Raw genomic sequence first — 57,671 nt, 5'->3', positions numbered from 1 at the left:
CCTGCCCGTCGTCGGCTCGCACAGACAGCCGGCCTTCCGCGACGTCGACAGCATCACACTCGGTCACGAGTGGCTGCTGGAGCTGAGCCGCGCGGTGGGCGCCTGCCGGGCCATGGTCGCGCGCTACTCCCCGGCCTACTTCAGCCGCCCCTACTGCGGCAAGGAGTGGACGCACTTCGCCTCCCGGGTACGGCGCTACCGCGATGCCACCGATGTGCATCCGCGCGCGCTGATCCCGGTCCTCTGGGAGCCCGTGCCCGCGAGCCTGATGCCCACCGAGGTCAAGGCCGTCCAGTTCGTCGAGCCGGGACTGGGGGAGGAGTACGTCAGGAACGGGCTGCTGCAACTGATGCAGTCGGACCCGGGCGGTCCCGCGTACCGCCATGTCGTCGCGGAACTGGCCGAGCGGGTGCGCAGGGCCGCCTACTTCAACCTGCCCGTCGACGCCCCACCCGCCTTCGACCTCTCGACGGTCGAGGGCTGCTTCCCCTTGGAGGAGGCGCCGGGCGAACTCGCGGGCCATGTCCGCATCTTCGTCGCCGCGGCCACCAGGTCCCAGCTCCCGCAGGGCCGTTCACGTACGACGTACTACGGCGAGTCCCCGTGGCTGTGGGCGCCGTACAGCCCGCCGCAGGTGCCGACCGTGGTGGAGCGGGCGAAGCGGGTGATCGCCGGACGCGCGTCCAGGCGGACCTGGCATTCCTGGGCGCTGGCCCGGAGCCGGAGCCGCGCGGCGTGCGGTAGTGTTTACCTGCGCGTTCACACGGAACACCGTTCTGTGAAAGCGCACCGGGACGTGGCGCAGCTTGGTAGCGCACTTGACTGGGGGTCAAGGGGTCGCAGGTTCAAATCCTGTCGTCCCGACTTGCGGAGCAGCAGGTCGGAGGTCATTTCCGTTTGATCGGAAGTGGCCTCTTTTTCGTTCTTGGGGAAGTGGCCGAAGTTGATCGCCCCCCCTTTCGTACCCGCAGGTTCGTCGAGTCGGCCCCAGGGTGCGACGTTGGGCGATTAGGTGCGATATGTGCTTGATCTTGCTTTATGTGGCATTTAGTGTTCGTCGGGAGGGAAACGCTGCGAGGTCCGAGTCCCGTGCCACCGTCCAGAAGCGAGGTGTGGAGCGCGTGCACGCGAGGTGCGGCTGCCGGCCCGTTTCGGGTCAGAAGGGACGTCCCAGAGGGACGCGATGGCTGCGGGCGTTCGCCGCACTGCCGTTGCTGGCGTCGGTGCTCGCCGCCTGTGGCAGTGACGAGGGCTCCGGTAGACCAACAATCAACTGGTACAACTTCCCTGACGACTCCGGTGCGCTCCAGAAGGCGGCCGACCGGTGCAGCCAGGCGTCGGGCGGTCGCTACAGGATCAGCTACAACAAGCTCCCGCGTGCCGCGGACGGCCAGCGCCAGCAGCTTGTCCGCAGACTCGCCGCCGAGGACGACTCGCTCGACATCCTGGGCCTGGACGTCACCTGGGCGGCGGAGTTCGCAGAGGCACGCTGGATCCGGGAATGGACGGGGACGGCGAAGCGGCAGGCCGTCGAGGGGACCCTGCGCGTACCGCTGCAGACCTCGACCTGGAAACGCAAGCTGTACGCCGTCCCGTACAACACCAACACCCAGCTCCTGTGGTACCGCAACGACCTGGTGCCCACCCCGCCCAGGACCTGGGCCGAGATGCTGGACATGGCAGGCGCCCTCGCCCGGCAGGGCAAACCGTACTTCGTGGAGATCCAGGGCGCCCAGTACGAGGGCCTGACCGTCTGGTTCAACACGCTGATCAACAGTGCGGGCGGCTCCATCCTCAACGCGACCGCGACCGCACCCTCCCTCGGTCCTCCTGCCGTGCGGGCCGCCGGGATCATGCGTGATCTGGCGAAGTCCCCGGCCGCGGACCCCTCCCTGCCCAACCAGATGGAGGACCAGAACCGCCTCGCCATGGAGTCGGGGGTGGCGGCGTTCGAGCTCAACTACCCGTTCGTCTATCCGTCGATGAAGGCGAACAACCCCGAGCTGTTCAAGAACTTCCGCTGGGCGCCGTACCCCCGGGTCGACCCGAACCGGCCAGCACGGCCCACCATCGGCGGCATCGACCTGGCGGTGAGCGCCTACTCGCGCCACCCCGACCTGGCGTTCGAGGCGGCGCTGTGCCTGCGCAACCGGGAGAACCAGCTCACGGCCGCGATCGAGGGCGGTCTGCCGCCCACCCTGCGCGCCCTGTACGACGAGCCCGCGTTCATGAAGGAGTACCCCTTCTCCAAGGACGTGCTGGCCGCCCTGGAGTCGGCGAGCGTGCGCCCGATCACTCCGGTCTACCAGAACGTGTCGATCGCGGTCTCCCACACGCTGTCTCCGCCGTCCGGGATCGAACCGGTGAGCTCCGTCAACACCATCAGGGAGCAGATCGACGATGCCCTGCGATCCGAGGGTGTGATCCCGTGAACCACCTCCTTCCGCACCACTTGGTCGGCCGGCGCCGCAGCGCGCGGGCCTCGTCCTCGGACGGCCCGAGATGAGCACGCGGGCGCAACCGGCCGAGACCCCGCCGCCTCCCGAGGCGGAGACGGAACAGGCGGAGCCGGACCGGGCGGCACTCTCGGCGGGCGCCAGGCAGGAGCGACGGCTCGGCTGGCTGCTCTGCGCGCCCGCCGTCGTCGTCATGATCGCCGTGACCGCCTACCCCATCGGGTACGCCGTCTATCTGTCCCTCCAGCGGTACGACCTGCGCTTTCCCGGACGGGCGGAGTTCGTGGGCCTGAGCAACTACGGGGCGGTGCTGTCCTCCCCGTTCTGGTGGGACGCCTTCTGGGTCACGCTTTTCATCACCGCCGTGTCCGTGGCGATCGAACTGGTCCTCGGAATGGGGCTCGCCCTGGTGATGCACCGCACGATCTTCTGGCGCGGCGTCGTCCGCACGTCGGTCCTGATTCCGTACGGGATCGTCACCGTGGTCGCGGCCTTCTCCTGGCAGTACGCCTGGACCCCGGACCTCGGATACCTCGCCGAGTTGCTGCCCAGCGGAGAGGCCCCGCTGACCGAACAGTGGTCCGCCCTCTGGCTGATCATCCTCGCCGAGGTGTGGAAGACGACACCGTTCATGGCCCTGCTGCTGCTCGCGGGACTCGCGCTGGTCCCCGAGGAGACCCTGAAGGCGGCCATGGTGGACGGTGCCACCGCCTGGCAGCGCTTCACCAAGATCATGCTGCCGCTGATGAAGCCGGCCGTCCTGGTGGCACTGCTCTTCCGCACACTGGACGCGTTCCGGATCTTCGACAACATCTACATCCTGACCGCGGGTGCCCAGGGGACCGGCTCAGTGTCGATCCTCGGGTACGATAACCTGTTCACCGCGCTGAACCTGGGCATCGGGTCGGCGATCTCGGTCCTGATCTTCATCTGTGTCGGGATCATCGCCTTCACCTTCGTCAAACTGTTCGGCACCGCCGCACCCGGCGCGGAGGTGAAGCGCTGATGGCCGCGGTGGGAAAGACGCATGCCGCCCGCTGGGGTGTCATCAACGTGGTGGTGGTGCTGTACGCCCTGTTCCCGGTGTGGTGGATCGCCGCGCTGTCGTTCAAGGACCCCACCACCCTGACGGACGGCAACTACATCCCCACGGACTGGACCTGGGAGAACTACCGGGGCATCTTCGAGACCGCCGAGTTCACCCGTGCGCTGGTCAACTCGATCGGTATCGCCCTGATCGCCACGGTGATCGCGGTGGCGCTGGGCACCATGGCCGCCTACGCGGTGGCCAGGCTGCGTTTCCCCGGCAAGCGGGTGCTCATCGGCATGTCGCTGCTGATCGCCATGTTCCCGCCGATCTCCCTGGTGTCACCGCTGTTCAACATCGAGCGGATCATCGGGATCTTCGACACCTGGATCGGGCTGATCATCCCGTACATGACCTTCTCCCTGCCGCTCGCGATCTACACCCTGTCGGCCTTCTTCCGGGAGATCCCCTGGGATCTGGAGAAGGCCGCCAAGGTCGACGGGGCGACGCCCGCGCAGGCCTTCCGGATGGTCATCGTGCCGCTGGCCGCGCCGGGCGTGTTCACCACGGCCATTCTCGTGTTCATCTTCTGCTGGAACGACTTCCTGTTCGCGATCTCGCTGACTTCCACCGAGTCCGCGCGCACAGTCCCGGCCGCGATCGCGTTCTTCACCGGGAGCTCCCAGTTCCAGCAGCCCACAGGGTCGATCGCCGCCGCCGCTGTGGTCATCACCATCCCGATCATCGTCTTCGTCCTGTTCTTCCAGCGGCGGATCGTCGCCGGACTGACCTCCGGGGCAGTCAAGGGGTGAACGGGCGGACCGCGGCAGACAGGCCACCGCTCCGGGACACCGACCGCAGTACTCGGACCCGGAAGGCATGAGGCAAGGAGGCACCATCCATGGCCGAGATCATCCTCGAGGGAGTCACCAAGCGCTTTCCCGACGGGGCCCTCGCCGTGAAGGACGTGGACCTCGAGATCGCCGACGGCGAGTTCGTGATCCTGGTCGGTCCGTCGGGATGCGGCAAGTCCACCACCCTGAACATGATCGCCGGACTCGAGGACATCACCGAGGGCACCCTGCGCATCGGAGACCGGGTCGTCAACGACCTCGCTCCCAAGGAGCGCGACGTCGCCATGGTGTTCCAGAGCTATGCCCTGTACCCGCACATGAACGTCCGGGAGAACATGGGCTTCCCGCTGCGCCTGGCCAAGGTGGACAAGAACACCATCGACGCCAAGGTGACGGAAGCCGCCCGGATCCTCGACCTCACCGAGCACCTCGACCGCAAGCCCGCCAACCTCTCGGGTGGTCAGCGCCAGCGGGTGGCCATGGGGCGGGCGATCGTCCGTGATCCCAAGGCGTTCCTGATGGACGAGCCGCTGTCCAACCTGGACGCCAAACTCCGGGTACAGATGCGCACCCAGATCTCCCGGCTGCAACGGCGCCTCGGCACGACCACCGTGTACGTCACCCACGACCAGACCGAGGCGATGACGCTCGGCGACCGCGTCGTGGTCATGAGACAGGGCCTGGTCCAGCAGATCGGCACACCCGCCGAGCTGTACGACCTGCCGCGCAACATCTTCGTCGCGGGCTTCATCGGCTCCCCGGCGATGAACTTCCTGAACGCCACTTTGGAGCAGAGTGCCCTGCGCTCCCCCCTGGGCGACCTGACCCTCGACGACCGGACGAGGCAGGCGCTGGACAGGCAGAACGCGCCCCGCGAGGTCATCGTCGGGCTACGACCGGAGGCATTCGAGGACGCGGCCCTGTCACACGACCGGGACCGGACGGGCCCGCTCTTCACCGCGACCGTGGACGTACTGGAGTCGCTGGGCTCCGATGTGTACGTCTACTTCACCGCGGAGGGCGGGCCGGCGACGACCGCCGAACTGGAGGAGCTCGCCAAGGACTCGGGCCTGCGCGACACCGGCGCCGACACCCATCACATCGTGGCCCGTCTGGACGCCGCCACGCGTGCCCGCGAGGGTGAACCGGTAGAACTGCAGGTCGACATGGCCAAGGCTCACGTGTTCGACCCGGCGACCGGAGCGAACCTTACGCATCCGGTGAGGGCTGACTGACGACGCACGACACCGGGCGCGATCGCAGGTTCGAATCCTGTCGCCCCGACTTGCGGAGCAGCAGGTCGAAGGCCGTATCGCACGACGCAGATACGGCCTTTCGGTTGGTCCTGGGGACCGCGTGGGAGCGGCTAGGGCGTGTTTCGAAAGTGGCGTCGTCCGCCCGGAGGGCGTCGCGGGGCAGACGGGACTTTCGAAACACGCCCTAGTCCTGTGTGAGCAGGTAGGCCCGGTCCTGGTCGAAGGTGACGTCGACGTTGGTGCCTTCGGCCAGTGCCTTCCGGGGATCGGTGCCCGGTTCGGTGACCGTGATGGTGCCGCCGGTCGTCTCCACCTCGTAGTCGATCGTGGGGCCGTGGAAGGTGGAGCGCAGCACCGCGCCGATACCGGTCCCACCGTCAGTGACGGCGGACAGCCTGGCCGTCTCCGGCCGAACCATCAGATACGCGCCGGTGGCGCCGGCGGTCACCTTGGGGTGCGCGGCGACGGTGAGCCGACGGCCCAGCACGGTCACGGTGGCGCCATCGGCGCCCACCCGCTCGGGCACCGCCTCCAGGAAGTTGGCCCGGCCGATGAAGTCGGCGACGAACACACTGGCCGGACGGGCGTAGATCTCACCCGGGGTGGCGGCCTGCTCCACCCGGCCCTTGTTCATCACCACGATCCGGTCGGACATGCTCATCGCCTCGTCCTGGTCGTGGGTGACGTAGAGACTGGTGATGCCGAACATCTTCTGGATGCGCCGGATCTCCGCCCGCATGGCGTCCCGCAGCTTCGCGTCCAGGTTGGACAGCGGCTCGTCGAACAGCAACACCTTCGGCTGGACGACCAGGGCACGGGCCAGCGCGACCCGCTGCTGCTGGCCGCCGGACAGCTCGTGCGGGCTGCGGTCCTCAAGGCCCACCAGGTTCATGCTGGTGACGGCCATCCGCATGCTGGTGGCTATGTCGTCGCGGGTACGCCGCTGAAGGCGCATCCCATAGGCGATGTTCTCCGCCACGGTCATGTGGGGGAACAGCGCGTAGCTCTGGAACACCATCGCCATGGGCCTGCGTTGCGGCGGTATGGCGTCGATGGCGTTGCCGTCGAGGAGGATGCTGCCGCTGGAGGAGTCCTCGAAGCCGGCCACCATGCGCAGGGTGGTGGTCTTGCCGCAGCCGGACGGGCCGAGCAGGGTGATGAACTCCCCGGGCTCGACGTCGAGCGAGACGCTGTCCACGGCCGTCACGGCACCGGAGCGGCCGGTGAACCGCTTGGTCAGGGCGTCGAGCCGCAGATGTCCGCTGTCGGTCTCGCGCGGTGGCGCGGTGGTGAGTTCGGGCGCGGCGGCGGTCATGACTTCTGCCTTTCGGAGGTGGCGGTGCGCTGCAGTGCGGCGCCGGTGCCGACGAGGACGCGGATGAGCGCGAAGCCCGTCAGGACCAGTGCGGTCAGCACGGTGCAGTAGGCGAAGGCGACGCCGTACCGGCCCGTACTGGCGGCGCTGAGGACCTGGGACGTGATGATCTTCGTCTGGGGGGTGACCAGCAGGACGATCGTGGAGACGGACGTCATGCTGCGGGCGAAGCTGTAGCTCAGCCCGGTGAGCAGCGCCGGACGGATGAGGGGAAGGGTCACCCGGCGGAAGGTCTGCAGGGGGCTGGCCCCCAGGTCCGTCGACGCCTGCTCGATGTAGGGGTGCAGTTGGGTGAGCGAGCCCACCGCGGTGCGCTGGCCCGCCGGGACACTGCGGACGATGTACGCGAGGACGATGGCGACCGCGCCCCCGGCGACGGCGCTGCCGCCGACCAGGCTGGGGACCGCGTGGACCGGGCCGATCCATCGGTCCGGCCGGTACGCCAGCACGAAGCCGATGCCGAGGACGGTGCCGGGGACGGCGACGCCCAGCGTTCCGCCGAGGTCGAGCAGCCAGGCCGTGCGGTCCAGATGCCGTACGACCAGCCAGGCGATGACCAGACCCACCATGCCGGCGACGGGCGTGGCGATGGCGGCGAACTTCAGCGTGTCCAGTACCGCCTCGACCCCCACCCCGGCGACGACCTCTTTGAGGTAGTCCAGCGTGAAGGTGTTGTCGACGCCGAACACCCGGGTCATCGAGCCGACGATCACCGTGCCGTAGAGGCTGAGGATGACCGCGGCGGCCAGTAGCGCCAGCCCGTAGAAGGGCCACCGTGCCCAGCCGGTGATCAGGTGGACGCTACCGGAAGGACGGCCGGTGATCGTCGTGCGTACCTTGCGGTTCATCCAGCGGCGCTGCCCGAAGTACATCGCCAGCGACGGCACCAGCAGGATCACGCAGTAGACCGAGGCGCCGGTGATGTCGTACTCACCGGTGACCGCCAGATAGGCACGGCCGGCGAGGACGGTGTAGTCACCGCCGAGCACCAGGGGGTTGGCGAGGTCGGCGATCGCCTCCACGAAGAGCAGCAGGAACGGGGCGACGAGGCCGGGCGCGACCAGCGGCAGGATCAGCGTGCGCAGGATCCGCCACCGGGAGGCGCCCATGTTCATGGCCGCCTCCTCCAGGGCGGGGTCCAGACCTCGCAGCATGCCGAGCAGGCCCAGGTACGCGACGGGGAACAGCGACAGCGACAGGACGAACACGAGCCCGTCGAGCCCGTAGATGTCGTACTCCACCCCGAAGACGCCGTTGCTGACGACACCGCGTCGGCCGTACAGCACGACCGTGGCGGTGGCGATCGCGAAGGGTGGGCTGACGATCGGCATCAGTGCGATGACGTGCAGGATCTTCTTGCCCGGCACATCGAGTCTGGCCTGGACGAAGGCGAAGAGGAACCCGAGCGCCGTACCGCAGAGGCCGACGAGGGCGCCGAGCACCAGGGTGTTGCGCAGGACGGCGAGGTCGACCCAGGAGGTGAAGAACTCGGCGTAGCGAGGCAGCGCGTCGGGCGCGAAGGCGGTGGCGAGCACCGCGACCAGCGGCACGACCGCGCCGACCACCACCAGCAGGGAGACGGCGGCGATCAGGACCCGGACACCCAGGTCGGCCCGGTGGCGCCGGCGCGGAGCCGCCACCTCGAGAGAGGTGGACGGCTCGCGGTCGGAGAGCAACGTGGTCATGACTTCGGGGCCTGCGCGACTTCTTCGTCGAACCGCTTGGTCAGCGCAGACTTGGCGGCCCCGGCCGCGGCCGCGTCGTAATCCACGACCTTGATGCTCGCCAGGTCCACGACCTTGTCCGACACCTTCGCGTCCGGGTTGGTCGGGAACTGGTACGCCTTGACGCCGGGGCCGATCTCCTGGGCCTCGGGGGTCAACGCCCAGTCGATGAATTTCCTGGCGCTCGTGGGGTTCTTCGCGCCCTTGACCAGCGCGACACCGCCGGTCTCGTAGCCCGTGCCCTCGGACGGGAAGGTCACCTCGAGGTCGGGGAAACCGGCCTCCTGGGTGGCTATGCAGTCGTGGGAGAAGATCACGCCGACGGCGACCTCGCCGCGCGCCGTCATCTGCGCCGGTGCCGCGCCGGACTTGGTGTACTGCAGCACGTTCGGGTGGAGCTCACGCATGTACTTCAGTGCCTTGTCCTCATCACCGTCGGCCAGCTGCACCTGCGTCCACAGAGCCGTGTACGCGGTGCCCGACGTGGACGGGTGGGCGATGCCGATGTCCTTCTTCAGTTTCGGATCGAGCAGGTCGGCCCAGGACTCCGGGGCGTCGAGCCCCTTCTCCTTCAGGAGTTCGCCGTTGCTGCAGAAGCCCAGCGCGCCGACGTAGACGCCGGTCCACAGACCGGAGGCGTCCTTGTACTTGGCGGGAATGGCCTTCGCGTTCGCCGACACATACGGTTCCAGCAGGTCCTGCTCGCCCGCGGCGGCGTAACCGTCGGCGGGCCCGCCGTACCAGACGTCGAACTCGGCGTTGCCCTTGCCGGCCTGGATCCGGGCCAGTGCCTCGCCGCTGGAGAGCCGGACGAAGTCGGCCTTCACCCCGGTGGTCTCGGTGAACTGCTCCGTGGTGGCGGCGCACCACTCCTCGGTGGCACCGCAGGCGACGTGCACCACGCCGCCGTCCTGATCGGCGCCGACCTCACCGGCGTCGCGCGCGCAGCCGCTCGCGGTCGCGACGACCACGGCCGCCACCGCCATCGTCAGTGCCGCGCCACGGCGCGATCGTCTTCCCTTAGCCACGACTGTCATGCCGTCGACCTCCGCGTATTCGAGCCCGAAGCGGCTCGCCCGAGCGATGTTGCGGCCAGATTAGGAGCGTGTGAACGGGCCTCCGGTGACGGCGGAGTGAGCCCCGGTGACAGTGCCGTCACCAGGGCCCGTCACCAGGGCCCGTCACCCGGTCCCCGTCACCAGGGCCCGTCACCCGGTCCCCGTCACCCGGTCCCCGTCACCCGGTCTGTCACCGACGGGCGGCCTGTCAGCCGGGCCGCGACCAGTCCGGCTCGTCGGCGGGACCGCTCTCCGGTGCGTCCGCCGGCAGGTCCGGCATCAGATAGCCGACCCCGCGCAGCGTGCGGATGTAGGCGGAGCCGCCCGGTACCCCAGCCAGCCGCGACCGCAGCCGGTACACCGTGGACTTGACCACGTCCCGGCCGCCCAGCAGATCCGTGGTGCCCCACACCTCCCGCAGCAGGTCCTGCCAGGACTGCGGAACGCCCCGCCGGGACGCCAGATGGGTGAGCAGTTTGAACTCTGTGAACGGCAGCTCCAGCCGATGCCGGCCAAGGCTCGCCGACTGCGCCACCGGGTCGATCACCAGCAGGCCGACGCGGACCGCCGCGCCGTTGCCCCGGCGATGACGGCGCACCAGCGCCTGGGCGCGCAGCGCCACCTCGCGCGGGTGGAACGGCTTGGTCACGTAGTCGTCCGCGCCGTGCTCCAGTCCGGTGATGACGTCGTCGTGCTGGGACAACGCGGTGAGCAGCATGACCGGCACGTCCGACCGGGCCCGTATCCGCCCGCACAGGGTGAGTCCGTCCATCGCCGGCATCATCACGTCCAGCACGACCAGGTCGACCGCGTGGGTCCGCAGCAGATTCAGCGCGGTCGCGCCGTCGTGCGCGGTGAGCACCGTGAATCCCTGCGTCTGCAGCGCGAATTCGATGATGATCGTCATCTGCGGCTCGTCGTCGACCACCAGCACGGTCGCGCCCGAAGCGGTCTGTGCCTCCGCCGTCATGATCCGTCGGGCAGGGTCAGCAGGAACGTCGTCCCGCGGGTCGACGCGGTGTGCACCATGATCTCGCCTCCGTGCAGTTCCACAACGGTCTTCGTGATCACGAGACCGAGGCCGGTCCCGTCGGCCAGTGGCCGCCCGGTGGCGAAGCGGTGGAACAACCGATGCCGCTCGGCCCGCGTCATGCCGGCGCCGTCATCGGTGACGTACACGGCGACGCCCGTGTCGATGAGCGCGACCCGGACGTCGATGCTGCCGCCGTTGGTGGTGAACCGGCTGGCGTTCGACAGCAGGTTCGTCAGTGCCTGGGTCAGCAGCATCGGGTCGGCCGGGATCCGCGGCATCACCTGCGGAACATCCAGGCTGATCCGCTGCTCCCGCTGGGCGCACAGCGGCCGCATCGCGGTGACGACGTCCCGCGCCACCACCGACACGTCCACCTTCTCCGTACGGGGCGTGAACAGGCCCGCTTCGATCTTCGCCTGGATCAGCAGGCTCTCGCACAGGCTGATGACCTGGGTGGACTGGTGATCGGCGACCTGGAGCAATCGTTTCTGCGCCGCTGTCAGCGGGCCCGGGGCCCCCTCCCGCAGCAGATCCACCGCGCCCTTGATCATGCTGAGCGGGGTACGCAACTCATGGCTGAGCGCGGTCACCTGCTCCGCCCGGCGTTCCACCAGGCGTTCCAGCTGAGCCAGCTCCGCCACCCGGGCCGCGGCTGTCCGGCGCATCCGCAGGAACGTCAGCAGGACAGTGGCGGCCGCACCGCCGAGTGCCGCCACCGGCAACCACCAGGCGGTGACCATGGCCCGTCCTCCTCAGGGACCGCCTCCGCGCGCGGGGCGAGGCGGTTCCGTGCATTGTGCACGGCATCAACGGTCACGACAAACGGCTCGGTACCCGACATATGCGGGGGACCGCCAGGTCGCCGCCGGGCTTCGAGAACGCGGAAGTCGGGGCCGTACTCCTGCGCCTTGTCCACCATGGCCTGCCTCCACGGACACATGGCCGAGGACCCAGCCGGTGAAGGCGCGGGACACGCGTGGAGAACAGCGGTGCGGCCTGGGGGTACGACAGGCGGGCCTCGTGCAACGCGATGGGCATCCGTGCCGACGCGCCCACGGCCTTCTCGTGCGCGGGCGGGGGAGACGCCTCCCGGGTGAAGCAACGCCGTACGTCGTACGTTCGCACGTCTGTGTGGACCGCTGGACCGCTGTCCCGGTGAGCCAAGTATCGTTCGCTCAGCCCTGGCCGACGTTCGCCGTCAACAATCGGAGCAACTGCTTGGCCAGGGTGTGCTGTTCGGGCGTCAGGCCCATGGCCGTGCCGATGTCCACGGGGACGGTGCGGGCCCGTTCCCTGAGCTGCTCCCCGGCTTCGGTCAGGCGGATGGCGATGGAGCGCTCGTCGTCCGTGCGGCGCTCCCGGCGCAGCAGGCCGCCCGCCTCCAGCCGCTTCAGCAGCGGGGAGAGGGTGCTGGACTCGAGCTGCAGCGCGGTTCCCAGATCGCGCACGGAGATCGAGTCCTGCTCCCACAGGACGAGCATGACCAGGTACTGCGGGTAGGTCAGGCCCAGCTCGTCGAGGAGCGGCCGGTACCGGGCCGTGACCGCGCGCGAGGCAGCGTACAGCGCGAAACAGAGCTGGTCGTCCAGGAGCAGGGTGTGGTCCGGTGCCCCCTGCGCCGGGGCCGTCCCGGCCGGGCTCACGGTGTCGCCGGCTGTGTTCACGGTGTCGCTCCTCGGTCCCGTGTCGGTCTTCGCAACGATCTCCAACCCTACCTTTCAGCCTCCCAATCATATCGAGCGCTAGATAGTCGTGCCGACTTTAGTTGTGCACGACCTAGTAGCGCGCTACTCTTCTGGTGTGCCGCCGACCACGGCCACCACACCGACCGGACCCGCCCGCGACACCGCACCCGAGGAGAACGCCATGTCCGACACCACCGGCCCCCGCCCCGTCCTGGAGCCCGCCGCCCGGGCCTTCGCCGAGGCGACCGCGAATCCGCCGTACCTGTTCGACCTGGCGCCGGCCGAGGGCCGCAAGGCGGTCGACGACGTGCAGTCCGGCGACACCGCCAAGCCCGCCGTGGACGAGGAGTGGGTGACCGTGCCGGGCGGGCCCACCGGCGAGGTCAGGGCCCGTGTCGTCCGGCCCGCGGGCGCCCAGGGCGTGCTCCCGGTGATCATCTACATCCATGGCGCGGGCTGGGTCTTCGGCAACGCCCACACCCACGACCGCCTGGTGCGCGAGCTGGCCGTGGGCGCGCGGGCCGCGGTGGTCTTCCCCGAGTACGACCTCTCGCCCGAGGCCCGTTACCCCGTCGCCATCGAGCAGAACTACGCCGTGGCCCGCTGGGTCGTCACCGAGGGCGCCGGGCACTATCTGGACGCGACCCGCATCGCGGTCGCCGGCGACTCCGTCGGCGGCAACATGAGTGCCGCGCTGACCCTGATGGCGAAGGAGCGCGGTGACGTCCCGCTGGTCCAGCAGGTCCTCTTCTACCCGGTGACCGACGCGAACTTCGACACCGGCTCCTACCGTCGGTTCGCCACCGGCTACTTCCTGCGGCAGGACGGCATGCGGTGGTTCTGGGACCAGTACACGACCGACGAGCGCGAACGCGCCGAGATCACGGCCTCACCGCTGCGGGCCACCACCGAGCAGCTCAAGGGGCTGCCCCCGGCGCTCGTCATCACCGCCGAGGCCGACGTGCTGCGCGACGAGGGCGAGGCGTACGCGAACAAGCTGCGGGAGGCCGGGGTGCCGGTCACCGCCGTGCGCTACCAGGGCATCATCCACGACTTCGTGATGCTCGACGCCCTGCGGGAGACGCACGCCGCCGAGGCCGCCATCGGGCAGGCGATCAGTACCTTGCGTACGGCCCTCGGTACGAGCTGAGCCGAGGCGCCGGAAAGCGGGCCGCCCCGGCCGGGAGTGATCCCGGCCGGGGCGGCGCTGTGCGGGGCAGGTGGGGCTCAGGCGAAGTTCGCCAGCGCCTCGTTCCAGGTCGCCGACGGGCGCATCACCGCGGCGGCCTTGGCCGGGTCGGGCTGGTAGTAGCCGCCGATGTCGGCGGGCTTGCCCTGGACGGCGATCAGTTCGTCGACGATGGTCTGCTCGTTCGCGGTGAGCGTCTCGGCGAGCGGGGCGAAGGCCTTGGCCAGGTCGGCGTCGTCGGTCTGGGCGGCCAGCTCCTGCGCCCAGTACAGGGACAGGTAGAAGTGGCTGCCGCGGTTGTCGATGCCGCCGACGCGACGCGACGGGGACTTGTCCTCGTTGAGGAAGGTCGCCGTGGCGCGGTCGAGGGTGTCGGCGAGGACCTTGGCGCGGGTGTTGCCGGTGGCCTCGGCGTACTGCTCCAGGGACGGGACCAGGGCGAAGAACTCACCCAGGGAGTCCCAGCGGAGGTAGTCCTCCTTGACCAGCTGCTGGACGTGCTTCGGGGCGGAGCCGCCGGCGCCCGTCTCGAAGAGGCCGCCGCCCGCCATCAGCGGGACGACAGACAGCATCTTGGCGCTGGTGCCCAGCTCCAGGATCGGGAAGAGGTCGGTGAGGTAGTCACGCAGCACGTTGCCGGTCACCGAGATGGTGTTCTCGCCGCGGCGGATGCGCTCCACCGACAGCTTGGTGGCCTCGACCGGGGCGAGGATCCGGATGTCCAGGCCCTCGGTGTCGTGCTCCGGCAGGTACGCGTTGACCTTGGCGATCAGGTTGGCGTCGTGCGCGCGGGTCTCGTCCAGCCAGAAGACGGCCGGGTCGCCGGTGGCGCGGGCACGCGTGACGGCCAGCTTCACCCAGTCGCGGATCGGGGCGTCCTTGGTCTGGCAGGCGCGGAAGATGTCGCCGGCGGAGACCGTCTGCTCGATCACCACGTCGCCGGCCTGGTCGACGAGGCGGACCGTGCCGGTGGTCGCGATCTCGAAGGTCTTGTCGTGGGAGCCGTACTCCTCGGCCTTCTGCGCCATGAGGCCGACGTTCGGGACCGAGCCCATCGTCGACGGGTCGTAGGCGCCGTTGGCGCGGCAGTCGTCGATCGCGACCTGGTAGACACCGGCGTAGGAGGAGTCCGGGAGCACCGCGAGGGTGTCGGCCTCCTGGCCGTCCGGGCCCCACATGTGGCCGGAGGTGCGGATCATGGCCGGCATCGAGGCGTCGACGATGACGTCGGACGGCACGTGCAGGTTGGTGATGCCCTTGTCGGAGTCGACCATCGCCAGCGCCGGGCCCTCGGCGAGCTCGGCGTCGAAGGAGGCCTTGATCTCGGCGCCCTCCGGCAGGGCCTCCAGGCCCTTGTAGATGCCGCCCAGACCGTCGTTCGGGGAGAGACCGGCCGCGGCCAGCGTCTCGCCGTACTTCGCGAACGTCTTCGGGAAGAAGGCGCGCACGACGTGGCCGAAGACGATCGGGTCCGAGACCTTCATCATCGTGGCCTTCAGGTGCACGGAGAACAGCACGCCCTCCGCCTTGGCCCTGGCGACCTGCGCGGTCAGGAACTCGCGCAGCGGGCCGACGCGCATCACGGAGGCGTCGACGACCTCGCCGGCGAGGACGGGTACGGACTCGCGCAGCACGGTGGTCGTGCCGTCGTCACCGACGAGCTCGATCTTGAGCGCGCCGTCCTCGGCGATGACGGCGGACTTCTCGGTGGAGCGGAAGTCGTCCTGGCCCATGGTCGCCACGTTGGTCTTGGACTCGGCGGTCCAGGCGCCCATGCGGTGCGGGTGGGTCTTGGCGTAGTTCTTCACCGAGGCGGGGGCGCGGCGGTCGGAGTTGCCCTCACGCAGGACCGGGTTCACGGCGGAACCCTTGATCTTGTCGTAGCGGGCGCGGATCTCGCGCTCCTCGTCGGACTTCGGGTCGTCCGGGTAGTCCGGCAGCGCGTAGCCCTGGCTCTGCAGCTCGGCGACCGCGGCCTTGAGCTGCGGGATCGACGCCGAGATGTTCGGCAGCTTGATGATGTTCGCCGCGGGCGTCTTGGCCAGCTCGCCCAGCTCGGAGAGGGCGTCGGGGATGCGCTGGCCCTCCTCCAGGTACTCCGGGAAGACGGCGATGATGCGCCCGGCCAGGGAGATGTCACGGGTCTCGACGGAGACACCGGCCTGCGAGGCGTACGCCTTGATCACGGGCAGGAACGAGTGGGTCGCCAGGGCGGGCGCCTCGTCAGTGTGCGTGTAGATGATGGTCGAGTCAGTCACCGGGTGCTCCGCTCCACGTCTGCAACATTGCTCGACATCAAGATATCTCGTACCCGGGCGGGATGAGGCACGGGGCCGGATGCGGGGAAGCCCGGGGCGTGCCGGGAGGGGTTTCGCGGCCGCCGCCCCTGGCGGCCGCCGCCCCTGGCCCCTACCCGTCCCATCCCCAGGGGCTGACGCCCCTTCGGCCCCGCCAAAGGCTCGGGGTCCGGGGCGGAGCCGACACGCGTCCCCGGGGGCTGCGGGCGCAGCCCCCAGCTTGTGGAGGGGACGGGCACGGGGTGGCAGGGGCGTGGCAGGGGCGAAAACCCCCTACGGCGCGACCTCGACCGACGCCTCCCGCTGGTGGGGGATCTCCACCAGCCCGCCCGGCTGCACCGTGATCGCCCGCCGGGGCACCGGCACGCTGATCCCCTCGGCCCGGTACCGCTTGTGCAGCCGCTTGATGAACTCGTGCTTGATCCGGTACTGGTCACTGAACTCGCCGACACCGAGGATCACGGTCATCCCGATGCGCGAGTCGCCGAACGTGTGGAACCGCACGGCGGGCTCATGGTCGGGGACGGCGCCCTCGACCTCCTTCATCGTCTCGGCGATCACCTCGTTGGTGACCCGCTCGACATGCTCCAGATCGCTGTCGTAGCCCACACCCACCTGCACGAGCAGGGTCATGTCCTGCTCGGGCTGGTTGAAGTTGGTCATGTTCGTGCCGGCGAGCTGCCCGTTGGGGATGATCACCAGGTTGTTGGAGAGCGACTTGATGGTGGTCTGCCGCCAGTTGATGTCGACGACATAGCCCTCCTCGCCGCTGCTCAGCTTGATGTAGTCGCCCGGCTGGACCGTCTTGGAGGCGAGGATGTGGATGCCCGCGAAGAGGTTGGCGAGCGTGTCCTGAAGGGCCAGGGCCACCGCGAGACCGCCGACGCCCAGAGCGGTGACCAGCGGGGCGATCGGGATGCCCAGCGTCTGGAGGATGATCAGACAGCCGATCGCGAGGACCGCGACCCGGGTGATGTTCACGAAGATCGTGACCGAGCCGGCGACCCCGGCCCGGGACTGGGTGACCGTGCGCACCAGCCCGGCGATCACCCTGGCCGCCGTGATCGTGGCGACGAGGATGAGCAGCACGGTCAGCGACTGGTTCACATGCCGCTGCACGGTCCTGGTCAGCGGCAGCACCGCCGCCGAGGCCGCCGCGCCGCCGGCGATCGCCGCCCACGGCACCAGCGTGCGCAGCGCGTCGACGATGACGTCGTCACCGCCCCAGCGGGTCTTCGTCGCGTGCCTGCCGAGCCAGCGCATCAGCATCCGCAGCAGGAATCCGGCCAACAGGCCGCCGGCCAGGAAGACTCCGGCCAGTACGTAGTCGTCGAGGGTGAGGGTCCGTGTCATCGGTCGCCTCCCGAGGGACGCGGGGAGCAGCCCGTGGGCCGTATGTGATGTGTCGTCACCTTGCCACCTGCTTGAATCCGGAATGCACGATCACGCTTCCCCGGACGTGTGTACGACGCCGGGTGCGACCGCTCATCCTGCCGTACCGGCCCGGCTGATCGGCACCGGACCTGCGCGGATCGGCCACATGACGGCTGGTGTCGGTCCCTCAGATCACCTTCAGCCGTACCAGCGCCCCCAGTGTCAACGCCCCCGGCAGCAGCGGCAGCCAGACCGTGATGATGCGGTACGCGAGCACCACCGCCGTCGCCACGGCCGCCGGGCCGCCGGCCGCGACGAGGGCCACCACGAGCGCCGCGTCCACCGATCCGAGGCCGCCCGGGGTCGGCACCAGGGCCACCGCGACCGTGGCCGCGAGATAGGCGACGACCATGTGCGTCACCGGCACGTCGAGGCCCAACGACAGCCCCACGGTGGCCAGTCCGGTCGCCTGGAGCAGCGGGAAGGCCAGCGAACCGCCCCAGAGCGCGAGGATCCGGGCCGGCCGCGCGTGCACCGAACGGGCCTCGCTCAACGCCGTGCGCACAAAGCCGAACACGGCCTCGCGCAGCCGCCGTACGAGCAGGACGACGGCCACGGCGGCGCAGACCGCGGCGGCGACGGCGGCCAGCAGCGGGCCCGCCGAACCGTCGGGGAGGAGCGGGCCGAGGCGCAGGGCTTCGGGGAAGGCGAGGAGCAGGGCCAGCAGCAGCCCCACCCGGGCGACCGACTCCGCGAGCAGATAGAGGGCGAGCGCCGCCGAGGAACGGGCGAGCGGCACCCCGCAGACCGCCATGAAGCGCAGGTTCACCGCGCTCGCGCCCAGCCCCGTGGGCAGCAGATGGTTCGCCGCGCCCGCCGCGAACTGTGTGGCCAGCAGCCGCCGCGCGGGCAGCCGTTCGACCAGCGCGCCCTGCCGGGTGCAGGCCGCCGCGACCCAGGTCAGACAGGTCGCGCAGACCGCCGCCAGCAGCCAGGGCCACTCGGCGGTCGCCAGATGCGCGAAGCCCTCGACGAGCACCGAGCGATGCCTTACGGCGACGATCGCGACCAGCGCGAGGGGGAGCAGACACAGGACCTGGCGGACCGGGAGACGCCTGCCGGCCCGCTGCTCCTGGGGGCGCGTCGCCCGCTCCTCGGGGAGTCGTGTCGCTGTCACACCGCGAGAGGCTTTCCGTGCCGCGCCAACAGGGCGTTGCGGGCGCTGGGACAGGGGGTGACCGGCGGTACGCGAATCCGTGCCGGTGGCCTCGCGGATATCCGTGTCGGCATGTTCGCCAGTATGCGCGCGCCGGTCGGATTTCGCCGCGACCGACTTGACCTCAAGATTGGTTGAGGCTCTAGCGTCCGTCGCATGAGTATGGAGACCACCGCCTGGACCCAGTTGCAGGGCATGATGAACGCCCGGCACAACAACCGTCCTCTCGCCCGTACGACCCTGCGCCGCGTCGGCGTGTTCGCCCGTCCACATCGTCGCCGTATCGCACAGTTCGTGGCGCTCAGCGTGGTGACCGCGCTGCTCGCCGTCCTGACGCCGGTGCTCGCGGGGCACGTCGTCAACGTGATCGTGTCGGACGGGGACGAGACACTCGTCGTCCGCCTTGCCGTGCTCATCGCGCTCATCGCCCTCGTCGAAGCCGCCCTCGGCCTGCTGGGCCGGAGGCTTTCGGCGACGCTCGGCGAGGGACTCATCCTCGATCTCCGTACGGCCGTCTTCGATCATGTGCAGCGCATGCCGGTCGCGTTCTTCACACGTACCCGTACGGGAGCGCTGGTCAGCCGACTCAACAACGACGTGATCGGCGCGCAACGGGCGTTCAGCAACACCCTGTCGGGAGTCGTCAGCAACGTCGTGACGCTGCTGCTCACGCTGGCCGTGATGCTCACCCTGTCCTGGCAGATCACCCTGCTCTCGCTCGTCCTTCTGCCGGTGTTCGTCGTCCCCGCGCGGCGGATGGGCAGCCGGATGGCCCGGCTCCAGCGGGAGGCGGCCGACCTCAACGCGGCCATGGGCACCCGGATGACCGAGCGCTTCTCGGCGCCCGGCGCAACCCTCGTCAAGCTCTTCGGGCGGCCGGCCGACGAGTCCGCGGAGTTCGCCGAACGGGCCCGCCGGGTGCGGGACATCGGGGTCCGTACGGCGATGGCGCAGTCCGCGTTCATCACCGCGCTCACCCTCGTCTCTGCCCTCGCGCTCGCCCTGGTGTACGGCCTCGGCGGCTGGTTCGCGCTGCGCGGCACCCTGGAGGCCGGTGCCGTGGTGTCCCTCGCACTGCTGCTGACCCGTCTGTACGCGCCGCTCACCGCCCTGGCCGGGGCGCGCGTCGAGATCATGAGCGCCCTGGTCAGCTTCGAGCGGGTCTTCGAGGTGCTCGACCTGAAACCGCTCATCGACGAGAAACCGGACGCCCGAGAGGTGCCCGAAGGGCCGGTCTCCGTGGAGTTCGACGACGTCCGCTTCGGCTACCCGTCCGCCGACAAGGTCTCCCTCGCCTCCCTGGAGGAGGTCGCCTCCCTCGACACCCGGGGCGGCACCGAGGTCCTGCACGGCGTCTCCTTCCGCGCCGAACCCGGCCAGACGATCGCCCTCGTCGGCTCCTCCGGCGCCGGCAAGTCGACCGTCGCCCAACTCCTGCCCCGGCTCTACGACACCGACGCGGGCGCCGTCCGCATCGGCGGCGTCGACGTGCGCGAGCTGAGCGCCGAGTCGCTGCGCGGCACCCTCGGCATGGTCACCCAGGACGGCCACCTCTTCCACGACACGGTCCGCGCCAACCTGCTGCTGGCCCGCCCCGACGCCACGGACGACGATCTGTGGGAGGTGCTGCGCCGGGCACGCCTGGACGACCTCGTGCACGCCCTGCCCGACGGCCTCGACACCGTCGTCGGCGAACGCGGCTACCGGCTCTCCGGCGGCGAACGTCAGCGCATGACCATCGCCCGGCTGCTGCTGGCCCGCCAGCGCGTGGTCATCCTCGACGAGGCCACCGCGCACCTCGACAACACCTCCGAGGCCGCCGTCCAGGAGGCCCTCGCGGAGGCACTGCACGGGCGGACCGCGGTGGTCATCGCCCACCGTCTGTCGACCGTACGCACGGCCGACCTGATCCTCGTCGTCGAGGCGGGCCGGATCGTCGAGCGCGGCACCCACGAGACCCTGCTGGCGGCGGGCGGCCGGTACGCGGAGCTGTACCGCACCCAGTTCGGGAAGGCGGCCGGGGCCCTGACGGAGGCCGCACCCGTGGGCGGGACGGTGGCATAGAGAGGGCCGTCGGCTTCCTCGGGGCCCTCCGGGCTCAGGCCGCGGGGGCGAGGAGGGATTCCCACTGCGGCGACGTCGTCCTCACCGGCGCCCCCGCCGAGTTGCTCGGCGGGCGATGCTGCTCGTGCCCGCGACGGTGCGGCCCCCGTCGCGGCTACCAGCGAGGTAGCTGCGAGTGTGACTGCGCTCAGGAAGCTGCGACGGCCGCGGTCTTTCGAGTTGCCGTTCGGCGTGCTGTCCTGTTCGTGCATGGGTTACATCCCTCATGGTCGTCGGTTGTGAGCGCCCTCGGTGCGTCACCTTCGGTGACGAAGAAGCAGACCCTGTTGCCCTGGCGGGTTTTGGTCCCGGTCCGGAGGGGCCGTAACGGGTCCGGCCTTGTCGAGCGGCCGAATCGGACCGCGCCCGAGATGAACACCTGGGCACTTGGTCCGGCGGCGTCGGTCCACGTCCGTGGCTTCGGACGATGCCCACGCTCGTCCGGCGATGGGCGTCGTCCGGTTCCGATGACGGCGGGCGGTCAGACTTATTCAAGCAGCGTGACCGCAGGGGTGGGAGGGCGTGCTTTGCCAGGCAACGGCAGTACCTCTCACCCTCGGACAGAGCGCTTTTGGCGTGACTTGGCATGGCGGGCAGGACGGAGGTTCGCGCGCCCAAGGCCCCGCCGGAATCCACCGGATTTCGTTGGCACGGAACAGAACAACAGCCTGGCGCAAAGACGACCTTGCTTTGATCGCAGCGGCGCCGGGTACGCGCAGCCGGCCGGAGACCATGCCTGCCTCGACGCGAGTTCGACGACGGTGATGTCGGACGGCGCGCACACGCGGACGGGCGGGCCCAGGCGCCGGCGCCGCGGCGGCCCGTGCCCAGAGCCGCTCCGAGGGGCGTTCGCCGATGAGGGCTCGCTCGACGGCGGGCAGCTTCCACGGCACCGTCCCCACGCCGCCGGCGGCCACCTTGGCCTCGCGGATCACGCCGCCGCGGACGTGCAGGGCGACGGCGGCGGACGTGAGGGCGAACTCGTAGGACTGGCGGTCCCGCACCTTCAGGTAGCCCGACTTCAACGGGCGCGGGTAGGCCGGGATCTCCACGGCGGTGATCAACTCACCCTTTCTCAGGGCCTGTTCCTGGTCGGGGGTACGGCCCGGTGGGAGCAGGAAGTCGGTGAAGGGGACGGTGCGCTCCCCGTCCGGGCCGAGCAGACGCACCTGTGCCTCCAGCGCGGCGAAGGCGACAGCCACGTCGGAAGGATGGGTGGCCACGCAGTCTTCGGAGGCGCCCAGGATCGCGTGGGTGCGGTTGAAGCACTCCCGCGCGGCGCGGCCCGAGCCGGGCTCGCGCTTGTTGCAGTCGGCGGTCACCTCGCGGAAGTACGTGCAGCGGGTGCGCTGCATGATGTTGCCGCCGATGGTGGCCATGTTCCGCAGCTGCGGGGACGCGCTCAGCTCCAGCGCCTGCGAGACGACCGGGTAGGTGGCGCGCACCTTGCGGTGGGCGGCGGCCTCGGTCATGGTCACCAGCGCGCCGATGCGCAGGCCCCCGCGCCCGGTGACGGTGACCTCGTCCAACGGCAGGCCGCTGATGTCGACGAGGGTTTCCGGGCGTTCGACGGTCTCGCGCATCAGGTCGACCAGGGTGGTCCCGCCGGCGATGTAGCGGCCGCCGCGACGACCGGCCTCAAGAGCCTCACGGGTGCTGGGCGCCTTGGTGAAGGAGAAGGGATACATCGGCACTCACTTCCGTCCCGTGGCCTGCTCGACCGCGCGCACGATCTTCACGTAGCAGCCGCAGCGGCAGATGTTGCCGCTCATCCACTCCCGGATCTCCGCCTTGGAGTCCGTGTGGCCCTCCTGGATGCAGCCGACGCCGGACATGATCTGTCCCGGGGTGCAGTAGCCGCACTGGAAGGCGTCCTGGTCGATGAACGCCTGTTGCAGCGGGTGCAGTCGCTCGCCCTTGGCCAGGCCCTCGATCGTGGTGACTTCGGCGCCCTCCAGCCGGACGGCGAGCGTGAGGCAGGAGTTGACCCGGCGCCCGTCGACCAGGACCGTGCAGGCCCCGCACGCAGCGCTCCCGCATGCCGGCGAACTCCGGGCTCTTGAGCAGGAGTTCACCGGCCAGTCGGGTGAGATGGGGGGGCGTCGGGGTCGGTGCCGGCGAGGGCGCGCGGGCGGGCGACGCAGCCGCGGACCTGGGTGGCCCAGTGGAAGAGGCCGCGGGCGGCGGGGTGGAGAAAGAGGTCAGAGGCATGAACAGGCCGCTCGGGTCAGTAAATGGTCAGCATTGAGCGCGGAAGCGTCCAGGCTTGCTGACCTGGTGACCGCCGCGGGCGGGGACCTGGGTGCAGATGCCTGGCTCCCGCTCGGAAGGTTCGCTACGTGGCTCGACAGCTCGCCCGCGGTATGGGCTCGTTCTTCAAGACTGCGGCTGTGCCAGGCCGACCCGGTGCCCGCACCCGTACACAATCCGTTTCCTCAACGGTCTGGGGAAGCAGCTAGAGGGAGGGCGGCTTCGGCACGCAGGACGATGTGATCGAGCGCCTCACGCAGATCTACGCGGAGAAGAGGCGCACGGCGCCGTCTGTCGCGGAAGCGCGCCGGGAGCTGGGGGCAGAAGACGGTCGCGGAATACGCGAAGCAGTGGCGGCCCCCGGCAGCGCCGCATGACCGGTTCGAAGGCTCGAACCATGCCGCAGCGCGTGGGTCGCCCATGCCCAGGCGTTGGTTCACGGCGTCGTCCGGGTGCTCGATGCGCGAGGCGTTGCCGAGGTGACCGGTGCGGACCCGCTCGTCCGGACGTCGGCTCGGTGGGGCGGTGACATCGACCGTGAGGGGTTGTCTCGCTTGGGTCCGGTCGGAGGCGGTGGGCGCACCACCGCCTCCGCGTCGGGCTCCGCGGGGGTCAGCTGTCCGAGGTCACGAGGCTGTTGACGGTTTCCCGGATGGTCGGATGACGGTACAGCTCCTTCAGCCGCAGCGACGGCAGGCCCTGCGCGCGCAGGGCCGCGCCTATGCGGACGGCGAACAGGGAGTTGCCGCCCAGGCCGAAGAAGTCGTCGTCCAGGCCGACCGGCACGCCCAGCACCTCGCTCCAGATCTCCCGCAGCCGTTCGGTGAGGTCGGCGTCGCCCGCGCCGGGGACAGTGTCCCGCGCCGGTGAGAGGGGCGCCGCCGGTGCGGGGAGCCGCTGCGCGTCGAGCTTTCCGTTGGCCGTCAGCGGGAGCGCGTCCAGGGAGGTGACCGTGGCGGGGAGCATGTGGTCGGGCAGGATGCCCGCGGCCCGCTCGCGGACGGCGCGAGGGTCGCCCCCGGCCGACAGGACCACGTACGCGTCGATCCTGGCTGTGGCGGCATCGGCCGGATCGACGCGGCGCACGACGACGGCGGCCGTCCGCACGTCCGGGTCCTCCAGCAGGACCGAGCGGATCTCGTCCAGCTCGATGCGGAAGCCGCGGATCTTCACCTGGCTGTCGATGCGCCCGAGGTGTTCGAGACGGCCGTCCGGGCGGAGGCGTCCCAGATCGCCGCTGCGGTACATGATGCCGCCGGTGAACGGGTCCGGTACGAACCGCTGCGCGGTCAGGTCCGGCCGGCCCAGATAGCCGAGCGCGACTCCGACGCCGCCGACGCAGATCTCGCCGGCCACTCCGGGCGGCAGCAGTCGTCCGGCCGGGTCCGTCACGTACAGGTGCCAGCCGGGCAGGGCGGGCCCGACGGAGCGGGTGGCGGCCAGGGCCAGTTTCCGGGTGAGGGTCTGCTCGGTGACGTGGACCGTCGTCTCGGTGATGCCGAACATGTTCACCATCCGGCACACCGACTCGGGGTGCCGGTCGAACCAGGGCAGCAGCATGCGCGCGTCGAGCGGTTCGCCGCCGAAGACGACGAGCCGGACGGACACGTCGCTGTGGTCGACGCGCAGGAGTTGGGCGAAGGCCGACGGGGTCTGGCTGAGCACGGTGACCTTCTCGGCGACGAGCAGGTCGCGGAAGCTGTCGGGTTCGCGGGAGACGAAGTACGGCACCACGACCACCCGTCCGCCCGTCACGAGGCAGCCCCAGATCTCCCACACCGACAGGTCGAAGGCGCTGGAGTGGAACCAGGTCCACACATCCGAGGCGCCGAACCCGTACTCGTCGCGCGTCGCGTCGATCAGGGCGATCACATTGCTGTGCGGTACGACGACACCCTTGGGGCGGCCGGTGGAGCCGGAGGTGTAGATGACGTAGGCGGCGGTGTCGGAGGAGGGGAACGGGAGCGGCGTGTCGTCCGTCCCGGACGTCGCGGCGTCCAGCAACTCGTCCGGGGTCAGCGCCACACAGCCCGGCACCGCCGGAAACTCCGGCAGCCGGGTGACCACCACACCCAGCTCGGCGTCCTGCGCCGTGTGGGCGATCCGGTCCTTCGGGTAGGCGGGGTCGACGGGGACGTAGGTCGCGCCGGCCTTCAGCACGGCGAGCAGGACGACGACGAGTTCGGCGGAGCGCTCCAGGCACACGCCCACACGGTCGCCGCCGACGACTCCACGGGCCCGCATGCCGCGGGCCAACAGGTCGGCCTGTTCCTCGAGTCGGCGATAGGTCAGGCCCGCCGCCCCGTCGGTCACGGCGATGGCGTCGGGTGTCGCCGCCGCCGCGCGGGCGACCGCCTCGGGGATGCTCTCCTCAGTGGTCACCAGGGTGCGGGTCGGCCGACCGAGCGCCGCGGTGCGGGCGCGTTCGGCCTCGTCGAGGAGCTCGACGTCGTCGACCGGGGTCTGCGGGGAGCGCAGGACCTGCCCGTGTACGTGGGCGAGGTGCCGTACGAACTGCGCGGCGATCTCCGAGGAGAAGTGGCTGCCCAGGTGGTCGCAGCGCAGCCGTAGGCCACCGGAGTCCCGGAAGACCGAGAGGGTGAGCGGGAACGGCGGAGCGAGGCAGGGCACGTACTCGGTCTCGAAGGCGGTTTCGTCCCCGGCTCCGGCCACCCTCGCGGCTCCGCGTTCGCCCTCGCCCTCGCCGGGAAACTCCGTGCCGCCGGTGCCCTCGAAGAGCAGGCCCGCCAGTGCGGGGCCCGTGGCGGGGGAGGGCTTCAGCTCGCCGAGCGTGTGGGCGGGTTCGATGGTGAAGGTGCCGTGGTCGGTGCCGATGACGGGCTCGGTCTCGGGATCGTACCGGCGCAGGGTGACGTCGAGCGCCGTCAGCCAACTGGCCTCGTCGCCCGCCTCGTCCTCCAGGGTGAGGAGGACGGACGAGGAGGTGGGGCCGTCGCCGCCGCCCAGCCCCCAGGCGGGCGCGGCGGGCGGGCGGGTGGACGCCCGGGGTGCGGGGGTGGCCTCGCTCGGTGGGACGGGCCGCCCGTCGGCGAGCCGGTGGAGGGCCCCGCGGCCCCATCGCTCGCGCGGGGCGACGACGATCAGGTCGGACCGGCCGTCGCTGTAGCGGAGGAGCACCCGGCGCACGCCGTCGGACGGTCGCGCGAGTTCGGTGGCGCGGCGGCGTTCGGCGCGTGGGTCGGCCGCCGGTACGGGGAGGTCCTCGGTCCATGTCTCCGACCGCTCGGCGGTGTGGGGGGAGCGCTCCCAGCGGACGCGAAGCGCGTGGCAGCGGGCGCCGGGGTCACCGAAACCGCCGAGGACGCGCGGGGCGCCGCCGGGCTCGGGACCCTGGGGGATCTCGTCGGGGAGGGGGTCGGACAGAGAGGCGGACAAGGCGTACTCCTTGTTGTTCGGGGGAGTCGTCCGCGTGGTCCCGCGGACTCGTCGTGCTCGGCGGGGTCAGCGGATGCTGAACCCGCCGTCCACGGTCAGGACCGACCCGGTGATCTGCCGGGACTCGTCGGAGGCCAGGAAGACGACCGCGGCGGCGACGTCCTCGGGTTCGATCAGGGCGTTCATGGGCTGGGCCTCGACGAAGGTCTTCTCGTGTTCGTGCACCGGTACGTCCAGTGCCCTGGCGATCTCGGCGAGCATCCGGCCCTCGGCCCGGACGTCGTCGCGCACCGAGCCGGGGCAGACCGCGTTCACGCGTACCTTCGTCGGCGCGTAGTCGAGCGCGGCGGCCTTGGTGAGGCCGACCACGGCGTGCTTGGCGGCGACGTAGCCGGCGAAGTGCCGGTAGCCGACGAGTCCGGCGGTGGAGGCGACGTTGACGATGCTGCCGGCGCGCCGGGCGCTCATCGCCTTGCCGACCTCGCGCATCACCCGCCAGGCCCCGGAGAGGTCCACGTCGATCATCAGGGACCACTCGTCCTCGTCGATCTCGTGCACCGGTTTGCCGGAGGGCGCGGCGACGCCCGCGCTGTTGACGACCACGTCGATCCGGCCGAACCGGTCCTCGGCCCGGGTCACCGCTTCCCGTACGGCGAACAGGTCGCGGATGTCGGTCTCGGCGGTGAGGACGGCGGCGCCCGCCTCCCGGCACAGTGCGGCGGTGTGTTCCAACTGGCCCGGGGTGCCCAGCGGATAGGGCACCCCGGGCAGGTCGGCGCAGATGTCCAGCAGCGTGAGGTCGGCGCCCTCGGCCGCGCAGGCGACCGCGGCGGCCCGGCCGAGCCCGCGGGCGGCGCCGGTGACGAGGACCGACTTGCCGTGCAAACGCATCGGATGCTCCTTGGGAGAGTCTGGGTGTCGTGCTGAGGAGGGGAGGCGGGGCTACAGCACCGTCGAGACGATCAGGCGGACCAGCGAGGGGGCGGAGTCGGCCAGGTACATGTGGCCGCCGGGGACCTCGACATGCTCGAAGTCCTCCCCGGCCGCCTTGCTCCAGGCCGCGGCGTCTTCGTAGTCGACCAGGTCGTCGTCCTCGCCCCGGATGACGGTGAGCGGCGCCTGAAGCGGCAGGTCGGTGCTGGGCGTGTAGGCCTCGTGCATCTCGACGTCCGCGCGCAGGGTGGGCAGGATCATGGCGCGCATCTCCGGGTCGTCGAGCGCGGGATGGTGATAGCCCGCGAACTCGCCGACGCGAGCGAGGAAGTCCTCGTCGGAGAGGCCGGTGGCGTGCCGTTCGCGTCCGAGGGAGGGTTCCGGGGATCCGCTGACGAACAGGTGGACGAGCTCGATGTCGTCTTCGGCGACCAGCCGGTGGGCGAGTTCGTAGGCGAGCACGGCGCCGAGGCTGTGCCCGAACAGGACGACTCGGTGGTCGTCGCCGTCGCCGAGCCGTTCCCGCAGCTGGGCCAGGAGTCCGTCCGTGGCCGTGTGCACGTCATGGTAGGGCTCCTCGTCGATCAGCCTTTCCCGGCCGGGCAGTTGCAGAGCCACGATCTCCAGCGCGTCCCCGGCGAGGGCCGTCCAGGGGCGGTAGAACGAGGCGCCCGCTCCGGCGTAGGGGAGGCAGATCAGCTTGGTCGTGTCAGGGGTGGTCATGGGTGCGGGTGTCTCCTTGCGAGTCGTGTGTGTGCCTTGGGGAGGCAGGCGTCTTGCGGGGTGAGGTCGGAGGCGGGCACGCCTTACGCGTCGTGTGCGCCTTGGGGTCGGGGGTTTGGCGGGGTGGGACCGGAGGCGAGCACGCCCGCGAGTTCCGCGGCCTCCGCGGCCACGCGCAGCGCGGCGGCGGCGCGGTCCGGGCCGGGCAGCCCGGGGCCGACCGGCATGAGGTTGAGCGTGGTGGCGCCGGCCTCGGCGAACGCCGTCATCCGCTCGGCGATCCGCTCCCGCGGCCCGAGCAGCGAGGTGGCGTCGAGGAATTCGAGCGGTACGGCGGCCATGGCGCCCGGGTAGTCACCGGCCAGGAACCTGTCCTGGACGGTACGGGCCTGAGGGCCGAAGCCCATGCGCTCGGCCAGCTGGGTGTAGTGGTTGTCCTCCCGGCCGCCCATGCCACCGAGGTACAGCGCGGCGTACCCCCGTACCCGCCGGGCACAGGCCTGCCAGTCGGCGCCGGTCACCAGGGGTACGCAGGGGGCGATGTCGAACCCGTCGAGGGTGCGCCCGGACGTGGTGAGGCCGGCCCGGAGGGGTTCGAGCTGCTTGACGGCGTGGGCGGGGGAGAAGAACACCGGGAGCCAGCCGTCGGCGATCTCCCCGGCCAGTTCCAGGTTCTTCGGGCCGAGGGCGGCGAGGTAGACCGGGATCCGCTCGCGCGGCGGACGGATGGTCAGGGTGAGCGCCTTGCCGGGGCCGTCCGGCAGCGGAAGCGTGAAGTGCCTGCCCTCGTACTCCAGCGGTTCCCGGCGCAGGGCGCGGCGCACCAGGTCGACGTATTCGCGGGTACGGCCCAGCGGCGAACCGAATCCGACGCCGTGCCAGCCCTCCGAGACCTGGGGACCGGACACGCCGAGGCCGAGCCTGAACCGTCCGCCGGACAGGGTGTCGAGGGTGGCGGCGGTCATCGCCGTCATCGCGGGCGAGCGGGCCGGGATCTGCAGGACCGCACTGCCGACGTCGATGCGGGAGGTGCGGGCGGCGATCCAGGACAGCACGGTGACGGCGTCGGATCCGTAGGCCTCCGAGACCCACACCGACGAGTAGCCGAGCTCCTCGGCCAGGGAGGCGAGCGAGATGTTGGACGCGTCATTGCCTCCGACCCAGTAGCCGAGGTTGAGGCCGAGACGCAGGGTGGGAACGGTCATGGGAACTCCTGTGCGGGCGCGAGGGCCGGGGTCGGTGTCCGGGCCCGGCGCGGGGCGGTCGGGGCACCGCACTCGGTCCTGGCCGTGGTCAGCGGCTCGTGCGGGTGCGGTAACGCCATGTCGAGAGGGAGGTGAAGACGGCGATGAGCAGCACCGAGCAGCCCACGGTGTACAGCTCCGGGTGATGGGTGGGCCAGGCGTGCTGTGCGGCGAAGCCCGGCGGGGGCGGGTTGCCGAAGAGCCCGCGCAGGGCGTTCGCGAGCGAGGTGATGGGGTTCCAGGCAGCCACGGTGGACAGCGGGCCGGGGAGGGTCGCGCCGGAGACGAACCCGGAGGAGATGAACGTCGCCGGGAACAGCCAGATCACCCCGAGGCTCCCGGCCACCTGGGAGTTCGGCGAGATGAGGGCGACGAAGACGCCGATCCACGACATCGCGAAGGAGAACAGCAGCACCAGCAGGATGCCGGCGGCCACTTCGACGGGGCCGGTGTGTATGCGCCAGCCCATCAGCAGACCGCATGTGGTGGTGACGGCGAGGCTGGCCACGCAGGTCGTGAGGTCGGAGGTCGTCCGGCCCAGCAGCAGGGCCACCCGGGAGATCGGCAGCGTACGGAAGCGGTCGACCATGCCCTGGTCCAGGTCCCTGGAGAGCCCGACCGTGGTGAAGGTGGTGGTGAAGGCCACGGTCTGGGCGATCAGCCCGGCGAACATGTACGAGCGGTAGGTTGTGCCGCCCAGGCTGTTGCCGAAGATGTACCCGATGAGCAGGGCGTACACGACCGGCTCGACCAGGCACGAGACGAGCACTCCCGGAGTGCGCCGCAGGTGCAGCAGGTTGCGCAGGGCGAGGTCCGTGCTTTCCGTGATGACACGGAGCACCGGATCGCGGCGGGCGCGGGTCGGGACCACGGGCGAGGGGAGGCCGGTGGCGAGTGCGCCGTACGGGGCGCCGGTCCGCTTGACGTCGGTGGGCGCGGTCATCGCGTCGCCTCCCGGCGGGCGCGGCCGGTCAGGCCGAGGAACACGTCGTCGAGGGTGCGGCGGCTGAGCCCGATCTCCAGTACCTCGACATCCTCGTCCGCCAGCTCGGTGAGGGCACGGCTCAGAGCGGCCCGGCCGTCGGCGGCGGCCACCTCCACCCGCCGGGCGCGGCGGTCCACCGTCACAGGCGCGCCGGTGGCCCGTGCGGCGGCGCGTGCCGCCGCGTCGAGCTGGTGGTCCTCGGCGACACACAGGACGAGCCGGTCTCCGGCGGCTGCCTTCAGTTCGTCGCTGGTGCCCTCCGCCACCACCTGGCCCCGGTCGATCACGGTGATCCGGTCGGCGAGACGGTCCGCCTCCTCCAGGTACTGGGTCGTCAGCAGGATCGTCGTACCACCGGCGACCAGCTCACCGACCGCGTCCCAGGTGTCGAGCCTGCTCTCGGGATCGAGTCCGGTGGTCGGCTCGTCCAGGACTATCAGGGGCGGGGAGCCGACGAGGGCGGCGGCCAGGTCCAGCCGTCGGCGCATACCGCCGGAGTAGGCGCCGGCCGGGCGCCCCGCCACGGTGGTGAGCCGGAACCGATCCAGCAGATCGGCGGCGACACGGCGGGCCGTACGGCGGCCCACACCGCGCAGTTTCGCGATGAGGTACAGATTCTCGAATCCGGTCAAAATCCCGTCGACCGTCGAGTACTGGCCCGCCATTCCGATGCTGGAGCGTACCTGCTCCGGTTCTTCCGCCACATTCCAGCCATTCACGAAGGCGTGTCCGGAGTCGGGCCTGAGGAGCGTCGTCAGAATCTTCACCAGAGTGGTTTTACCGGCGCCGTTCGGCCCCAGCAGGCCCATGACCTCGCCTGCTTTTACCTCCAGGTCGACACCTCGTAACGCATGGTTTGCCCGATATTTCTTGTGGAGACCGTCGATGACGATGGTCGACGTGGCTGGCGTATGCACGGATCCGTTCTACGCCTTGCCTCCGACCCTGGTCGATCATGGAAGCGTCAAGGTTTCTTGTGCGTTCGATGGCCTTGCTTTAGGTTTGCTTGAAGCTTTCACTACGGGTTCGGGAACCAAGATCACGTACGGTTCCTGTTGTGCCAGAATTACTCACGACGCTGAGGGAACAGGCAGCGCGTAATCCGCAGCAGCCTGCTGTGACCTTCGTTTCCGAATTCAGTGAGATCAGCTGCACGGTGCGCAGTCGTGCGGAACTCGATCAGCATTCACGGCGTATCGCATCCTGGCTCCAGGAGAGATTCTCCCCAGGAGAGCGGGTGCTTCTCCTCTATTCTCCGGGGATCGAATTCACGACCGCCTTCTCCGCCTGCGTCTACGCCGGCGTCATCGCCGTGCCCGCCCCGCTGCCGGGCCGCTACCGGCACGAGCGCCGCAGACTCGCCGCCATCGCCCGCGACGCGGGGGTGAATGTCGTCCTGACCCAGCAGAGCGATCTGCCGGACGTGGCGAAGTGGGTCGCCGAGGAGGGCATCGTCGGGGTGGTCTGCCACACGACCGACGCCGGTGACGGAGACCCGGACGCCTGGACCGCTCCCGAGGTGTCGCCCGACACCCTGGCACTGCTCCAGTACACCTCGGGATCGACCGGCGACCCCAAGGGCGTCATGGTCACCCACGGCAATCTGGTCGCCAACGTCGAGCGGATGGTGGACGCGTTCGGGAACGACAGCGGCACGACGTACGGCGGCTGGATCCCCCTATACCACGACATGGGGCTGATCGGCCTGATGCTGCCCGGCCTCCTGTCCGGCAACGGGTACGTCCAGATGGACCCCATGTCCTTCCTGCGCCGCCCGTACCACTGGCTGCGGATGCTGGACGCCTGTGACGTCGGATTCACCGCCGCGCCCGACTTCGGCTACGAACTGTGTGTCCGGCGGGTCACCGACGAACAGCTCGCCACCCTCGACCTGTCCCGGGTCAAGGCCGCCGACGGCTCGGAACCGGTCCGCGCCGACGTGGTCACCGCCTTCACCGAGAGGTTCGCCGCCGCGGGACTGCGGCCCGACGCGCTCATACCCGTGTACGGCCTGGCCGAGGCGACTCTGATGGCCTCGGCCACCACCGGGCGGGCACCCCTGCGTACCACCGTCGACGCCTCGGCGCTGGAGAACCGTGTGCTGCGGCCGGCCGAGGGCACGGAACCGTCCCGTGTGCTCGTCGGATGCGGGGCGCCGACCGGGTCCGACGTGCTGATCGTCGACCCCGACACCGGGGAGGCCCAGCCCGACGGCCGCATCGGCGAGATCTGGCTCAGCGGCCCGTGCGTCACCGCGGGCTACTGGGAGAACGAGCGGGCCACCGACGCCACGTTCCGGGCACACACCGACGACGGACGCGGGCCGTTCCTGCGCACGGGTGACCTCGGCGGTCTGCTCGACGGTGACGTCTACATCACGGGCCGGTGCAAGGACGTCCTCATCCTGCACGGGCGCAATCTGCACCCTGCGGACATCGAGTACGAACTGCGTTGCCAGCACGAAGAGTTGGGGGGCATGCACGGGGCCGTCTTCATGGTCGGGGACGACGACGGGCCGGACACCGCTCCTGCGATCGTCGCCGTCCACGAGATCCGCGCGCACTGGGGTGCCGAGCGGCTGAGCGAGATCGCCGTCGACATGAAGCAGACCGTGGCCCGGGAGTTCGGCGTCCCCGTCGCGGCGGTCGCCCTGGTGCGGCCCGGCGGCGTCCGGCGGACCACGAGCGGCAAGGTGCAGCGCTCGGCGATGCGCGCCCTCTACCTCGCCGGAGAACTGGACACCCTCCACCTCGGCGAGGACCAGCTGCTCACCGCGGCCCTGGCCGAACACCGGCGGGTGACCGCGCGATGACCACCACGGCCGACCTGGAGACCCTGCTCGCCGCCCACGAGAGCGACGCCTTCTCGCCCGACGCGCTCGCCGGGCTCGACACCCTGGAGGAGTTCCCCGGCAGCGCTGTCCGCCTCCTCGACGACGCGGGGATGCCCGCCCACTACGTCCTGTCCCCTGACGGCGACTTCAGCGAGACGGTACAGCTGCTGCGCACGGTCGCCCGCCGTGATCTGACCGTGGCCATCGCGCACGGCAAGACGTTCCTGGGGACCGCCCCGGTATGGGTGGCCGGCACCCCGGAGCAGGCCGCCCGGCTCGCCGAGCGCGTACGCGGCGGCGAGGCCGTCTGCTGGGGGCTGACCGAGCGTGACCATGGCGCAGACCTGCTCGCGAGCGAGTTCGCCGCGGTGGCCGAGACGGACGCGCGTGTGGACGCAGACGCAGACGCGGACGCGGTGGGTGGCGGCTGGCGGCTCACCGGCGAGAAGTGGCTCATCAACAACGCCACCCGCTCCACCCTCGCCTGCGTCCTGGCCCGCACCGACCCGGCGGGCGGCGGACGCGGCTTCAGCCTCTTCCTCGTGGACAAGCGCCGGCTGCCCGAGGGCGCCTGGCGGAACCTGCCGAAGGTCCGTACGCACGGCATCCGCGGCGCCGACATCAGCGGCTTCGCCCTCGACGGGGCCCCAGTGCCCGCCGACGCCCTCGTCGGCGAGGAGGGCGACGGGATCCCGGTGGTCCTCAAGGCGCTCCAGCTCACCCGCGTCGCGTGCACGGCGCTCTCCCTCGGCGCCGCCGACCACGCCCTGCGGCTGGCCCGGGACTTCGCCACCGGACGCGAACTGTACGGCCGCCGTCTCGCCGACGTCCCGCACGTACGCCGCATCCTCGGCCGGGCGGCCGCCGCCGCGCTGACCGCCGAGGCGGTGAGTGCGCTCTCCGCCCGCTCGGTGCACACCCTGCCCGGGGAACTGAGCACGATATCGGCGCTCACCAAGGCGTACGTCCCGACACTGACCCAGGAGACGCTCGGCTCGCTCGGCGAACTGCTGGGCGTACGCGGTTTTCTCACCTCGCCGCCCGGCGGCGGTTTCGCCAAGCTGGAACGCGACCACCGCATCTGCGCGATCTTCGACGGCAGCACGGTCGTCAACCGCGCGGCACTCCTCAACCAGATGCCGCGCCTGGCACGCCAGTTGAGCCGCGACCGGGCCGACACCGAAGGCCTGCGGGCCGCCGCCGACCTCACCGCGCCCCTGCCCCCGTTCGACCGCGACCGGCTGACGCTGCTGTCCGTCACGGGATGCAGCGCCGTACAGACGCTGCCGGACACGGCGGCACGCATGGAGGAGGAAGGGCCATCGGAGGCGGGCCCGCTCATGGCCCGGATACTCGCCGAACTCGCCCTGCTGGAGCGGGATTCGGCGGACTTCGTGCCGATGACGGGCGGACTGCCCAGCACGGCCTTCGGCCTTGCCGAGCGCTACGAGCGCGCCTACGCCGCTGCCGCCTGCCTGTTGCTGTGGCTGGAGAACCCGCCGCTGCGCACGGGACGGCTCGGCACCGACGGTCTGTGGCTGCGGGCCTGCCTGACCTCCCTGACCTCCCTGCTCGGCGAGGACGACAGTGACGTGTTCGGCGCGCTGGCCGACGTCGTACTCGACACGCCCGCACGGGAGTTCACCCTGTGGGGAGGTGCCGTATGACCGACACGACCGGCCTCGCACCCAAGCGCGCCGACGAACTGGAGCGCTTGCTCGGCAGCCTCTCCGATCCGGCCAATCCCACCGGTGCGACCGCGATCCTCGCCGCCGACGAGCGTGCGGAGATGCTCTCCGCCGGAGAGTCACTGCTGGACTCCTACGGGCTGAACGCCGAGTTCGTACCCCCCTGGCTGGGCGGCCGGCTGGAGCGGGCCGACCACCTCGCCGAGGTCATGCGTGCGCTCTACCGACGCGACCCCGCGCTCGGTCTCGGCTACGGGGCCAGCTCTCTCATCGCCGGAGTCACCCTGTGGACCGCGGGCGACGAACAGCAGACCGGGCATGCCGCCCGGCTGCTCCTGGACGGCCGGCGTATCGCCATCGCCTTCCACGAACTGGCCCACGGCAACGACATGGCGGGCACGGAATTCACCGCCGCCGCCGCGACTGCCGAGGCCGACGGCCTGCTGCGGCTGAGCGGCCGCAAGGAGGTCGTCACCAACATCGCGCGCGCCGACGCCATGGTGGTCCTCGCGCGTACCGATCCCCGGCCCGGTCCGCGCAGCCACTCCCTGGTCCTCGTCGACCGCGCGAATGCCGACCCCGCGCGCCTGACCGATCTACCGCGCTTCGGTACCGTCGGGATGCGGGGAGTCCAGCTCGGCGGCCTGCGCTTCGACGAACTGCCCGTGCCCGCCTCCGCGGTCCTCGGCCCGCGGGGCTCCGGCCTGGAGACCGCGCTGAAGGCGCTCCAGATCACCCGCACGGTCCTGCCCGCGATGGCCAGCGGCATCCTCGACACCGGACTGCGCATCAGTGTGGACCACCTGACACGGCGTCGGCTCTATGGCGGCCCGGCCACCGCCCTCCCGCACGTCCGTTCGGTGCTGGCCGGTGTCTTCGCCGACCTGCTGCGTGCCGAGGCGCTCGGCGCGGTCGGCGCCCGTGCGCTGCACGTGGTGCCCGGCTCGGCGAGCGTGTACGCCTCCGCGGTCAAGTTCGAGGTGTCCCGGCTGCTGCTGGAGGCCATGGACCGGCTCGCGGAACTCCTCGGCGCCCACTTCTATCTGCGCGAGGGCCCGACCGCGCTGTTCCAGAAGCTGCTGCGCGACCTCGCTCCCGTCGGCTTCGGGCACATCGCGCGGGCCGCCTGTCAGATGAGCCTGCTGCCCCAGCTGCCCCTGCTGGCCCGCCGCACCTGGGCCCGCCCCGGCACCGAGGCGCCGGACGACCTGTTCGCGCTCGCCGAGCCGCTGCCGCCCCTGCGGTACGACCGGCTGGCCCTGCACGCCGCGGGCCGCGACCCGGTCATGGGCTCCCTCCACGCCCTGGCCGACGCGCCCTGGGCACCCGAGCACGACGACCTACGCGCGATGCTCCGGGGCGACCACGCCGAACTGGCGGAACTGGCTGCCGTGTGCGGACAGTTGTCGCCGGTGGAACTCGGTGTCGACGCCCGCCCCGAGCACTACGACCTGGTCACCCGGTATGTGCGCGTCCTGTCCCGCACCGCCTGCGCGCAGGTGTGGCGGCACGCCAGGCCGGAGAGCTTCCTGGCCGACCCCGCCTGGCTGCGCGCGGCCCTGTGCCGCTCGGCGCCGGGCCCGCACCGGCCGGGCCCACTGCCCGCCCAGGTCGAGGACACGCTCTTCGCCGAACTCCTGGACCGCCGGGACACCGGTCGCTCCTTCGGCCTGACCGGGAGACCGCTCGCCGTGTGAGAACCGGCCGGCGACACCGCCAGAGGTTCGCCCACCATCCGAAAGCCGTACGCCGTAGGCCGTCGGACAACCCTCACCCGTGACGGGCGGCGCCCGTCCGACGAGCATCCGACCCCGCCGCTGCTCCGCGCTCCGGCCTCCTTTCTCTCCCTCCGCTCAAGAAAGAGAACCCCCCCATGACCGCTGGCAACCGAGACGTGCACACCTGGTTGACGGAGCGCGTGGCGACCTACCTGCGCCGTTCGCCGGAAGACATCGACACGACCGTCCCGCTGGCCGACTACGGCCTGGACTCGCTGACGGCGCTGGCCATCACCGCCGACATCGAGGACGAGTTCGAGGTGACCGTCGACGACGCGCTGACCTGGGACCACCCGACGGTCGACGCGCTGGGCACGGTCCTGTCCGAGCTGGTCGGCGGGCAGCCGGCAGCGGCACCGGCGAGCGAGAAGCAGGTCTGACCATGAACGACGCCGCCTCGACGAACCCGGGCCTGCCGCTCTCGGCGGCCCAGCACGGCGTGTGGGTCGCCCAGCGCCTCGCCCCCGACAGCCCCATGTACACCTGCGGCATCTACTACGACGTCCCCGCACAGGTGGACCGCGCCCTGCTCGCCCATGCCGTGGAGCGGGCCGTGGCCGAGACCGAGGCGCTGCGGGTCCGCTTCCACGACGACGGGGAGACGGTCCGGCAGACGGTCGACCCGTCCGTCACCGGGGAGTTGGAGTACGTCGACCTGAGCGGCGAGGCTGATCCGGCCGAGGCCGCCCGGGCCTGGATCGACGCCGACCAGGCCAGGCCCGTCCCGGTCATGGGCGACCGGTTGTTCCGGCACACCCTGCTGCGGCTCGGCCCCGACCGGCACTGGTTCCACTTCCGCTACCACCACATCCTCCTCGACGGCTACGGCCAGGTCATGCACTGCCGCCGCCTGCTGGAGGTCTACACGGCCCTCGCGGCGGGCGAGCAGCCGCCCGCGAGCGGCTTCGGCACCCTCAGCGAGGTCCTGGCCGAGGAGAACGCCCACCTCGGCTCCGCCCGACACGAGCGCGACGGCGCCTACTGGCAGCGGGAGTTCGCCGACCTGCCCGAGTCCACCGAGCTGGGCTCCGGAGCCACGGGACTCGCGCCCAGCCTGCCCGGCGCGAATCTCCGGCTGCCCGAGGAGACCGCGCTGCGTGTGCGCGGTCTCACCGGGTCCCGCTGGTCCCTGCCGGTGATCGCCGCCATGGCCGCGCACACCCACCGTGTCACCGGCGCCCACGACGTCCTCGTCCGCGTCTTCATGGCCGCCCGGCTCAGTCCGCAGGCCCTGGCGACGCCCGCCATGCTCGTCAACGACATCCCGCTGCGGATCCGCGTCGACGGCTCCACCACGTTCGCCGAACTGCTGGACCGCGTCGCCGCCCGTCTGGCCGAGGCGAGCCGCCACCAGCGCTACCCGCACGACGAGTTGCGCCGCGATCTCTCGGCCTCGGCCCACCCGGGCACCCTGAGCGGCCCGTCCGTGAACGTCCTCTCCTTCGCCGCCGCCCGCCTGCCGTTCGGCCCCGCCGAAGCCGAGGCGCATCAGCTGGCCTCCGGCCCGGTCCGCGACCTCGCCCTGCACGCGTTCGGCGACCCCGAGGCGGGCGACGGCATCGAGCTGACCGTCAACGCCCACCCCGGCCGCTTCACCCCCGAGACGGCCGCTGCCCACCGCGACCGCTACACCCGCCTCCTCACCGCCGCCACCGAGCACCCCGACCTGCCCATCGGCGCCCTCGACCTGCTCGACGACACGGAGCGGGAGCGCTTCCACGCCCGCAACGACACCGGGCACGCGACCGACCCGCGCTCACTGGTGGACCTCTTCGAGGCCCAGGACCCGGCCGCCGAGGCCGTCGCCTTCGAGGGCGAGCGGCTGACGTACGGCGAACTCAACGCCCGGGTGAACCGTCTCGCGCACGCCCTGCGCGGGCGGGGCGTGGGACCGGAGTCGCGGGTGGCCGTGAAGCTGCCCCGCTCGCTCGACCTGGTCGTCGCGCTGTGGGCGGTGCTGAAGACCGGCGCCGCGTACGTGCCCGTCGACACCGGCTACCCGGCCGACCGCGTCGCGTACATCGTCGCCGACTCCCGCGTGACGTTCGTGCTCGACGAGGACAGCGTGCGCTCCCTCGGCGAGGGCGAGCCCGACACGAACCCCGGCGTCGCCCTGCGGGGGGACAACGCCGCGTACGTCATCCACACCTCGGGCACCACCGGCCGCCCCAAGGGCACCGTCGTCACCCATGCCGGCATCAGCAACATGCTCGCCTGGATGCAGGACGAGTACCGGCTCACCCCGGCGGACCGGGTCGTGCACAAGACGCCCGTCGGCTTCGACGTGTCGGTGTGGGAGGTGTTCTGGACCCTCACCCGGGGCGCGACCCTCGTCGTCGCCCGCCCCGACGGTCACCGCGACCCGGCCTATCTGGCCCGGCTGGTCCGAGACGAGCACGTCACCGTCATCCACTTCGTCCCGGCCATGCTCGGTCCCTTCCTCGACGAGTACATACCGACCGCCTCCCTGCGCATGGTCAGCTGCGGCGGCGAGGCGCTGCCCGCCGGGCTCGCCGACCGCTTCCACCGCGAGTGCGGCGCCCAGCTGCACAACTCCTACGGCCCCACCGAGTTCTCGGTGACCGCCACCTCCCACGCCTGCGCGCCCGGCGAGCCCGTCACCATCGGCACGCCCACCCACAACTCCCGCGCCTACGTACTCGACCCGGCCCTGCGGCCGGTACCGGACGGCGTCACCGGCGAGCTGTACCTCGCGGGCGTCCAGCTCGCGCGCGGTTACCTGGACCGGCCCGCGCAGACCGCCGAGCGGTTCGTCGCCGACCCCCACGGCCCGGCCGGCACCCGTATGTACCGCACCGGCGACATGGTGCGCCGCCGCGCCGACGGCGCCCTGGAGTTCGTCGGACGCGCCGACGACCAGATCAAGATCAACGGTCAGCGCGTAGAACCCGCCGAGGTCGAGACCGTCCTGGCGTCGGTGCCCGGCGTCGAACAGGCCGTGGTCCTCGTCCACGACTCCGCCACGGGCGCCCGGCAACTCGTCGGCTACGTCACCGGCACCCCGGAGACCGACCCCCGGGCCCACCTCGCGGAACGGCTGCCCGCCCACATGGTGCCGGTGACCGTGTTCGTCCTGCCGTCGATCCCGGTGACCCCCAACGGCAAGGTCGACCGCCGAGCCCTGCCCGCCCCGGCCCGGCCGGTGAGCGGACGCGCCCCCGCGACCGCCACCGAGCGCACCCTGCACACCCTCGCCGCCGCACTCCTCGGCCGCCCCGAACTGGGCGTGGACGACGACCTGTTCGCCCTCGGCGCGGACAGCATCCACACCATCCAGCTCGTCAGCCGCGCCCGCCGCCAGGGCCTCCACCTCACTCCCCAGGACGTCTTCGACCACCCGACGGTCGCGCGGCTCGCCCTCGTGGCCACGACGGCACCGACGGCCCCGCAGGAAGAGGACGACCCGGTCGGGGAACTCCCCGACACCCCGATGGCCCGCCGCCTCGCCGAACGCGGCGGACCCACCGCCGGCTACGCCCAGTCCCTCCTCCTCGCCACCGGGCCCGAACTGTCGTACGACCGGCTGACCGCCGCCCTGCAGCAGGTGCTCGACCGCCACGACGCCCTGCGCATGCGCGGCCGGCACATCCGGCCCGTCGGCGCCGTACGGGCCGAGGACTGCCTGACCCGCGCCCGGGACGAGGACGTGGCCGGGCAGAAGGAGGCCGCACGCCGCGCGCTGTCGCCGGACGACGGTGCGATGGTGCGGGCGGTGTGGTTCGAGTCCGGTCGACTGCTGCTCGTACTCCACCACCTGGTCGTCGACGGCGTGTCCTGGCGCATCCTGCTGACCGACCTCGCCGAGGCGCTCGCGGGAGCCGAACTGTCCCCGCCCGGGACCTCGCTGCGCCGCTGGGCCGGACACCTCCGTGCTTCCGTCGACGAACTCCCGCTGTGGACCGACCTGTTGTCCACCCCGGAACCCGTCCTCGGCACCCGGCCCCTCGACCCGGCCCGGGACTGCCACGGCACCGCCCGCTCGGTCACCGTCACCGTCCCGGCCGACCTCACCGCCACCCTGCTGGCCACCCTGCCCGCCGCCTACCGGGCCACCCCGGACGACATCCTGCTCGCCGCGCTCTCGGCGGCCGTACAACGCCACCGGGGCGAAGGACCGGTCCTGGTCGACCTGGAGGGCCACGGCCGCGACCGCCTCCCGGAAGGGATGGACCTGTCCACCACCGTCGGCTGGTTCACCCGTATCCACCCGGTGCGCCTGGGCCCCGGCACCGAGACCGGCGCCCACCTGATCAAGCGCACCAAGGAGGAGCTGCGCGCGATCCCGCACGGCGGCCGCGGCCACGCCCTGCTGCGCGACCGGCTCACGGGGCTGTCCACGCCCCAGATCGCCTTCAACTACCTGGGCCGCCTGGACGCGACCGACCTCGGCGGCTGGCACCTCGCCGACGGCGAGGCCGCCGTGGAACTCCTCGCCGACGACGGCCTCGCGCTCACCCACACCCTCCAGATCGACGCCCACGTCCGCGACGGCGAGCTGACCGCAGAGTGGACCTACCCCGCCGGTGTCCTCACGGAGACCGACGTACGCGCCCTCGCCGAGGCGTGGACGGGAGCCCTGGCCGAACTGGCCGCGCACACACGAGGCGGACTCACCGCCTCCGACGTGCCCCTCGTCCGGATCACCCAGGAGGAACTGGACAGGTTCCGCGGCGCCACGGACGTCCTGCCCCTCTCCCCGCTCCAGGAGGGCCTCCTCTTCCTCGCCCTGTACGAGCCCGACGACCCCTATGTCGGCCAGCTCGTCCTCGACATCGACGGCGGCTTCGACCGCGACCGGATGAAGGCCGCCGCGGCGGCGCTGCTACACCGGCACCCGAACCTGCGCGCCGGCTTCCGCACCCGCCCGACGGGCGCCCCCGTCCAGGTCGTTCCCGCCGATGTGAAGGTGGCGTGGAAGGAAGAGCGGGAGGGGACCGGCCTGGAGGAGTTCCTCGCCCGGGACCGCGCCCGCGGCTTCAGCGTCGTGAGGCCGCCGCTGATCCGGTTCACCGCGCTCGGCGACCGTCTCGTCGTCACCCACCACCACCTGCTGGTGGACGGCTGGTCGCTGCCGCTGCTGGTGCGCGAGCTGTTCACCCTGTACGGCGGCGGCGAGCTGCCCCCGGCCCCCGCCTACCGCGACTACCTGGCCTGGCTCGCCGAGCAGGACCTGGACGCCTCGGCCGAGGCGGTGCGGGAGCGGCTCGCCGGCCTGGCCGCACCCACCCTGATCGCCCCCGCCGGGCACACCCCCGAGGGATACGGCTCCCACGAGGTCGTCCTGCCCGACGCGCTGACCGACGCGGTGACCTCCGTGGCCCGCGCGCACGGGCTCACCCTCAACACCGTCTTCCAGGGCCTGTGGGCGCTGCTGCTGGGCGGGCTGACCGGACGGGACGACGTCGTGTTCGGCGCGACCCTCTCCGGCCGCCCGCCCGAGCTGCCCGGCGTGGAGTCGACGATCGGGCCGTTCATCAACACCCTCCCGGCCCGGGTCCGGATCGAGCGGGACGAGCCGCTGGCGGCGCTGCTGGCCCGGTTGCAGCGGGAGCAGCAGGCGCTGCGGCCGCACCAGCACGCCTCCTTGGCGAAGGTCACCCGCTCGTCCGGCTTCGAGTCGCTGTTCGACACCATCATCTTCTTCGAGAACTACCCGACGACCGACGGCATCGAGGCCGGCGGGCTGTGCCTGGCCCACGCCGACCTCGTCGAGCGCACCCACTACACCGTCAGCCTGTACGTCTTCCCCGGCGAGCGGCTGCGGCTGCTGTGGGGCTACCGCAGCAGCGTCCTCGGCCCGGAGGCCATGACACGGCTCGCGGACCGCCTGACCGAGCTGCTCGGCGAGGCGGTGGCCGGACTCGACGTACCGGTGGGGGAGTTGACCGCCGTGTCCGAGGAGGACCGGCTGCTGATCATGGGCGACCGCGCCACCGATCTGCCCAACGGGCGGGAGATCACCGGGCCGGGACGGGCCGGGGTTCCCCGCACGCCGCAGGAGGAGATCCTGTGCGGCATCGTCGCCGAGGTCCTCGGGGTCGAGGAGGTCGGTGTCGAAGACGAGTTCTTCGCGCTCGGCGGCACGTCGATCCTGATGATCCGACTGGTCCACCGCGTGCGCGACGAGTTCGGCGTCGACCTGTCCCTGCGGGATGTGTTCGCCGCCCCGACCGTCGCCGGGGTCGCCGAGCGGCTCTCGGACATCGGTCCGCAGGCCAAGCGCATCACGGCGGACGAGCGGCCGGCCCGCGTCCCGCTGTCGTTCGCGCAGGAGCGCATGTGGTTCCTGCAGCGGCTCCAGAGCGGCTCCGGCTCCTACAACGTACCCATCCAGATCCGGCTGACCGGCCCCCTGGACGCGGACGCGCTCGGCGCCGCGCTCGCCGACCTCGTCGCCCGTCACGAGGCGCTGCGCACGCTCTACCGGGAGGACGACGAGGGCCCGCACCAGGTCGTGCTGCCCCCGGACACGCCCTTCGCCATGGAGGTCGTACGGGACGCCGGCCCCACCCCCGACCTGGCCGTCTCCGCCGGCCGGCCCTTCGACCTGGCCCGTGACCTGCCGATGCGGGCGACGCTCTACCCGACCGGCCCGGACACCCACGTACTGCTCTTCGTGGTGCACCACATCGCCACCGACGGCGCCTCGCTGCGCCCGTTGACCGAGGACCTGTCCGCCGCCTACCGCGCCCGGCTCGGCGGCAGCGCACCCGACTTCCCCGAACTGTCCGTCCAGTACGCGGACTTCGCGGTGTGGCAGCGCGACACCCTGGCCGGGGACCTGCCCCGGCAGATCGACTACTGGAAGCAGAACCTGGACGGACTGCCGCCCGAGGTCACCTTCCCCGGCGACCGGCCGCGCCCGGCGGTGGCCACACACCGTGGCGACCACGTGGAGTTCTCCGTCGCACCGGAGCTCTACCAGCGGGTCCTCGACCTGGCGGGCCGCACCCGCTCCACCCCGTACATGATCCTCCAGGCGGCCGTGTCGACGCTGCTGTCCCGGCTCGGCGCGGGCGAGGACATCCCGCTCGGCGGTATCATCGCCGACCGGCCCGACTCGGTGCTCGACGACGTGGTCGGCGTGTTCATCAACACCCTCGTCTACCGCGTCGACACCTCCGGTGACCCCCGCTTCGAGGATCTGCTGGACCGCGTCCGCGAAACCGGACTGGCCGCCTACGCGCACCAAGGGGTGCCGTTCGAACGCCTGGTGGAGGAGCTGAACCCGGAGCGGTCCCGGTCCCGGGCCGCCTTCTTCCAGGTGATGCTGGCCTGGCTGGACCTCACCGAGGCCCGCATCGACCTGCCCGGCGTCACCGCCGAACCCGGCCCGGTGACCAGCGGTACGTCCAAGTTCGACGTGCACTTCGACTGCCATGTCGAGGGCGACGGGCTGCTGTGCCGCCTGGAGTACACGACGGACCTGTACGACCGGCGCACGGCCGAGAGCTTCGCGGCCCGGTTCGTCCGCGTCCTGGAGTGCGTCACCGCCGACCCGGCGCTGCGGCTCTCCGAGGTCGACGTGCTCGGCGCCGACGACCGCGCCCTGGTGCTCACGGGCTGGAACGACACCGCCGTGGCGTTCGACGGCGAGGGCTCGGCGGTCGAGCTGTTCGAGGCGTGTGCGGCCCGGAACCCCGACGCCGAGGCGGTCCGCTTCGAGGGCGAGGGGGTCACGTACGGCGAGTTCAACGCCCGTGTGAACCGGCTCGCGCACGCCCTGCGCGAGCGGGGCGTCGGACCGGAGTCACGGGTCGCCGTGATGCTGCCGCGCTCGGTCGACCTGATGGTGGCCCTGTGGGCGGTACTGAAGTCGGGCGCCGCGTACGTGCCGATCGACACCGGCTACCCGGCCGACCGGATCGCGTACATCCTCGCCGACTCCGGCGCCCGGCTGCTGATCTCCGACCGGGACGCGGACGGCTTCGAACGGATCGCACCCGACGCCGAGGGGCCCGCGGAGAACCCGGAGGTGACGGCCCACGGCGACAACGCCGCGTACGTCATCTACACCTCCGGCTCCACCGGCCGCCCCAAGGGCACGGTCAACACCTACGCGGGCATGGCGAACCGCCTGTGGTGGATGCAGCGCGACCACCGACTCACCGAGGGCGAGCGGGTGCTGCAGTCCACTCCGGTCAGCTTCGACGTGTCGGTGTGGGAGGTCTTCTGGACCCTCATGTACGGCGGCACCCTCGTCGTGGCCCGGCCCGACGGCCACCGCGACCCGCTCTACCTGGAGCGGCTGATGCGCGAGGAGTCCGTCGCCGTCGTCCACCTCAGCGCGTCCATGCTCGGCGCCTACCTGGCCGAGACCCGGCTGCCGGACTCCGTCCGCCTGGTCGTCTCCGGCGACGAGGCCCTGCCCGCCGAGCTGGTCCGCCGATTCCACGACGACGCGAACGCCGTACTCCTCAACGCCTACGGCCCGACCGAGGCCGCCGTCGACGTCACCGCCTGGGCCGCGCCGGCGGACACCGAGACCGTGCTGATCGGCGGGCCCATCGCCAACACCCGCGCCTACGTACTCGACGCGACGCTGGCGCCGGTCGCCCCCGGCGTGCCCGGCGAGCTGTACGTCGAGGGCGTCCAGCTGGCCCGCGGCTACCTCGACCGGCCCGCGCTGACCGCCGAGCGGTTCGTCGCGAGCCCGTACGGGCCGCCCGGGGCGCGGATGTACCGCACCGGGGACGTGGCGCGCTGGACGGCGGACGGCGAGCTGGAGTACCTCGGGCGCGCCGACAACCAGGTCAAGCTGCGCGGCTTCCGCGTCGAACTCGGCGAGATCGAGGACGCCATGGCCGACCACCCGGCCGTCGCCCAGGCCGCCGCGGCCGTGCACGGGCAGTGGCTCGTGGGGTACGTGGTCCCCGCCGCCCCTGTGGATGTGGACGATCTGCGCGACCGGCTCACAGCCCGCCTGCCCGAGTACATGGTCCCGGCCCAGATCGTCACCCTGGACGTGCTGCCGCTCACCCCGAACGGCAAGCTCGACCGCAAGGCCCTGCCGGTCCCCGACCTCGCGCACACCGCCGGGCGAGGGCCGCGCACCCCGCAGGAGGAGATCCTGTGCGGCCTGTTCGCCGAGGTCCTCCGCGTGCCCGAGGTCTCGATCGACGACGACTTCTTCGCGCTCGGCGGCCACTCCCTGCTGGTGACCCGGCTGGCGAGCCGCATCCGCGCCGCCCTCGACGTCGACATAGAGCTCTCTGTGCTGTTCGAGGCGACGACCGTGGCGAAGCTCGCCTCCCGGCTCACCGGGAGCGGACCGCGCCGCTCCGGCGTCACGGCACAGCCGCGCGAGGGGCGCCTGCCGCTGTCGTACGCCCAGGAACGGCTGTGGTTCCTGCACCGCTTCGAGGGACCGTCCCCGACGTACAACCTGCCCGTCGCGCTGCGGCTGACCGGTGACCTCGACGTGGCCGCGCTCACCGCCGCCCTGGACGACCTGGCGGGGCGGCACGAGGCACTGCGTACGGTCTTCGCCGAGGACGGGAGCGGCCCCTACCAGGTGGTCCTGCCCTCCGTGCCGCCGCTGAGCATCCTCCGTACCGACGAGGACGCTCTCGACGAGCGGCTCGCCGAGGCCGTCCGCACCCCGTTCGACCTCACCGCCCAACCCCCGCTCCGCGCCACCCTGTTCGACCTCGGCGCGGGCGAGCACGTACTGCTCCTCGTCCTGCACCACATCGCCGGCGACGGCGCCTCCATGGCCCCGCTCGCCCGCGACCTCGCCACCGCGTACGCGGCCCGGACCAGGGGAGCGGAGCCCGACTGGGCTCAACTGCCCCTCCAATACGCCGACTTCGCGGTCTGGCAGCGGCAGGAGCTAGGCGAGACCGACAACCCGGACAGTGCTCTCTCCCGGCAGCTCGACCACTGGCGCACCACGCTCACCGGGCTCCCCGAGCAGATGGAGCTGCCCTTCGACCGGCCCCGGCCCGCCGTGCCCACCCACCGCGGTGACACGGTGCCCTTCGCGGTCGAGCCCGAGGTCCACGAGGCCCTGGTCCGGCTCGCCCGTGAGCACCACACGACCGTCTTCATGGTCGTGCACGCCGCCCTGGCCACCCTGCTGCACCGGCTCGGCGCGGGCGACGACATCGTGATCGGCTCACCGGTCGCGGGCCGCACCGACGACGCCCTGACCCCCCTGATCGGCTACTTCGCCAACAACCTCGTGCTGCGCACCGATCTGACCGGCGACCCCGACTTCACCGAGGTGCTGCGCCGGGTGCGGGCCGCCGACCTGGCCGCCTACGCCCACCAGGACGTGCCGTTCGAGCGGGTCGTGGAGGCGGTCAACCCGGCCCGCTCCACCGCCCGGCACCCGCTGTTCCAGACCGGCCTGAACTTCAACAACGCCGACCAGCAGGCGGCCCTCGACCTCGCCGTCGACCTGCCCGGCCTCACGGCACGCGTGCAGCGGGTCGCGTCCCCTGCCGCCAAGTTCGACCTGTCGTTCTTCCTCACCGAGCGGCCCGAGGGCGGGGTGCACGGGATCCTGGAGTTCGCCACCGACCTGTTCGACCGTGACTCGGCCGCCCGCATCGCCGAGCGCTTCACCCGTCTGCTCACCGCCGTCATCGCCGAACCCGGCCGCCCGGTACGGGAGTTCGACGTCGTGGACGCCGACGAGCGACGGCTCCTGCTCACTGAGTGGAACACCACCGGCCATGAGGTGCCTGCACAGACACTCACCGACCTGATCGAGGCCCAGGCCGCCCGCACCCCGGACGAGGCCGCCGTCGTCTTCGGCACCACGGAGCTGTCGTACGCCGAACTCGACGCCCGTGCCAACCGGTTGGCCCGGCACCTGATCGACCTGGGAGCCGGTCCGGAGCGCTACGTCGCCGTGCTGATGCCGGTCTCCGAGGACATCCCGGTGACCCTGCTGGCCGCTCTGAAGACGGGCGCCGGCTATCTGCCACTGGACCCGGCGCACCCGGCCGACCGGCTCGCCTTCATGCTGGCGGACATCGCGCCGGTAGCCGTGGTCACCACGGCCGAACTCGCCGCGACCGTCGGCTCGTTGACGGAAGCACCCGTCGTGCTGACGGACGATCCCGCGATCGCGGAACGGCCGTCCGGCCCGCTCACCGCAGTGATCCGGCGGCCCGAGCACGCCGCGTTCGTCATCTTCACCTCGGGCTCCACCGGACGGCCCAAGGCGGTCGTCGTCGAACACCGCTCGCTGGTCGCCTATCTGGCCTGGGCCACCCACGAGTACGAGAGCCTGCGCCGACGCGTCCTGGTGCACTCGCCGGTCTCCTTCGACCTCACCGCGACCGGCATGTTCGGCCCGCTGATCTCCGGCGGCACCGTGGAACTGGTCCGCTGGACCGCGAGCGGCCCCGACCCGGACGCGGCCGTCACCCAACCCGACTTCGTCAAGGCCACCCCCAGCCATCTGCACCTGCTGGGCGTGGTGCCCGAGGAGTACTCGCCCGGCGGACAGCTCGTCCTCGGCGGCGAGTCCCTCCTCGGAGACGTGCTGGACGCCTGGCGTACCCGGCACCCCGGGGTGACCGTCCTCAACGAGTACGGCCCCACCGAGACCACCATCGGCTGCAGCCTGTTCCGCATCGACCCCGGCGACCCCGTCCCGCCCGGCGTCATCACCATCGGCACGCCCGCCTGGAACACCCAGATGTACGTGCTGGACGCACTGCTGCGCCCGGCACCCGTCGGCACCGCCGGCGAACTGTACGTCGCCGGCGACCTCGTCACCCGCGGCTACCACGGCCGACCCGGTCTGACCGCCGGACGCTTCGTCGCGAGCCCCTTCGGCCCGCCCGGATCCAGGATGTACCGCACGGGTGACCTGGCCCGCTGGACGGCCGCCGGGCGGCTGGAGTTCGTCAGCCGCGTTGACGACCAGGTGAAGATCCGCGGCTTCCGTATCGAACTCGGCGAGGTGGAGGCCGTCCTCACGGCCCAGCCGGGCATCGACGCCGCCGCCGTGGTCGTCCGCGAGGACACCCCCGGCGACAAGCGCCTCGTCGCGTATGTGGTGCCGGAGCAGGGGCACCCGGCGGACCGGGCCGCCCTGCGCGCCGCAGCGGCGCGGGCCCTGCCCGACTACATGGTCCCGGCCGCGTTCGTCGTGCTGGACACCCTGCCGCTGACCGCCAACGGCAAGATCGCCCGCAAGGCGCTGCCCGCTCCCGACCTCACCGCCGAGGGCTCGGGCAGGCCGCCCGCCGAGGGCATGGAGCGGCGGGTCGCCGACGTGTTCGCCGAGGTCCTGGGCGTGCCCGAGGTGGGTGCCGACGACGACTTCTTCCGCCTCGGCGGCCACTCCCTGCTCGTCGCCCGGCTGGTCAACCGGATCCGCACCGACCTCGGAGCGGAGCTGTCCATCCGGGAGGCCTTCGAGCACGCGACCGTCGCCGGACTCGCGGAACTGCTGTCGGGCCGCCCGACGCAGACCTCCTTCCGGCCCCCGCTCGTCCGGCGCGAACGCCCCGAGCGGGTGCCCCTGTCGGCGGCACAGCGACGGATGTGGTTCCTCGACCGGCTCGAGGGCCCGTCGCAGACGTACACCATCCCCGTCGTCCTGCGGATGACCGGCACCCTCGACCGGGACGCCCTGCGCGACGCCTTCGGCGACCTGGTGCGGCGCCACGAAGTACTGCGCACGGTCATCGCCGAGGGCCCCCAGGGGCCGCACCAGGTCGTCGTCGACACGGAGCCGCGCTTCGCGATCCGGTCGTGCGACCCGGCCGACTTCGACGCGGGGGTGGCGGACGCCGCCCGGATGCCGTTCTCCCTGGACCACCAACCACCCGTCCGAGCCGTGCTGTTCACCGACGGAGAGCGGGAACACGTCCTGCTGCTGCTCCTGCACCACATCGCGGGCGACGGCACGTCCATGCGGCCCCTCGCCGAGGACCTCTCCACGGCCTACGCCGCCCGCCTCGCCGGCCGCGCCCCCGACTGGGCTCCGCTGCCCCTCCAGTACGCCGACTACGCCCTGTGGGAGCGGGAACTGCCCGCCGACCGGCTCGACTTCTGGACGAGGGAGCTGGCCGGCATCCCCGACCAGACCGAGCTGCCCGCCGACCGGCCCCGGCCCGCCGTCGCGTCCCAGCGCGGTGGCACGGTGCCCTTCACGGTGCCGGCCGGACTGCGCGGCCGGGTCGACGCGCTCGGCCGGGACCGGGGCGCCAGCGCCTTCATGGTGCTGCACGCCACGCTCGTCACCCTGCTGAACCGGCTGGGCGCCGGCGACGACATCGTGATCGGAACGCCCGTGGAAGGCCGCCCGGACACCGCGCTCGAAGACCTCGTCGGGCTCTTCGCCAACACCCTCGTGCTGCGTGCCGACACCTCCGGCGACCCCACCTTCGAGGAACTGCTCGACCGGGTGCGAGCGGCGGACGTGGCGGCGTACGACCACACCGACGTGCCGTTCGAGCAACTGGTCGAGGCCCTCAACCCGGCGCGCTCACGCGCCCGGCACCCCCTGTTCCAGGCCATGCTGACCGCCAATCAGGAGGCGATCGCCCCCACGCTGCCCGGACTTGAGGTGACCTTCGGGGACGTGCACGGCGACCACGCCAAGTTCGACCTGTCCCTGACGCTCACCGAGAGCGCCGAGGGCGGCTGGTCCGGACAGGTCGAGTACGCCTCGGACCTGTTCGACCGAGCCACCGCCGAGAGCGTCGCCACCCGCTATCTGCGCCTGCTGGAGGAGGTGACCGCAGACCCGGCGCGTCCCCTGCACGCCCTGCCCCTGCTCACCCCCGCCGAACGCGACGACGTGCTCGTCCGGCGGGGCGGCACCGCCCGGCAGCTGCCGCAGATGTCGTTGCCCGAGATGTTCGAGGCACAGGCGGCGCGCACCCCGCACGCCGTGGCCGTCGTTGCGGAGGGAAGGGATGGTGCGGACGGTACGGAGTTCTCGGACGGTACGAAGCTGACGTACGAGGAGCTGAACCGCCGCGCCAACCGGCTGGCCCGGCACCTGATCACGCTCGGCGCCGGACCGGAGACCGTCGTCGCCGTGGTCCTGCCGCGCCGCCCGGAGGTGATCGTGGCACTGCTCGCGGTCCTGAAGACCGGGGCCGCCTACCTGCCGATCGACCCGGCCAACCCGCAGGCGCGGATCGACGCGCTGGTCGCCGACGCGGGCGCGCGGATCGTGCTCGACGAGGAGACCTCCCCGGCCGCCCTGGACCATCTCCCCGACAGCGACCTGGGCCTGCCCGTCCACCCCCACCACGCCGCCTACCTGATCTACACCTCCGGATCGACCGGCCGCCCGAAGGGAGTGGTCGTCGAACACGGTTCGCTCGCCGCCTATCTCACGGAGGCCGCGGCGATGTACCCGGCCGCCTCGGGCGAGTCCCTGGTCCACACCTCCCTCGCCTTCGACATGCCGGTGACCACGCTGTTCACGCCGCTGATCACGGGCGGCCGGGTGCGGTTCGGGGAACTGGACGAGGACACACCCACCCCCGACCTGCTCAAGGTCACCCCGAGCCATCTACGGCTGCTGGAGTCGCTGCCCGACCGCGTCAGCGACACCCGCAACCTGGTCATCGGCGGCGAGGCCCTCGACGGCACCGCCCTCCAGGCGTGGCGCGAGCGGCACCCCAAGGCGGTGGTGATCAACGAGTACGGCCCGACCGAGGCGACCGTCGGCTGCGTCGTCCACCGGCTCGAACCGGACGACGACCTCGGCGCGGGACCGGTGCCCATCGGCCGCCCCATCGCGGGCGCGCGCGTCTACGTGCTCGACGACCACCTCCAGCCCGTCCCCGACGGGGTGTGGGGCGAGCTGTACCTCGCCGGCACCGGCCTCGCCCGCGGCTACGCCGGTCGGCCCGGCCAGAGCGCCGAACGCTTCGTCGCCGACCCGTACGGCCCGCCCGGCACCCGCATGTACCGGGTGGGCGACCGGGCCCGCTGGAACCGCGCCGGGGTGCTGGAGTACGCCGGACGCGTCGACGACCAGGTCAAGATCCGGGGCTACCGGATCGAGCCCGGCGAGATCGAGACCGCGCTGACCGCGCTCGACGGGGTGGCCCGAGCCGCCGTGATCGCCCGCGAGGACCGTCCGGGCGACCAGCGGCTGGTGGCGTACTTCGTCGCCGAAACACCGCTGGTGGCCGAGGAGTTGAAGGCCCGGCTCGCCACCGTCCTCCCTGCCCACCTCGTACCGTCCGCGTTCGTCGAGGTCGACGCGATCCCGCTGAACGCCAACGGCAAGCTCGACCGCAGGGCACTGCCCGCCCCGCCGGACACCGCCGCCGGTACCGGCCGGGCGCCGCGGACCGAACGGGAGGCCCTGCTGTGCGGGCTGTTCGCCGAGGTGCTGGGGGTGCCCGAGGTCTCCGCCGACGACGACTTCTTCGCGCTGGGCGGTCACTCCCTGCTCGCCGTCCGTCTGGCCGGCCGGATCGGTGAGACGCTGGCGGTCCGCTTCAGCCTGTCGGCGCTTCTCGAAGCACCGACCCCGGCGGGACTGGCCAGCCACCTCACGGAGGGCGGCCCACACGCTTCGTCGTGGGTGCCGGACTCGGAAGCCGAGCTGAGTCCCGCCCTGCGCTTCACGTCCGGCACATCCCCCGTCGGCCCACCCGAGGTGCCGCATGCCGACCCGCATGCCGGTGGTCCTCAGGAGGTTCTGCTGACCGGGGCCACGGGGTTCGTCGGAGCCTTCCTCCTGGCCGAGCTGCTGCACCGGACATCGGCGCGGGTGCACTGCCTCGTCCGTGCGCGGACCGACGCCGAGGCGGGCGAGCGGCTGACCGGGGCCCTGCGGCGCTACGGCATCGACCTCGGGCCGACGCCGGACGATCCGCGGCTGAACGTCGTCCGGGGGGACCTGGCGGCAGTGGACCTCGGCCTCGAACCCGCGGACTGGGCGAGGCTGCGCGAGCGGGTCGACACGATCGTCCACAGCGGCGCACAGGTCCATCACCTCTCCCCGTACACCCGGCTGAAACCGGCCAACGTGGAGGGCACCCGGACCCTGCTGCGCCTGGCCGCCGAAGGCCGGCCGAAAGCGTTTCACCACCTCTCCACCCTCGGTGTGTTCGGGCTCGGCCAGGACTCCCGGCTGGTCACGGAGGATTCACCGATCGACGGAGAGAAACACCCGTTCGGAAACGGGTACGTGGCGAGCAAATGGGTCGCGGACCGGCTCGTGGAGCGTGCCTTCGAGCGGGGGGCCGTCGGCGGCATCCACCGGCTCGGCCGCATCTGGGCGCATACCTCGACCGGTGCCGTCAGCCCGGACGACATGTTCTCCCGACTGCTCACCAGTTGCGCCGCGCTCGGCTGCCATCCGGTCGGACCGGATCTGGAGGAAACGCTGCTCCCCGTCGATGTCCTGGCTCGCGCCGTCGCCGGGCTGATCCTGACCGGGACGGGAACCGCCCGTGTGCACCACCTCCACCACCCGCGCAGGGTCGGAGCCGGTGTCTTCATGAGCGGCTACGACCGGATGCGCGGAACGGTCTCCGAAGCGGTCCCGCTCACCGTGTGGCTGCACCGCCTGCGGCGCGCGAGCGAACGGGGACAGGATCTGCCGATCCTGCCCTACCAGGCGTATCTCGAAGAGCACGCGAGGAACGCTCCGGAACCACAGCGGCCGACCCTGGAGTTCGAGAACGACAGGACGCTTCAGCGCCTGCGGGATCTGGCGGTCGCGATCCCGGACATCGACGAGGCCGCGATCTCCCGCTACTGGGACTTCGTCGAACGGTGAGGCGAGCCGCGCGGACCGGCCTCGGTGGCCCGGCTTCCTCCGAGCACCCCTCCGGCCACTCGCACCGACCGCCGGTGGACGGCTCGCGCGAGTCCCTGATGACCGGCCACACCGCCCGGACCACCGGCCGGAACCGTGGCCCAAATTCCCCACACCGGGAGGCGCAGCGCCTCCCGGCTCCCGAAAGGAACACCGATCCGTCATGACCAACCCCTTCGAGAACCCCGACGGCACCTACCGGGTCCTGGCCAACGACGAAGGCCAGCACTCGCTGTGGCCCGACTTCACCGCCGTGCCCGCCGGCTGGACCACCGTCTTCGGCCCGGACAGCCGCACCGCCTGCCTGGAGTACGTCGAGCGCGAGTGGACCGACCTGCGCCCCAAGAGCCTCGTCCGGGCCATGGGCGAGTGACGCGGACGCAGCGGACGAAAGGGAACACGCACGTGAGCAGCGTCGACATGACGCAGGCACCGTACGCCCCGGCGAGCGCCGACGGCACGGTGCGGTACGACGCCCGCACACTGGCCCGGCTCGGACATGTGGCGGCGGAACTGCTGGACCAGGCGGGCGACCGGGTCGACGACCCGGCATGGGTGGCCCTCGCCCGGCACGCCTGGGAGGACGTCCCCGCCGAAATACGGCGCACCGTCAGGGAGTTCCGCAGGCATTCCGGCCCCGACGGCGCCCTCGTCCTCAGGAGGCTCCCCATCGGTGCCGCGCACCTGCCGCCCACCCCCATGGTGAAGGGCTCGGTCCAGCACGGCCCGTCCCTGCCCGCGGCGACGCTGCTGCTGTTCGCGGCCGGGCTCGGTGACCCGGCCGCGTTCGCGGCGGAGAAGTCCGGCGCCCTCGTCCAGGACGTCGTGCCGGTGCCCGGCCAGGAGACCGTCCAGGGCAACGTCGGCTCGGTCGAACTCACCTTCCACACCGAGAACGCCTTCCACCCCCACCGCCCCGACTACGTCATGCTGCTGTGCCTGCGCCGCGACCACGAGGGCACGGCCGAACTGCGCACCAGCTGCGCCCGACGCGTCCTGCCGCTGTTGACACCCGGCACCAGGGATGCGCTCGGCAGGCCCGAGTACATCACCGAGGCACCGCCGTCCTTCGGCCCGGCCGGCGAGGGCACCGCGCACGCCGTGCTCACCGGCGACCCGGACGACCCCGACTGGTGCCTCGACGAGGCGGCCACCAAGGCGGTGACCCCCGAGGGCCGGGCCGCCCTCGCCGAACTGGCCGAGATGGCGCACCGCACGTACACCGGGGTGCTGCTGCGCCCTGGCGACCTCGCCGTCGTCGACAACCGGACAACCCTGCACGGCCGTTCGGCGTTCACGCCGCGCTACGACGGCCTCGACCGCTGGCTCCAGCGGACCTTCGCCTTCAGCGACCTGCGCCGTTCCCGCGACCACCGTCCCGGTGACGGAACGGTGCTGGTCAAGTGACCCCTCAAGTGACGTCGGTCCGCGACGCGTTACGAGAATCGATGAAAGGTACGTGCTGACATGACCGAGACCGACCGGACGCCTCTCGCGGTGTTCGAACGTCACGAGTCGAACGTACGCAGCTACTGCCGCGGCTTCCCGGTGGTCTTCGAACGAGCCGCCGGACACCATCTGTGGGACACCTCGGGGCGCCGCTATGTGGACCTGCTGTGCGGGGCCGGCTCGCTCAACTACGGCCACAATCCGCCCGAGATCGTCGAACGGGTGACGGCCTACCTCGCGGCCGGCGGCCCGGTGCAGTCGCTGGACCTGCACACCACGGCCAAGGCCGACTTCCTGGAGCGGTTCACCAGCCTCGTCCTTCAGCCGCGCGGCCTCGGCGACCACGTCGTCCAGTTCCCCGGACCGGCCGGAACGCTCGCCGTCGAGGCCGCCCTGAAGCTGGCCCGAAAGGTCACCGGCCGCACCGAGGTGATCGCCTTCACCGGAGGCTTCCACGGCGCGTCCCTCGGCGCCCTCGCCGCCACGACCTCCCCCCTGCTGCGCGGCGCGGCGGGCGTACCTCTGACCGACGTCACGATCCTCCCGTACGGCGACGCGGCCGAGCCCGATCCGTTCGCCTCCCTGGAACACGCCCTCGGCCCGGGCGCGGCGACGGCCCCGCCCGCCGCGGTCCTGCTGGAGACGGTCCAGGGCGAGGGCGGACTGCACACCGCTCCCCGCGCGTGGCTGGCCCGGATCCGTGAACTCGCCGACGCCACCGGCACGTTGGTCATCGTGGACGACATCCAGGCGGGCTGCGGACGCACCGGTACCTTCTTCAGCTTCGAGGACGCCCCCGAACTCCGGCCCGACCTGGTCTGCCTGTCGAAGTCCCTCAGCGGAATGGGGCTTCCGATGGCGGCGCTGTTGATCCGGCGCGAGATCGACCGTTGGGCCCCCGGCGAGCACAACGGCACGTTCCGTGGCCACAACCTCGCCTTCGTGGCAGGCTCCGCGGCACTGGACCACTGGACCGACCCGCACTTCACCGACCACACCGCCGAACTGACCGCCGCGATCCGCACCAGCCTCGCGAGCATCACCGACGCCCTCCCGGTGGGTGCCGCCGAAGTCGTCGGCAAGGGAGCGATGAGCGGACTGAGATTCCCCGCCCCCGGGACGGCCGAGCGGATACGGGAGGCGTTGTTCCGCGCCGGCATCGTCGCCGAGACCTCGGGGTCGGGGCATGTACTGAAGCTCCTGCCACCCCTGACGATCTCCCTCACCGAGTGGAAGGAAGTGGCGGACACCTTGGGCGACACCGTCCAGGTACTCGCTACGGCGTAGTCGCCCGACGCCCTGGGGACGAGCCGAGCCGAGCGGCCGCGGCCGTCCCCAGGGCCGGGGGTGCGTTCGGCGCAGAGCCGTGGAGACCGGCGCTCACCCGGGGGCCCCTATGACTTCGGTCAAGCGGTGATCGGGGTTGGTGGTTCGTAGAGGGTGCCGTCGTGGAGCATCGCGAAGAGCACGTCGGCTCGGCGTCGTACGAGGCAGAGGATGGCCTGGGTGCGCTTGCCCCGGGTGATCTTCTTGATCTTCCGAAAGGCATCCTGGTCCAGCCGGTAACAGGCATCCGTCCGAGATCAGGCCGTATGCCGCGGTCCTCGGCGAGTTCACCAGCCGTACCTGGACCGTGGCCGACGTCGTGCTGGTGCGCAGCAACCTGCCGACGTCCGGGGTGGCGGGCGAGCAGCCCCCTACGAGGCGGTCGCCCGCCGGCCGCTCGGAGGGGCCGGTCAGGCTCGGTCCTGTGAACCCCAAAACCGGAACCGGATCATGGCCGGTGCGCTTGTGCTGATGTTCGTCCTGGTCGCGGTGGCGGCGCCGCTCGGACAGTAGCCGTGACAGCCGCGCCGTAGGCCGAGCGCCGCCCCCGTCCCGACGACGGTGGCGGCGACTGCGAACGAATGCGGCTGCGACCGCTACCAGGCGAAGGCCTCCGGAGACGGTCCCGGTCCCGGGAAGATCTCGTCCAGCCCGGCCAGCAGCTCCTCGCTCAGATCCAACTCGGTGGCGCGCAGGGCGGATCCGAGCTGCTCCGCCGTACGCGGACCGACGATCGGGCCGGTCACGCCGGGACGGGTGAGCAGCCAGGCCAGGGCGGCCTCGCCGGGCTCCAGACCGTGCTTGTCGAGCAGGTCCTCGTACGCCTGGATCTTCGCGTGTACGTCAGGGCCGGACATGGCGCCCGCGGCTCGCCCCTCGCTGCGCCGACCGCCCTCGACCTCCTTCTTCAGCACGCCGCCGAGCGCACCGCCGTGCAGCGGCGACCACGGGATGACGCCGAGGCCGTACTCCTGCGCGGCAGGGATGACCTCCATCTCGGCGCGGCGCTCGTAGAGGTTGTAGAGGCACTGCTCGCTGACGAGGCCGATGGTGTTGCCGCGCCGGGCGGCGATCTCATTGGCCTGGGCGATCTTGTAGCCCGGGAAGTTGGAGGAACCGGTGTAGAGGATCTTCCCCTGCTGCACCAGTACGTCGATGGCCTGCCAGATCTCCTCGAACGGGGTGTCCCGGTCGATGTGGTGGAACTGGTAGACGTCGATGTGGTCGGTCTGCAGCCGCTTGAGCGACGCGTCCACGGCGCGCCGGATGTTCACCGCCGACAGCTTCTCGTGGTTGGGCCACGCCTCGCCGTCCGCGCCCATGTTGCCGTACATCTTGGTGGCGAGGACGACCTTGTCGCGCCGCTCGCCGCCCTTCGCGAACCAGTTGCCGATGATGCTTTCGGTACGGCCCTTGTTCTCGCCCCAGCCGTACACGTTCGCCGTGTCGAAGAAGTTGATGCCCGCGTCCAGTGCCGCGTCCATGATCGCGTGGCTGTCGGCCTCGTCGGTCAGAGGACCGAAGTTCATGGTGCCGAGGACGAGTCGGCTGACCTTGAGTCCCGTGCGTCCGAGCTGCGTGTACTTCATGGACTGCACGCTAGGGCCTGTGTGATGTTGTGATCAACCGGTTGCCT

General features: G+C 71.4%; 30 protein-coding genes, 1 tRNA gene and 5 pseudogenes (1 of these 36 running past the window's edge). 16 read left to right on the top strand and 20 right to left on the bottom strand.

Translation table 11 applies throughout. The features are described 5' to 3' along the window. From SGFS_RS51385 to SGFS_RS12205, 6 genes and pseudogenes are all read left to right on the top strand, one after another. Positions 1 to 412 (top strand): annotated as a pseudogene (locus SGFS_RS51385) (TIR-like protein FxsC); its annotated part reaches 101 nt to the left of the window's first position; the annotation flags it as partial. Positions 413 to 790: 378 nt separating this feature from the next. After that, a tRNA-Pro gene (locus tag SGFS_RS12225) sits at positions 791 to 864 on the top strand. Positions 865 to 1,187: 323 nt separating this feature from the next. Next, positions 1,188 to 2,432, top strand: coding sequence for an ABC transporter substrate-binding protein (locus SGFS_RS12220; protein ID WP_434028192.1), 1,245 nt, complete (start codon positions 1,188 to 1,190; stop codon positions 2,430 to 2,432). 70 nt (positions 2,433 to 2,502) lie between these two features. Further along, entirely contained in the window at positions 2,503 to 3,462 is a 960-nt protein-coding gene (locus tag SGFS_RS12215; RefSeq protein ID WP_286249894.1) for a carbohydrate ABC transporter permease, read from the top strand. Further along, positions 3,462 to 4,295, top strand: a complete 834-nt coding sequence (locus SGFS_RS12210) for a carbohydrate ABC transporter permease (RefSeq protein ID WP_286249892.1) — start codon at positions 3,462 to 3,464, stop codon at positions 4,293 to 4,295. Before SGFS_RS12215 ends, SGFS_RS12210 begins: the two co-directional genes overlap by 1 nt. An 89-nt stretch (positions 4,296 to 4,384) precedes the next feature. After that, positions 4,385 to 5,572, top strand: a complete 1,188-nt coding sequence (locus SGFS_RS12205) for an ABC transporter ATP-binding protein (RefSeq protein ID WP_286249890.1) — start codon at positions 4,385 to 4,387, stop codon at positions 5,570 to 5,572. A gap of 205 nt (positions 5,573 to 5,777) precedes the next feature. Here the strand turns inward: SGFS_RS12205 and SGFS_RS12200 are convergent, their stop codons facing one another. From SGFS_RS12200 to SGFS_RS12175, 6 genes are all read right to left on the bottom strand, one after another. Beyond that, entirely contained in the window at positions 5,778 to 6,908 is a 1,131-nt protein-coding gene (locus SGFS_RS12200; RefSeq protein WP_286249888.1) for an ABC transporter ATP-binding protein, read from the bottom strand. Continuing rightward, on the bottom strand, positions 6,905 to 8,653 hold the full coding sequence (locus SGFS_RS12195; RefSeq protein WP_286249885.1) for an ABC transporter permease: 1,749 nt from the start codon (positions 8,651 to 8,653) through the stop codon (positions 6,905 to 6,907). The genes SGFS_RS12200 and SGFS_RS12195 overlap by 4 nt, the downstream gene beginning before the upstream one ends. After that, positions 8,650 to 9,729, bottom strand: coding sequence for an ABC transporter substrate-binding protein (locus SGFS_RS12190; RefSeq protein WP_286249883.1), 1,080 nt, complete (start codon positions 9,727 to 9,729; stop codon positions 8,650 to 8,652). Before SGFS_RS12190 ends, SGFS_RS12195 begins: the two co-directional genes overlap by 4 nt. 229 nt (positions 9,730 to 9,958) lie before the next feature. Continuing rightward, positions 9,959 to 10,720 (bottom strand): response regulator transcription factor, encoded by a 762-nt coding sequence (locus SGFS_RS12185; protein WP_286249880.1) that lies wholly within the window; start codon positions 10,718 to 10,720, stop codon positions 9,959 to 9,961. Further along, on the bottom strand, positions 10,717 to 11,523 hold the full coding sequence (locus SGFS_RS12180) for a sensor histidine kinase (protein WP_286249878.1): 807 nt from the start codon (positions 11,521 to 11,523) through the stop codon (positions 10,717 to 10,719). Before SGFS_RS12180 ends, SGFS_RS12185 begins: the two co-directional genes overlap by 4 nt. A gap of 435 nt (positions 11,524 to 11,958) precedes the next feature. After that, a complete protein-coding gene (locus SGFS_RS12175; protein ID WP_286259896.1) occupies positions 11,959 to 12,426 on the bottom strand; it encodes a MarR family winged helix-turn-helix transcriptional regulator in 468 nt (155 codons plus the stop codon). Between the two features lie 223 nt (positions 12,427 to 12,649). Here SGFS_RS12175 and SGFS_RS12170 point away from each other — a divergent pair, with 223 nt between their 5' ends. Beyond that, positions 12,650 to 13,618, top strand: coding sequence for an alpha/beta hydrolase (locus SGFS_RS12170; RefSeq protein WP_286259895.1), 969 nt, complete (start codon positions 12,650 to 12,652; stop codon positions 13,616 to 13,618). A gap of 77 nt (positions 13,619 to 13,695) precedes the next feature. Here the strand turns inward: SGFS_RS12170 and SGFS_RS12165 are convergent, their stop codons facing one another. The 3 genes from SGFS_RS12165 to SGFS_RS12155 all read right to left on the bottom strand — a co-directional run bounded on the left by SGFS_RS12165 (position 13,696) and on the right by SGFS_RS12155 (position 18,505). Next, entirely contained in the window at positions 13,696 to 15,915 is a 2,220-nt protein-coding gene (locus SGFS_RS12165; protein WP_286249875.1) for an NADP-dependent isocitrate dehydrogenase, read from the bottom strand. 312 nt (positions 15,916 to 16,227) lie between these two features. Beyond that, on the bottom strand, positions 16,228 to 17,307 hold the full coding sequence (locus tag SGFS_RS12160) for a mechanosensitive ion channel family protein (RefSeq protein ID WP_286249873.1): 1,080 nt from the start codon (positions 17,305 to 17,307) through the stop codon (positions 16,228 to 16,230). 208 nt (positions 17,308 to 17,515) lie between these two features. Further along, a complete protein-coding gene (locus SGFS_RS12155; RefSeq protein ID WP_286249871.1) occupies positions 17,516 to 18,505 on the bottom strand; it encodes a lysylphosphatidylglycerol synthase transmembrane domain-containing protein in 990 nt (329 codons plus the stop codon). 195 nt (positions 18,506 to 18,700) lie between these two features. Between SGFS_RS12155 and SGFS_RS12150 the strand changes: the two genes are divergently transcribed. After that, positions 18,701 to 20,608 (top strand): ABC transporter ATP-binding protein, encoded by a 1,908-nt coding sequence (locus SGFS_RS12150; RefSeq protein WP_286249869.1) that lies wholly within the window; start codon positions 18,701 to 18,703, stop codon positions 20,606 to 20,608. Between the two features lie 908 nt (positions 20,609 to 21,516). Here the strand turns inward: SGFS_RS12150 and SGFS_RS12145 are convergent. The 9 genes and pseudogenes from SGFS_RS12145 to SGFS_RS12105 form a co-directional block, all read right to left on the bottom strand. Then, positions 21,517 to 22,335 (bottom strand): annotated as a pseudogene (locus SGFS_RS12145) (FAD binding domain-containing protein); the annotation flags it as partial. A 6-nt stretch (positions 22,336 to 22,341) separates the two neighbouring features. After that, positions 22,342 to 22,680 (bottom strand): annotated as a pseudogene (locus SGFS_RS12140) ((2Fe-2S)-binding protein); the annotation flags it as partial. Then, positions 22,676 to 22,847 (bottom strand): annotated as a pseudogene (locus SGFS_RS12135) (MmyB family transcriptional regulator); the annotation flags it as partial. The pseudogenes SGFS_RS12140 and SGFS_RS12135, both read right to left, overlap by 5 nt. A 662-nt stretch (positions 22,848 to 23,509) precedes the next feature. Next, positions 23,510 to 26,293, bottom strand: coding sequence for a non-ribosomal peptide synthetase (locus tag SGFS_RS12130; RefSeq protein ID WP_286249867.1), 2,784 nt, complete (start codon positions 26,291 to 26,293; stop codon positions 23,510 to 23,512). 66 nt (positions 26,294 to 26,359) lie between these two features. Next, the gene (locus SGFS_RS12125; RefSeq protein WP_286249866.1) at positions 26,360 to 27,184 is read right to left on the bottom strand and encodes an SDR family oxidoreductase; all 825 of its coding nucleotides are present in this window, start codon (positions 27,182 to 27,184) and stop codon (positions 26,360 to 26,362) included. Positions 27,185 to 27,235: 51 nt separating this feature from the next. Further along, entirely contained in the window at positions 27,236 to 27,949 is a 714-nt protein-coding gene (locus SGFS_RS12120; protein ID WP_286249865.1) for a thioesterase II family protein, read from the bottom strand. A gap of 83 nt (positions 27,950 to 28,032) precedes the next feature. After that, on the bottom strand, positions 28,033 to 29,154 hold the full coding sequence (locus SGFS_RS12115; RefSeq protein WP_286249864.1) for an LLM class F420-dependent oxidoreductase: 1,122 nt from the start codon (positions 29,152 to 29,154) through the stop codon (positions 28,033 to 28,035). Between the two features lie 88 nt (positions 29,155 to 29,242). Further along, positions 29,243 to 30,136 carry an ABC transporter permease gene (locus tag SGFS_RS12110; RefSeq protein ID WP_286249861.1) on the bottom strand — a complete coding sequence of 298 codons (894 nt, stop codon included), beginning with the start codon at positions 30,134 to 30,136 and terminating at the stop codon, positions 29,243 to 29,245. Beyond that, a complete protein-coding gene (locus tag SGFS_RS12105) occupies positions 30,133 to 31,095 on the bottom strand; it encodes an ABC transporter ATP-binding protein (protein WP_286249859.1) in 963 nt (320 codons plus the stop codon). The genes SGFS_RS12110 and SGFS_RS12105 overlap by 4 nt, the downstream gene beginning before the upstream one ends. Positions 31,096 to 31,235: 140 nt before the next feature. Here SGFS_RS12105 and SGFS_RS12100 point away from each other — a divergent pair, with 140 nt between their 5' ends. From SGFS_RS12100 to SGFS_RS12065, 8 genes are all read left to right on the top strand, one after another. Next, positions 31,236 to 32,990, top strand: coding sequence for a fatty acyl-AMP ligase (locus SGFS_RS12100; RefSeq protein WP_286249857.1), 1,755 nt, complete (start codon positions 31,236 to 31,238; stop codon positions 32,988 to 32,990). Next, positions 32,987 to 34,678 (top strand): acyl-CoA dehydrogenase, encoded by a 1,692-nt coding sequence (locus SGFS_RS12095; protein WP_286249855.1) that lies wholly within the window; start codon positions 32,987 to 32,989, stop codon positions 34,676 to 34,678. Before SGFS_RS12100 ends, SGFS_RS12095 begins: the two co-directional genes overlap by 4 nt. Next, complete coding sequence (locus SGFS_RS12090) at positions 34,675 to 36,396, top strand: acyl-CoA dehydrogenase (RefSeq protein ID WP_286249853.1); 1,722 nt, start codon at positions 34,675 to 34,677, stop codon at positions 36,394 to 36,396. The genes SGFS_RS12095 and SGFS_RS12090 overlap by 4 nt, the downstream gene beginning before the upstream one ends. A gap of 176 nt (positions 36,397 to 36,572) precedes the next feature. Continuing rightward, positions 36,573 to 36,857, top strand: a complete 285-nt coding sequence (locus SGFS_RS12085; RefSeq protein WP_286249851.1) for an acyl carrier protein — start codon at positions 36,573 to 36,575, stop codon at positions 36,855 to 36,857. Positions 36,858 to 36,859: 2 nt separating this feature from the next. After that, positions 36,860 to 53,221: a non-ribosomal peptide synthetase gene (locus tag SGFS_RS12080; protein ID WP_286249849.1), complete on the top strand. Its 16,362-nt coding sequence runs from the start codon at positions 36,860 to 36,862 to the stop codon at positions 53,219 to 53,221. A 202-nt stretch (positions 53,222 to 53,423) separates the two neighbouring features. After that, positions 53,424 to 53,633 carry an MbtH family protein gene (locus tag SGFS_RS12075; RefSeq protein WP_152173466.1) on the top strand — a complete coding sequence of 70 codons (210 nt, stop codon included), beginning with the start codon at positions 53,424 to 53,426 and terminating at the stop codon, positions 53,631 to 53,633. Between the two features lie 32 nt (positions 53,634 to 53,665). After that, the gene (locus SGFS_RS12070) at positions 53,666 to 54,667 is read left to right on the top strand and encodes a TauD/TfdA family dioxygenase (protein WP_286249845.1); all 1,002 of its coding nucleotides are present in this window, start codon (positions 53,666 to 53,668) and stop codon (positions 54,665 to 54,667) included. A gap of 60 nt (positions 54,668 to 54,727) precedes the next feature. Then, positions 54,728 to 55,996 carry a diaminobutyrate--2-oxoglutarate transaminase gene (locus SGFS_RS12065; protein ID WP_286249843.1) on the top strand — a complete coding sequence of 423 codons (1,269 nt, stop codon included), beginning with the start codon at positions 54,728 to 54,730 and terminating at the stop codon, positions 55,994 to 55,996. Between the two features lie 119 nt (positions 55,997 to 56,115). Here the strand turns inward: SGFS_RS12065 and SGFS_RS12060 are convergent. Next, a pseudogene (locus SGFS_RS12060) lies at positions 56,116 to 56,241 on the bottom strand (IS110 family transposase); the annotation flags it as partial. Between the two features lie 390 nt (positions 56,242 to 56,631). Next, the gene (locus SGFS_RS12050) at positions 56,632 to 57,624 is read right to left on the bottom strand and encodes an aldo/keto reductase (RefSeq protein ID WP_286249842.1); all 993 of its coding nucleotides are present in this window, start codon (positions 57,622 to 57,624) and stop codon (positions 56,632 to 56,634) included. Positions 57,625 to 57,671 lie beyond the last annotated feature (47 nt).

It is taken from the genome of Streptomyces graminofaciens, assembly GCF_030294945.1.
GTDB lineage: Bacteria > Actinomycetota > Actinomycetes > Streptomycetales > Streptomycetaceae > Streptomyces > Streptomyces graminofaciens.
Note: the sequence above shows the minus strand (reverse complement) of the source record. Positions and strands in the feature narration are given on the sequence as shown.

Bases quoted from the DNA above. Each gene is read 5' to 3' on its own strand.
- SGFS_RS12120 (WP_286249865.1), bottom strand. From the start codon at position 27,949: ATGACCACCCCTGACACGACCAAGCTGATCTGCCTCCCCTACGCCGGA.
- SGFS_RS12115 (WP_286249864.1), bottom strand. From the start codon at position 29,154: ATGACCGTTCCCACCCTGCGTCTCGGCCTCAACCTCGGCTACTGGGTC.
- SGFS_RS12210 (WP_286249892.1), top strand. From the start codon at position 3,462: ATGGCCGCGGTGGGAAAGACGCATGCCGCCCGCTGGGGTGTCATCAAC.
- SGFS_RS12170 (WP_286259895.1), top strand. From the start codon at position 12,650: ATGTCCGACACCACCGGCCCCCGCCCCGTCCTGGAGCCCGCCGCCCGG.
- SGFS_RS12190 (WP_286249883.1), bottom strand. From the start codon at position 9,729: ATGACAGTCGTGGCTAAGGGAAGACGATCGCGCCGTGGCGCGGCACTG.
- SGFS_RS12050 (WP_286249842.1), bottom strand. From the start codon at position 57,624: ATGAAGTACACGCAGCTCGGACGCACGGGACTCAAGGTCAGCCGACTC.
- SGFS_RS12080 (WP_286249849.1), top strand. From the start codon at position 36,860: ATGAACGACGCCGCCTCGACGAACCCGGGCCTGCCGCTCTCGGCGGCC.
- SGFS_RS12090 (WP_286249853.1), top strand. From the start codon at position 34,675: ATGACCGACACGACCGGCCTCGCACCCAAGCGCGCCGACGAACTGGAG.
- SGFS_RS12215 (WP_286249894.1), top strand. From the start codon at position 2,503: ATGAGCACGCGGGCGCAACCGGCCGAGACCCCGCCGCCTCCCGAGGCG.
- SGFS_RS12195 (WP_286249885.1), bottom strand. From the start codon at position 8,653: ATGACCACGTTGCTCTCCGACCGCGAGCCGTCCACCTCTCTCGAGGTG.
- SGFS_RS12185 (WP_286249880.1), bottom strand. From the start codon at position 10,720: ATGACGGCGGAGGCACAGACCGCTTCGGGCGCGACCGTGCTGGTGGTC.
- SGFS_RS12110 (WP_286249861.1), bottom strand. From the start codon at position 30,136: ATGACCGCGCCCACCGACGTCAAGCGGACCGGCGCCCCGTACGGCGCA.
- SGFS_RS12085 (WP_286249851.1), top strand. From the start codon at position 36,573: ATGACCGCTGGCAACCGAGACGTGCACACCTGGTTGACGGAGCGCGTG.
- SGFS_RS12200 (WP_286249888.1), bottom strand. From the start codon at position 6,908: ATGACCGCCGCCGCGCCCGAACTCACCACCGCGCCACCGCGCGAGACC.
- SGFS_RS12160 (WP_286249873.1), bottom strand. From the start codon at position 17,307: ATGACACGGACCCTCACCCTCGACGACTACGTACTGGCCGGAGTCTTC.
- SGFS_RS12125 (WP_286249866.1), bottom strand. From the start codon at position 27,184: ATGCGTTTGCACGGCAAGTCGGTCCTCGTCACCGGCGCCGCCCGCGGG.
- SGFS_RS12065 (WP_286249843.1), top strand. From the start codon at position 54,728: ATGACCGAGACCGACCGGACGCCTCTCGCGGTGTTCGAACGTCACGAG.
- SGFS_RS12095 (WP_286249855.1), top strand. From the start codon at position 32,987: ATGACCACCACGGCCGACCTGGAGACCCTGCTCGCCGCCCACGAGAGC.
- SGFS_RS12075 (WP_152173466.1), top strand. From the start codon at position 53,424: ATGACCAACCCCTTCGAGAACCCCGACGGCACCTACCGGGTCCTGGCC.
- SGFS_RS12180 (WP_286249878.1), bottom strand. From the start codon at position 11,523: ATGGTCACCGCCTGGTGGTTGCCGGTGGCGGCACTCGGCGGTGCGGCC.
- SGFS_RS12205 (WP_286249890.1), top strand. From the start codon at position 4,385: ATGGCCGAGATCATCCTCGAGGGAGTCACCAAGCGCTTTCCCGACGGG.
- SGFS_RS12150 (WP_286249869.1), top strand. From the start codon at position 18,701: ATGAGTATGGAGACCACCGCCTGGACCCAGTTGCAGGGCATGATGAAC.